The sequence below is a fragment of the Dyadobacter linearis genome, assembly GCF_907165045.1.
Taxonomy (GTDB): Bacteria; Bacteroidota; Bacteroidia; order Cytophagales; family Spirosomataceae; genus Dyadobacter; species Dyadobacter linearis.
Genome location: NZ_CAJRAU010000009.1, coordinates 1 through 57671, shown reverse-complemented (window position 1 = coordinate 57671; position 57671 = coordinate 1). Strand labels below are relative to the sequence as shown.

The window sequence follows — 57671 nt, the reverse complement described above, 5'->3', positions numbered from 1 at the left end:
GGTTACCGCGTCGGCTACGGTGGCGGTTATTATGATCGGTTTCTGGCTCAAACCCGCTCTGACTGTGTTAAAATCGGCCTTTCCATGTTCGACCCTATTGACCAGATCTCTGATATTGATGAATTCGACATTCAGCTGGACCTATGCATTACCCCTGATCAGATCTATGAATTTTAGCAGGAAAATTCTGTGTTCTCACTTATGAGCAGCGTCAACTATGTTCTTATTTATTGAATTTAAATAGTTTAATCAGGGATTCCGGGAGTTATAACTAAATTTTCGTCGTAAATTTGCGGCACTTTTTGCCTGTTGGCAAGAGCCAAAATTTTTATCCATTTAATCAAATGCAAGAATGAAAATCGCAGTAGTAGGCGCTACCGGTTTGGTAGGCGGCGAAATCCTCAAAGTGCTCGAAGAGCGTAATTTCCCAGTGACGGAATTGTTAGCTGTCGCATCAGAAAGATCTGTTGGTAAGGAAGTTACATTCAAGGGTAAACAGGTCAAGGTGATCGGTTTTGAGGAAGCGATTGCAGCTAAACCTGAAATAGCAATATTCTCAGCTGGCGGCAGTACTTCTCTTGAACTTGCACCACGATTTGCAGAAGCCGGAATTACAGTTGTTGATAACTCCTCAGCATGGAGAATGGATCCTACGAAAAAACTCGTAGTACCAGAGATAAATGCAACCGAGCTGACCAAAGAAGATAAGATTATAGCAAACCCAAACTGCTCAACCATTCAGATGGTGGTGGTTTTGAATCCTTTGCACAAAAAATATAAGATCAAACGGGTTGTTGTTTCTACCTACCAATCTGTAACCGGAACAGGTAAGGCAGCAGTTGACCAACTCTTCTCAGAACGCGCAGGCGACCACAGTAAAGGCAAAGTGTACCCGCATCAGATCGACCTGAATGTGCTTCCTCATATTGACGTATTCCTGGATAACGGGTATACAAAGGAGGAAATGAAAATGACGAACGAAACGAAGAAGATCATGAGCGATGACAGCATTGCTGTTACTGCTACAACGGTTCGCATTCCAACGATCGGAGGTCACTCCGAGGCGGTGAATATCGAGTTTGAAAATGAGTTTGACCTGGCCGAAGTTCGCCAGATACTTGCTGATACAGAAGGTGTTGTGGTTCAGGATGATCCGAAAAACGCTTTGTATCCAATGCCGTTAACTGCGCATGGAAAAGACGAAACTTTTGTAGGCCGCATCCGCCGCGACGAATCACAAGCTAAAACGCTGAATTTATGGATCGTAGCTGACAACCTACGCAAAGGAGCAGCAACAAATGCAGTTCAGATTGCGGAGTTTTTAGCAAAGAACGAATTAGTAGGTGTTCCTCAGGAAGCGTAAGAATTCAAAGTATTTTAATGAAGAAGAGCTGCTGAAAGGCGGCTCTTTTTTGTGCACCCCTAAATCCCCTGAAGGGGACTTTACGTTTTAATCTGGATGAATGTATAAGCCCCCTCCCAGGGGGTTGGGGGTTTGCCAGTCCCTGGTTCGGGCTACCTATCCACTTCACCCATTACAACATCAATCGACCCGATAACTGCTACTAAATCGGCCAGTAGGGCTCCTTTTGTAATTTCACCAATTACGGAAAGGTTATGGAATGAGCAGGAGCGCGCCCGGCATCTGACAGGAATATCAGATCTTCCGTCGGTCCGGAAATAGAATCCAAGCTCCCCTTTTGGGTTTTCGGCGCGGACGTAGAAATCCATTGCCTTTGGGCGGATTTTTTTTGGAACAATAGCCTGAGGATCGAAATCTCGGGTTCTTTTGTAATCGTTGGTTAGCTGGACCAAACTTTGCTCGATCAGCTTGACCGATTCCTGGCATTCCAGTACCCGCACCCACGTCCGGTCCCAGCAGTCGCCGACTGTACCCATTTTCCCCTCGCCGATCGGAATTTCGAAGTCGAGCTCCGGATAAACCGAGTAACCATCTACTTTCCGTAGATCGTATCGCAAGCCCGAGCCGCGCAGCATAGGGCCCGTGCAGCCGTAGTTGATCGCTACTGGTAGAGGCAGAACACCAACGTTGGCTGTACGCTGGATGAAGATCTTGTTATCCACAACCAGTTGCTGCAACTCTACCAACTTCGGTTTGAGATATTTGATAAATTCGAGGCAACGCTCTTCAAATCCTACCGGCAAATCATAGAATAGCCCGCCAATCCATATATAATTGTAAAGCATTCTCGACCCGCAGGTCCATTCCAACAAACGGAGTATCTGCTCGCGGTCGCGCATCATCCATAAAAATGGCGTATACGCGCCAATATCCATTGCGTAAGTGCCCAATGCAACAAAGTGAGACGCCAGCCTGTTTAATTCAGCCACCACGACCCGGATATATTCAATCCTTTTAGGAATATCATTTTCAATACCCAGCATGCGCTCCACACCCATAACATAGGAATGTTCCGAGTTCATCGACGCTACATAATCAAGACGGTCTACGTAGGGTATAATCTGATTAAATGGCAGAGATTCTGCATGCTTTTCAAAACACCTGTGCAGGTAACCTACGTGAGGGATCACATCTACCACCACTTCTCCATCAGTCACTACTTCCAATCGCAGAACTCCATGAGTAGAAGGATGTTGGGGCCCCATATTCAGCACCATTTCCTCAGTACGAAGATTTTCGGACTTGTATTTGGTGGGAACAGAAACAGTCAGGTATTCCTGCTTGTATTCGTATTGAATGGAGTTGCTCATACTTAAAATCTGACTAGTTTCTGATCATGTACCTCGACCTTTAACGGGCCGATCGGTCTGCCTTCATTATGAAGGCGGTCAACCGCTGTTACATAGTAAACATATCTCTGGCCGGATTCGGCACTGCTGTCAATAAATTTTTCTCCCTGGTAACACATTCCGATAATTTTCCGCGGATCGTGGCCCGAACCCTTTTCTTCGGGAAGAAAACGGTAGATTACATAATACCAAGCGCGGTCGCCGTCAGAAGCGGCATCGGGCTTTTCCCACGTCAGTTCCAGTCCTTTCGACAGCAATGTCGCCTTCAAACTTCTTGGTGAAAGTGGCGGAACCTGATCTTTCCAGGGCATAGTAGGTATTAATGCGGGATATCTGAAAAGATCGCGGCGCAGTGAATCAACAAAACCCAGACTATTTCCTTTTAAAGATCTTGAACTGAAAAATATCTCCCCATCGGTTTCGCTTTCTCTCGAATACCTGATCTGGCCGGGCATTTCCTTAGGATTGGACCAATGCGTATCCCTGTCTTTGTAGCCCACGCGATAGGCGCCCATTCCTATATATAAGTGCCTATCGAAACGATTTTCAGTCCACCAGTCTACCAGATTCCGGTAGGGTACCCTATTAAAACCCGATGAAAAGTAAACCTGGGGGGCAATGTAATCGATCCAACCTTCTTTGACCCACTTCCTGCTATCAGCAAAAAGATCATCGTAGGAAGCAAGCGCGCCGTAAGTTTTAGAGCCCTCGGCATCACGGTCTTTATTTCTCCATACACCAAAAGGACTAATGCCGAATTTCAGCTTCGGCTTCAATTCCTGCAATGCATCATGAATTTGTTTTACCAATAAATCCACATTGTGCCTCCGCCAGTCCGCTTTACTTGTAAATCCTGCTCCATATTTCCGGAAAGTACCTTCATCCTGGATCACCTGGCCGGGCGAAGCGTACGGATAAAAGTAATCGTCGAAGTGAATGCCGTCGACGTCGTAATTCCTGGCGACGTTTACTGTCATATCGGTAATGAACTGCCTCACTTCCGGGATCCCGAAGTCGAATAATTTGTACCCGTCATAAGTAAGGATCCATTCGGGGTGCAGGCGGCTCATATTCTCAGAGGAAACACTGGTGGAAGATTTGTGAACGAGCCGGTTCAGGTTAAGCCAGGCATGAAATTCAAGTCCGCGTTTGTGCGCCTCTTCAATCATAAAATCGAGCGGGTCCCACATCGGTTCCGGCCGCCTCCCCTGCCTCCCCGTGAGCCACTCAGACCACGGTTCGGGACTCTTCGCATAAAACGCATCTCCCGCCGCACGTACCTGCACGAAAACTGCATTCATTCCCACCTTTTTATGAAAATCAAGAAGATTTGAGAATTCTTCCTGCTGCTCGCCTGGTATAAGATTTTTACTGCTGGGCCAATCGATGTTATCAACGGTTGCAATCCAAACTGCCCTGAATTCTCGTTTTGGAGGCAATGGATTGTCAATTTCAGTAGTCTGCGCGATGCAACTTTCCAGCGAGAATAGGATCACAGAAAAGAAAAGCGCAACTATTTTAATTTTTTTCACTATCTGACCAATGCAAAATGTTAATCCAATCAAAGTAACGTAATTTGGAACAAAGTTAGCTGACAAGAGACTTAAATTCACGCGGAGAAGCTTGCCTATACCCTTCTGAACGCGATACAGAGAGATTTATGTATTCTTGTCTTTGTTATATTTCGCTCATTTTTAGCGCTGTTGCACAGGAAGAATCAATGCCGCGATTATTGTAATTGTGAATTATTTTTCTGCATATTTATTGTGTAATTACAAGGTTTTTTGTGATAAAAATAAAAGCCCTGGCCTTGTAATACTGGTAACGTTTAAACATACATCCCATATTGGAACCTTTTGTTAAAACCACTAAGAAAAACGTCCTGTTTGAAATTGCATGGGAGGTTTGTAATCAAGTTGGAGGAATATACACTGTTATAAGAACCAAGGTGCCCGCTATGGTCGAAAAGTGGGACGACAACTATTTTTTGCTGGGGCCCTATTTTGAGAAAAAGGCATCGTCTGAATTTGAGGCTATTACCGATCTTGACGATTCGCCCGCGGGCCGTATTGTTAAACGAATGCGTGAAATGGGCTACGCGGTGCACTATGGCTACTGGCTGGTAACCGGAAAACCCAGAGTAGTACTTTTCGACCTCGACAGCGTTGCGAAAGACCTGGACGCGATCAAATTCAACCTTTGGGAAAAAAGCCGCATTCCTACTATAAACGTCGAGCCGCTGGTTAACCAGACCTTGTGTTTTGGTGAAATGGTGCGCCTGTTCCTGAAAGAATATGCGGAGGATAATGCCAAGCGCGAAGAAATTTTTGCCCAGTTCCACGAATGGATGGCGAGCAGCGGGCTACCTGAACTGAAACGCGACAATGTAAAAGTGGCGATGACATTTACCACCCACGCTACCATGCTGGGCAGGTATCTGGCGCAGAATGTCTCCGGTTTCTATAATAAATTACCATTTTTCGATTGGGAACAGGAAGCCAAAAACTATGGTATCCTCGCTCAATGTTCGGTAGAAAGGCAAGCCGCACTTAATGCGCATGTACTGACTACGGTGAGCGACGTTACTGCCCGTGAATGTGAAGTATTCCTCGGCCGAATGCCCGATCTGGTGACGCCAAACGGTCTGAATGTAGTTCGTTTCCAGGCAGTTCACGAATTTCAAAACCTGCATTTAAAACACAAGGAAAGGATACACGAATTTGTCCTGGGGCACTTTTTCCCGAGCTATTCATTTGATCTTGACAAAACACTTTACTTTTTTACTTCGGGGCGTTATGAATATAGTAACAAAGGTTACGACCTTACTCTCGAAGCACTGGCGCGCCTGAACTGGAAAATGGTGCAGGCGAATATGGATATGACGGTCGTGATGTTCATCGTGACCAAGCAACCTTATTATTCCGTCAATCCTGACGTGCTGCAATCGCGGGCGGTTTTGAACGAATTACAGGAAACGTGTACTGCGATCGAAAAAGAGGTGGGAGAAAAGCTTTTCCTCGCGACAGCTGCGGGAGCCGATCACAAAATGCCCGATTTGAATCAGTTTGTAGATGAATACTGGCGCCTGAGATTGAGAAGGACGATCCAGAGTTGGAAAACTGAGAAACTTCCTGCATTCGTAACCCACGATCTGAAAGAGGAAGACGGCATTACCGATTTTTGCAAGAAAGCAAACCTGATCAATAATGAGCGGGACCGGGTAAAAATCGTTTATCACCCCGACTTTATTTCTTCTACTAATCCGCTATTTGGTCTGGATTACGGACAATTTGTTCGTGGCTGTCACCTGGGTGTATTTCCAAGTTACTACGAACCATGGGGTTATACGCCCCTTGAATGCGTCGTGCGCGGCGTTCCCACAGTGACGAGCGATTTGTCGGGTTTTGGAGATTACATTATGCAGATTATGCGGGATTACGAAAACCGCGGTATTTATGTGATCAACCGGAAATCACAAACTTTCTCGCAAGCCGCCGACCAGCTGGCGGATATTCTTTTCAAATTCGTAAGAATGCAGCGCCGCGACCGCATTATGCAGCGAAACCGCGTCGAAAATATCTCCGACGTTTTCGACTGGACCAACCTGCGATCCTACTACGATACGGCGCATGATCTGGCGGCGAAGAGGAGGAAGCCTTGATAATTATAGATTGGTTGAAAAAGCTCGCGAATGCGGGCTTTTTTGTTTAAAGGGCTTCTTTCAGGTAATTACTAAATGTGCTAATACTGCAAACCTGAATATTCTCTTTTAGTCTAAAATCCTCGGCAGAAGGTGTGACAATTAATAATAAAGGATTACCCAGATCTTGTTGTGCAACACTATTGCCGCGGCTCAAGGTGGGGCTATTGGTATATTTAATTTCAATCGCAAGCTTCACATTATTGCCTTTTACCAGCACAAGATCAAGCTCGGCACCGTCCTGAGTGCGGTAGAAGTAGGGTTTTACATTAAAAGGCAGCGCTGCTATAACTTGTTGGATAACATAACCTTCCCACGAACTGCCTACAATGATATTACCTGTCAAATCTTCCATACCTGTTATGCCTGCAAGGGAATGCAGCATACCAGAATCCCTGATGTAGATCTTGGGAGTTTTGACCAGCCGCTTGCTCACATTCACATGCCAGGGCAACAATCGTCGAATCAAAAAGGCATTTTCGAGATAGTCAAGGTATGTTTGAATGGTAGGAACCGACATCTTGAGCGAATTCGCCAATTGCGATACATTAAGCAATCCACCATGAACACTCACTAACATATTAACAAGCAACCTCACATTGACCGGATTTCCTGGAATACCCAGCAATGGCAAATCTCTCTCAATATAGCTGCTGATAAAATCAGCCATTTTCCTTGCCGAGGAGCGGTCTGTCGCAGCCTGTAACATAGCGGGATATCCTCCCCGCAGCCAGTGAACTGCATAAGAAATTTCATTTTTGACTTCTTCCAGCAGAAGTGGATGGAGTTCCAAAAAAGCGATCCGGCCGGCGAGCGTTTCAGAACTGTTCTTTAGCAAGTCCGGTGAGGCAGATCCTAATAATATAAATCTTCCCGGCACCCGATTTCTGTCTATCAAAGACCGCATTAAGGGAAAAAGGGACGGCATTCTTTGAATTTCATCAAGGATTATGATGCTCTCCCGCCTTTCGTCCAGATATAATTCCGCATCTTGCAATCGGATTAAATCCGCATTTGATTCCAGATCTAGATAAATGGAAGGTTTGCCAAATTGATCCAGAAAACTCTTTATCAAAGTTGTTTTCCCGACCTGACGGGGGCCTAGCAATGCGACTGCCGGATTATCGGATAATTGCTCTAAAAACTCCTCTTCGATGACGCGACTGAACATATTTCATTATTTTAATACCGTAAATTTAAAGTTTAATTTTAAAATACCGGTATTAATTTTCTGAATTAGCTCTAAATCAAATGTAAATTTCAATCAAAACGCAGATTCTTATTACCTTTTCCAGTATCAAAAACGATATTACAAACACATGAACTACATAGAAGTTGCTCTGAACGTTGAGCCGGATTATTCGGAGATATTAGTAGCGGAGCTGGGGGAGTTGGGTTTTGAATCTTTTGTGGAGACGGATGAAGGCTTGCTGGCTTACATTCAGGAAGGTGATTTTGATGAAACTGAACTACAAAATATCGTCGCCAAATACCTGGAATTGACTGCAATAGCGGCTACCTGGAAATCGTTAGAAAGAAAGAACTGGAATGAGGAGTGGGAGAAAAGCTACGAGCCGATTGAAGTCGGTAACCAGGTCCGGGTGAGGGCCGTATTTCATAAACCGGATCCTGCATTTACGTACGATCTGCTGATTCAACCCAAAATGTCTTTCGGTACCGGGCACCACGAAACTACCTGGCTGGTGATGAACGAGCAGCTGAGCCTGCCTCATCAGGGATTGGCAATTATGGATGTAGGCTGCGGAACGGGTATTCTGGCCATTTTAGGCGCGAAACTGGGCGCAGTAAGTTTGCTTGGATTCGATATCGATGAATGGGCGGTCGAGAATACGGTCGAGAATTTTGAAATGAATGAGCTCTCCGCGGAAACGGAAGTATTTCAGGGAACGATCAGTAAAGTGCCTGAGGGAAAGATGTTTGGGGGAATACTGGCGAACATTAACCGCAATATTCTCCTCTGCGAAATTCCAACTTATATACAACACCTGGAACCGGGAGGCTGGCTGGTAACAAGTGGATTTTACGAAGTAGACCAGCCCGATATTGAACAATGCGCCATTGAGAACGGCCTGAAAAAACTGAGATCAAATACACGTAACCAATGGGCGACCGTTGTATTTGAAAAAGCGAAAATCGAGTAGATTAATCGACAACCAGCGAAGAGCTAATCGCTTAAAGCCAATAGCTAAAAGCCAAGATAAATGAAAATAATCCGCTATACCTTTCTTCTGTACTGCATATTAATAATCGGACACACTGCCGCTGCTCAGAATATAAAGTTGCCGGACGAGGCGACGCAGTTTATGGTACAGTTCAAAAAGCTGATGGACGGAAGCCGCAATCCGCAATATATGCGCGCTGCCGCCCAGCTTGACAGTGCCTGGATGAGCGGCTTCAATACCGGCCAACAGATGAAATTTACCAGCATTATCAAAGCGCAGGTAGCGAAAGGGCAGAAAGCTGGTCCCGTTTTGTATATCCTGACCCGCAATGCAGTTTATTTCGCGAAACAGAAACCTGAAAGCTTCGATAGCTTCCTGAAGTTCGCGGAAAGTTCGGGAGAAAAATATGACGGAAAAACGTTGCAGAAAGTAATGGAAACCGTGCGGCTTTTGAATGAAAATAAAAAGCTATACGCCGCCAATTATAACTCACTTTACCTGGTTGAAGGCACGTATAGTTATCGTTTTGACACTACCAATGCAGAAAAGGCAAATGCGGAGGCCAATCTGGCGGCGGCAAACGATAGCTGGGACACGCCGGTTGATACCAATTTTGTAATTGCGCCCAAATCAAATCCATTGCCGGCTGTGACGGGCGCATTGATCGATCTTCAAAATGCGAAGTTTGCGATGGTTACCGCCAGCGATTCTGTCGTTTTCGGTCCTGCCAATGGTAGTGTTGCTTTGCAGAATGGAATTTTTGTGGGTAAAAATGGCAAGTTTGATTGGTTAGCGGCAGGTGATTCGTCTATTTACGCAGATCTCGACGCTTATTCTTTTAATATAAGTCAACCAAAGATTATTGCGGAAAATGTGACTTTACATCACGATCAGCAATTGGCAGCTCCCATTAAAGGCACGCTGGAATATCGCGGCGTCAAAAAAGTGAAAGGCCAGCCGGCTCCGTATCCACGCTTCGTTTCAAATGGTATTGACGCCAGATTGAAGGATACCAGAAAGAGTATTGACTACTTGGGCGGGTTTTCGCTGATCGGGACGGACATGTACAGTACCTCGCTCAGCGACAAGCTTTCGACTGTCAAAGTAAAATATAAGGACAAGCTTGCATTCACGGCGCGCAGTAAAAAGTTTGCATTGCGCGACTCTGTGATCTCATCCTCGTTTGCTATTTATTCCATGCCGCTGGGCAGCGATTCTATTTACCATCAGGGAGTTGTATTTAAATATAATGACGACGAAGGGTTGGTGAAAACCAGCCGGATGGAAAAAACCGACTACGCTCCCCTGCCCTATCAGGATAGTTACCACAAAATGAATATCTGGTCGCAGGCTATGCGGTGGCGGTTTACGAATGATAAGTTGGAGTTTCACCGCATTGACGGTAAGCAGGTTGTACCGGTAACATTAGAGTCTCAGGATTTTTTCAAAAAAGAGCGTTTCCGGGAGATAGCGAAAGAATTCGGCTCTCAGCCGCTGAATATGGCCGCGAGCTACGTTCAAACCACCAAAAAATCTTCATTCCTGGCAGAAGAACTGGCTGCCAAGTACAAGCAAAACCCGAAAATCCTGCGCAATGCCCTCGATAGGCTGACATTGGATGGTTACTTTATGTACAACAAGGAAACCGACGAATTTGCACTGAGCAAAAAGGGCGTTTTGTTCGTGCTCGCGAATATCGACAAAGCTGACTACGACAATTTCCAGGTTGCGTCACAATATACTTCCGATAATCAGACAGCCAATGCGACGATTTATATGCCCGACACGCTGCTGACCGTGCTCGGCGTTTCGAGGTTTGTAGTGAGCGATTCTTTAAAAATCTACGCGATACCTTCTGACAAAAAACTTATTATCGGCAAGAACCGGAGCTTTACATTGAATGGTCAGATGGTGGCTTCGAACTACCAGTTTCGTGGACAGAATATCAAATTTGACTATAATAAGTTCTTCGTAAATGTGGCTCCATCGGATTCGATCACATTTACACCAAGAGAAAAATTTGCAAAAGGACAGAAAGGAGAAGTCGGCGGGCACGTGAAATATGACAAAGGCGGTACCTTCTATCTGAGTGATCCCAAGAACAAATCCGGTCTTCAAAAGGGTATTAAAAAGTCGCCGCGACTCGTTGTGGAAGATGGTATGACCGTATTTTTCGACCAGCCGGAACGGGGAACTGTGCTCTATCCCAGGGAAGTTTTCTTTAAAATACCAAAAATCGATATGGACGGCTTGGACAACCGGGATGTGATTTTTGACGGTACATTCAATTCAAACGGCATTATTCCGCCTATCCAGACCATTCTGAAAAGTATGCCTGATAATTCGCTTGGTTTCGAATACAAGCCGCCGGTGACGGATATCAAGCTTTACGAGGGAAAGGCGCTTGCCAAATTTACGGATACACTTACGATGGATAACTCCGGCTTGCATTCCAAAGCGATCCTGAAATATCTCTCGGCTTCGATGACTGCCAAAAACGTGCTGCTCACTTCGGATTCTTTAATGGCGTCGGGCGAAGTGGCGAGCATTAAGGAAGCGACGATTGGCAAAGGCTATTTCCCGGCTGTGGCTTTGAAGGATTTTGCGTTGAAATGGTATCCGAATGCAGATAGTATGTTTATTAATACAACCGGAAAATCATTTACTTTTCACCAGGGTACTACTAATCTTGAAGGAAGTTTGCTGCTGAGATCGACCGGACTTTATGGAAATGGTAAGCTCAAAAGGGCCGATTCTGAGTTGACCTCGCCGGATATTAAATTCAATAAAGATGGTTTTCTCGCAAATCGCTCGGAGTTTGCAATCAATAGCGGAGAAGCGAAGTCTGCTAAAAAGCTATTGACCGGAAACAATGTCAATATCGATTTCAATTTCAAAACGGGCATTGCCAACTTCCTGACAGATGAATCGGGTTTTGGCAGCGATACTTCGGGCATGCAGATTCCGACGGCTTCTTACCAAACGCTGATCGGCAGTGCGAAGTGGGATATGAATAAAAAGACGATTCTGATGAAAGGAATCGGTGAAACTTCGACCTATACTTCCACGGATTCGACTCAGGAAGGTCTGACTTTCAGTGGTACCGAAGCGCTTTATGATATTGAAAAAGTGTCCCTGAATATCAAGGGAGTGCCTTTTATACAAACAGCCGATGTCAAAATTATCCCGGACAAAGGAATAGTGAGTGTAGATAGCAAAGGAAAAATTGCCCCACTCAAAAAGGCGCGCATTGAAATTGACACACTAAATGTAGCCCACCGTCTCCGCGACGCCGATATCCGCATTGATTCCCGCAACCATTTCGAAGGATCTGCTACCTATCAATACATTACGGCGCGAAAAGACACTTTTAATATCAAAATGCAGAATTTTGAATTGAGGGAAATCGGCGCGGTGGAAGAAGGAAAACGGTCGAGAAATAACAATCCGTCGGGCCCGATCAAATACTATACAACTGCGCGGGCAGATGTGAAAGAGGAGGAAAATCTCATACTATCTCCGCGCATTCAGTTCAAAGGCGGCATTAACCTGATCGCCTACGAGCCTTCGCTGCAACTCGACGGTTTTGTGAAACCGGTGATCAAATTCCGGAAGGATTTTCAGAGCTCGTGGATTGTATATAAAGAATCGCCTGGCGAAACGGTTGCAATTAACATTAACAAAGACCTAAAAAACGAGCACGAAATTCCGCTTTCGGTAGGCTTGCATTATAATGAAGCGCGCGGCATGTATATTAGCTTTTTGTCTCCCAAAGAGTCTGACGGTGACGAAGACATTTATCTCGCGCAGGGTGCATTGAATTATGACGAAGATAACAAAGCGTTCAAAGTAAGCCCGCCGCCGGGTGCCGACGGGCTGATCGACGAGGCGAATGCGCTACGATTTGATGACAAAACCGGCTTGGCGACATTCTCCGGCCCATTCAAATTCATCGGTGCGGACTGGCTTCAATCGGTCGGAAGTGCGGAAGTGCAGGTTGATAGCGCGAAGTATTCATTTAATAGTATGCTTTTGCTCAAACTTCCGGCACTGGATCCGATCTCCCAACCGATGGCTGCAAAAATTGTGGAGACTAATCTGGAAGAACAAAACAGTACTGCGGCAGACGATGATTTTGAACAACTTAATCAAAAACTGTCGGCTCTCATCGGCTCGAAAGCGACCGATGCTTACGCAAAACTGACTGCCGCTGGTTACAAACCGCTATTTGAAGCGTCGCCTGTTCTCGATGTTCCGATGCTTTTATCGAATGTAAATCTGCGCTGGTCGCCCACGCATCAGGCATATTATTCGCAGGGGCCGATTGGCGTGGCGCATTTTGGCCGGAACAATATTAATGCGCAGATGGAAGGTGTGCTTGAAATCCGCAGAGGTGTGGAAGGTGATGAATTCAGCTTGTATTTGCAGGCTTCACCGGATATCTGGTACTATATTGATTACAAGCTGGGCGAGCTTGGCGTGGTTTCATCGCAGCTCGATTTCAACGATCAGATCACGGCAAAGTCGAAAAATGTGAAGTCGAAGGATATGAGTCTGGTTTCGATCGGGTCGGAGGAGAAGGATATGTTTGTGAACCGGTTTGATGATTTTTACCAGCCTGCAATTAAAAAGGCGAAGCTTGTGAAGAGCACCGAAAAGAAGAAACCTGTAAGTGCGCCGGCCGCGCAAAAGAAGAAAAAGGAGGAACCAACAGAAGGTTTCTAAGCAAATTTTAATAATTGCAATAGTTTATGCTACACTTTGAAAATTTGCTTACAGAAATGCAGTTTTACCGACTTAATGCTTGGAAAATCGTCTGACTATCGTATTTTTGAAGAAAACTGATTGTAATTTAAATTAATCATTGAATAATACAAAATGAGTGTTGCCTTATTAATAGTATCGATTGTTGCCGCTTATTTGTTGGGATCTATACCAAGTTCGGTATGGTATGGAATAGGATACTTTGGAATTGACGTACGGAAGCAGGGAAGCGGGAATGCAGGTGCAACGAATACCTTTCGTGTGCTAGGTAAAAGAGCAGGAACTGTTGTAATGCTGATCGATGTATTGAAAGGCTGGACAGCTACCTGTCTTGCTTCAATGCTATTTTATATGAACGAAATCGGCGAAACCGAGCTGCTGGTTTACAAGATTCTTTTCGGAATTATCGCCATAGTAGGTCATATTTTTCCTGTTTTTGTAAATTTTAAAGGCGGAAAAGGAATTGCTACTTTGCTGGGTATGGTCCTGGCAATCCACCCGGAACTGGCCTCTGTTTGCATTACAATATTTATTCTGACACTACTGGCTTCTCAATACGTTTCACTCAGCTCTATTCTGGCGACCCTCGCTTTCCCGGTACTTTCCTGGGCAGGTATGTTTGGTCACCCCGAGCCGCTACTGATCGTATTTGGCTTTGTAATGTTCGTTCTGGTAGTATTTACACACCAGAAGAATATTGTCAGACTTTTAAATGGAAATGAAAACCGCGTTAATATTTTCGGGAAATCGAAAGGTGCCGCCCGCCAATAGTTTCTAAGAAACCAAGAAATACGAACCCCTGGGGAAACCTTAGGGGTTATTTTTTTATCTTGGCCCACCAATCTTAATCAACAACAATGCAGCAATACATAGAAAATAACCGCGATAGATTCTTAAACGAACTGCTCGATTTACTACGCATTCCTTCTGTGAGCGCAGATTCGAAATTTAAAAATGATATGCTGAAAGCGGCAGAATTTGTGCGAGACAGCATTCAGAAAGCGGGAGCAGACAAAGCGGAAATATATGAAACTGCCGGGCACCCGGTGGTTTACGGAGAAAAAATCATTGATCCAAAACTGCCTACCGTGCTCATTTACGGGCATTACGATGTGCAGCCGGCGGATCCGTACGAACTCTGGAACTCCCCTCCTTTTGAACCCGTAATCAAAAATGAGCGGATCTTTGCGCGTGGCGCTTGTGACGATAAAGGTCAGTTTTATATGCACATTAAAGCATTGGAAACGATGATCGCGACTGACACGCTGGCTTGTAATGTGAAAATTATGATCGAAGGCGAAGAAGAAATCGGCTCTTCCAATCTGGGGACATTTGTGAAAGAATACCGTGAAATGCTGAAATGCGATACCATATTGATATCTGATACCAGCATTATCGCGAATGATGTTCCTTCGATTGAAACCGGCTTGCGCGGACTGACTTATGTGGAAGTAGAGATTGTCGGCGCAAACCGCGACCTGCATTCAGGCGTGTATGGCGGCGGGGTCGCAAATCCTATTAATGTACTCTGCGAAATGATCGCGTCGCTGAAAGATGAAAACGGTCACATTACTATTCCGGGTTTTTACGAAAAAGTAGGAGAACTGACCACAGAACAACGCGACGCATTAAATGCTGCGCCATTTGATCTCGAAGAATATAAAAAAGATCTGCAAATCAATGATATTCAGGGTGAAGCGGGATATTCAACCATTGAAAGAACCTCCGTCCGGCCCACATTGGATGTGAATGGAATTTGGGGCGGCTATATTGGCGAAGGTGCAAAAACGGTATTGCCTTCTAAAGCGAATGCTAAGATCTCCATGCGCCTCGTCCCGCACCAGACAGACGATGAAATTCTCGAACTGTTCACAAAGCATTTCGAATCGATCGCCCCAGCATCGGTGAAGGTGAAAGTGATGCCGCATCACGGCGGGCTGCCTTACGTAACTCCAACTGATTCAGTAGAATACAAAGCTGCTGAACTGGCAATGGAAGAGTCTTTTGGCAAAAAACCGATTCCGACACGCGGAGGAGGAAGTATTCCTATTGTCGCACTTTTCGAGCAGGAACTCGGCTGCAAAAGTATTCTGATGGGTTTCGGACTGGATATCGACGCCCTGCATTCTCCAAATGAGAGCTACGGATTATTCAACTATTACAAGGGAATCGAAACTATTCCACTGTTTTTCAAGCATTACGCCGAGTTGAAACAATAATGTTTGCTCCCAAATAAACTATCGCTTTCTCCGCTGGTCGCGTTTCATCTTTTTCAGATTCGCGATCGCGGTTTTCGCTTCCTTGTGCTGACTTGATTTCTTGTCCGCGCGATCGTCGGCCAGTTTGTAGTATTTCAAAGCTTCGTCGTAATCCTTTTTATTTTCGGCAATCTTGCCCAAACCAATAAGTGACGAAACGTAGTAACCCGCATTCATGGAATTGGTTTGCGTCGAGTAATCAATCGCTTTCTTATAATATTGGCTAGCCAGATCGTAATTACGGTGGTAGTTCATATTATAATAAGCCAGCACGTAAGCTGCATTCCTGCCACTAACTCCCTCGTAACCAGGCATTCCCTTGCTAATCTTGTCAATAATATTCTGCGCAGCCCGCTCAGCCTCTCCCATTTTGCCCGTCACGAAAGCAGTCCGGCAAAAGTACCGCTCAAAATAAGGGTTATTTGGGTAAGTCTGCCACATGTACTTGGCCATTTCGTAGGCTTTATTGTACTCATTTTCAATACTATAAATCTGCAAAAGAAAATACCTGGCTTCTACCCGTGTGTAAAATGCGTTGTTACCCACTTTCTCCAACTGCTGCTCACCCAGTTTCTTGTTTCCTTTTGGAAAAAGCGCCAGGATTGGTTTCAGGATCGGATATTCTTTGGGCACCCACTCGGCGTAATAGTTATAAAGTCCGTCGCCGAAAAGCAGCTCCGGCGTGAGGTCACCGTTTCCTTTGCACTGCTCGAAATATTTCAGAGATTTTTTCCCCGCAAATGCTGCTTTTGTCCAGCTTTCCCGCTCCGCATATAACCTGCCTTTGAATGCATAAGCCGCAGCCAGAAAAAAGGCGGGCTCCACTTTGTTTTTTTCTTTATCATATAACTCCTCAGCCAGGTTGATGGTAGAATCCATTTGAGCCAGGAAAGTTTTGTCGTAAGCTTCGTTGTCCGTATTCGGCACAATTTTCCACCATTCCGCGAGCCCCATCAGAAAATGTGGCATAGGGTGTTTTGGATAGCGATATTTCAGCCACCGGAACTCTGCATCTGCCTCGTGAAACTGATAATTGTAAAGCATATTGATCGCTTCCGTCGATTCAATCTGCACACTCGGATTTTTCAGGATCATATCGTAATTCTTGTCCAGTTCGGCCGAAGAATACAATTGAGCGGAAGTGTTTTGTATTGAAATTACAGTTAAACAGCAGAAAATGATGGTGTTAATGATGATTTTCATAGCAGGGGTAAACTTGTCCTATTAACGCCGGATTTATATTTTACGTTTGTGACGAGCCCGGTTTTTGAAAAAAGAGTTAATATTGATCCTCAGAGCATTTGCCAAAATGACACCCCGAATATGATTAACATTCTTGATAAAACTTTTGTCCCTTTTATTCCCGCCGCTACCATCGAGCACCGCGTTTCGGAGCTTGCCGCATTGATCAGTAAGGATTATGAAAATCACTGTCCTGTGTTTCTGGTGGTGTTAAACGGCGCATTTCTTTTTGCGGGCGAGCTGGTCAAGAGGGTCAATTTATCATGCGAAATTAATTTTATCCGCTTCTCTTCCTACTCAAAAACTGAGTCTACGGGCGAGGTCAAGGAAATTATCGGGCTTGACAAAGATCTCAGAGACAGGGACGTAATTATCATTGAAGATATTGTAGATACAGGTTTGACAATGACGGAACTGGTGAAAAAGGTTCGGGAAATGTCGCCTAAATCCGTCGAAATCGCCACTTTGCTTCATAAACCTGCCGCACTGAAAACACCTGTTAGTATGCGTTACACGGGTTTTGAGATTGAAAATAAATTTGTAGTTGGCTACGGTCTTGACTACGACGGCATTGGCCGCAACCTGGATTCGATTTACGTACTTGCGTAATCGTTCGCATATCGCTCAACAACTAAACCTCTGACCATGCAGATTCAATTTTTCGGTGCTGCGCAAACCGTAACAGGAAGCAAGCATCTGATAACTACTGAAAAAGGCACAAAAATACTTCTTGACTGTGGTCTTTTTCAGGGAATACAAACAGACGAATTCAATCAGAATTTCGGTTTCAAACCCTCAGAAGTAGATTTTCTCATACTTTCCCACGCCCATATTGACCATTCCGGCCTTATTCCGCGACTGGTTAAAAAAGGATTCAAAGGTGAGATTTATACCACAGCTGCAACTGCTGACCTTTGCCGCGTCATGTTAATGGACAGTGCGCATATTCAGGAAAAGGATTTGGAGCGGATCAATCGCCGCAGGAAAAATCAGGGGCGCCCTTTGCTCGAAGAATTGTACGATTCGGAAGATGCGGCGCACGCATTGACTTTGTTCAAAACCGTTAAATACGGCCAGACTTTTCATTTGGGTGAAGACAAAGAAGTAGCCGTTTTGCTCACCGACGCTGCGCATTTGCTCGGAAGTGCGGCGGTGCATCTTACGATTCCTGAGAAAGGAACGTTTAAACAACTGACTTTCACGGGAGATATTGGTCGGCCGGAAGACCGCATTCTCAAAAAGCCCGATGTATTTCCGCAGGCGGATATTATTATTTGCGAATCCACCTACGGCGATCGGATCCATGAAAAAGAAGTGGACATGAAAGCGCATTTACTGCGGATTGTGAAGGATACTTGTGTAGATCGGCAGGGTAAACTGATCATTCCTGCCTTCGCGATCGACCGGACGCAGGAGTTGATTTACGCTTTGGACCAGCTTTACAGCTCTGGTAAGCTGCCGCATATTCCTGTTTATATTGACAGCCCGCTCGCAATCCGCGCCACTGCGATCATGAAGGAACATGAGGAATGTTTCAATCCTGAGATACTCGAATATATTGAAAAAGACGGCGACGCTTTTGCATTCCCTTACCTGCATTATGTGTCGGAAGTAACCGAATCCATTGCATTGAATGACAAAAAGGAACCTTGTATCATCATTTCTGCATCTGGAATGGCCGAAGCGGGACGGATCAAACATCATATTAAAAACAATATCGGCAATGAAAATTGCACGATCCTGCTCGTGGGTTATGCTTCCGCAAATACTTTGGCGGGTGCATTAAAGCGCGGGGATAAGGAGGTGAATATTTTTGGAGAAAAGTTTGAGGTGCATTGCCAGGTGGAAAGTATGGATTCGTTTTCCGGCCACGGTGATTATAACGAAATGCTCGACTTTCTTTCCTGCCAGAATCCTTCGCGGGTGGAGAAAGTATTTCTGGTTCACGGTGAATATGAAACACAGGTTTCCTTCAAAATAAAATTGGAAAAGGCTGGGTTTCAAAACGTTCAGATTCCTGCTTTGTACGAGGCTGTGAAAATCTGAATTTTTATGGGCATTCCGGGTTCTGTAAACTTGGAAAGTCCATAGTCTTGGTTATTTTTGCCAACCCAATTTCAATGCCGAAGTGGTGAAACTGGTAGACACGCACGTTTCAGAGGCGTGTGGGGGTTGCCCCATGCGGGTTCGAGTCCCGCCTTCGGCACAAAGCGCTGTTCCTACTATCAGGAATGGCGCTTTTGCTTTTTAGAGACAAATTCTCAGTGCAGTTAAATAGCTTCGCAACGCTTTACTTCCTAACACTCAGTCATAAACATTTCTTCGGTTCCCTACTTCGAATATCTCTACAATCAGTTTTTCCCCGTCCACTTGATATAGTATCCGGTAGTTACCAGCTCTGATCCGGAACATTTCCTTATAGCCTTTGAGCTTTCTGCATCCCGATTGATAAGGATTTGCGACAAGCGATGAGACTGCTGCTGACACCAGGTTATAATCCTTCCCGGAAAGTCCATTCAAAAATCTTTCCGCGCTGCGGCTCAATATGACACTGTACATCAGGTCAAATCATGCCTAGCGTCCAGCTTCGTTTTTACTTGCTCCCAAGGAACGAATTCTTCGCCCTGTATTTGTTTGATAAGAAGGCCATCATAATAATCTTCCAGCAGGTCGACCAATGTGTCCTCCGGCTCTAACTCTTGGTTGATAACCAAATTCATCAAAAAGGCATTTTCCCGAAGTTTTTTTATAACCTGGAGAATAGTCGAATGAAGGGCTTTCACTTTGGGTTGAACCGGCTTTCCTGCCGTCTCGATCGGCGCCAGCAATTTAAGTGCCTTTTCATACCGTTTCTTTTCGAGAAGTGCATCTTCATGTGTGAAATCATGAATCGCACGCTGTTCCTTGTCAAGATCATTCAGAAAACCCTGGTATACGGCATTCAATTTATTAATCGCAAGGGACGGTAAGGCGTTGCCGATGGCCGGAGCATGGCTGCACAGATGTAAAAATCTGTCAAAAATTGTAGTGTGTTTAAGACTTATCGAGTGCATATAGGGACTAAGCTAAGCTCTTGGAGAGCAGTTACATCACGTAATATTAAACAGTTAAAGAGAAATAAGTGTTGCCGACATCCGGGATTCTTTTTAGCGCTTAAAAAAAAGGCGTTTTGCGATCAATGAAAGAGAAAAATCGCAGAATAGTGTGCTACTTTTTCTCCCTGACCCTCTTTACAATCCTTACCGCGGTCATAATCACAACAGCAAAAGCAATCAATCCCAACACACCCCAGAGCCAGTCTACTGTATTTTTTAATACCACCAGAAAAACAATCGAGAATAAAAATACCGTCGCGACTTCATTGAAAAGCCTCAGCTGAAAGGATGTGAAACGGAATTTTCCTTCGCGCAATTCGAGGAGGATCTTGCCTGTAAATGAGTGGTATGCGTATAAACCGAAGACAAACACGAGTTTCAACCGCATCCAGTCCTGGTCGAGCCAGGCGGGTGTAATGTAAAGCATTGCTCCTCCACATATTAAAGTCAGCCAGCTGGCGGGCGTCATAATCGCAGTCCAGAGCAGCTTCTCCATTTTTGTAAACTGTGCAAGCAGGATCTCCCGCTCGGGGCTCGGCTTGCTGTTCGCTTCGGTATGATAGACGAAAAGTCGGGGCATATAAAACAGTCCCGCGAACCAGCTTACAACGAAAATAATATGCAGCGCTTTAAAGTGAAGGTATGTCATAGGACGAATCGTTTCGGGGATAAATTTCGTAAATAATACAGCAATACCAGACACAAACTTTCTTCGTACGGTATTCGTTAATCATTTTGACAATAACCCATGATAATAAAGATGAGAACGACCATCCCAATTTTGACCTTTCTCTTGATGTGCTGCATGGTAGTGATATCGTGTGCACAGTCGGATAAAAAACAGAAAAGAAAAATGGATAAGGAAGCTGCTTTTACCTCGCTTGATGAGACAAATGTAAATACTGCCGGCATGGAAACGGCGACATTCGGAACCGGGTGTTTCTGGTGTACCGAAGCTGTTTTAGAGTCTTTGGAAGGAGTTAAAAAAGTAGTTTCAGGCTATTCCGGCGGCCATGATCCGAAGCCGAATTACGAGGCAGTTTGCACCGGCAATACCGGTCATGCTGAGTGTGTGGAGGTGGTTTATGACCCAAAAGTGATCAGCTATGCAGATCTGCTCGAAGCATTTTTCCGCAGCCATGATCCTACTTCCCTGAACCGCCAGGGAAATGATGTTGGAACGCAATATCGCTCGGTGATTTTTTATCATAATGAGGAACAAAAGTCCCTGGCCGAGAAAGCGAAGGCAGAATTGGACAAATCCGGCGCGTATAACAAGCCAATTGTCACCGAAATTACGCCAGCGGTTAAATTCTTTGTGGCCGAAGACTATCATCAGAATTATTTCGCAAACAACCCCGATCAGGGCTATTGTGCGTTCGTAATTGCCCCAAAACTCGACAAATTCAAGAAGGTTTTTAAAGAGAAACTGCGGAAAGAAATATAGGCTTTTAGCGAAAATAAAGGCATCTGCCCACTTATACGGCTAGACACCCCGGATAATAAGTATAAATGGCACAAGTTTTGAAGCGTTCGGATAAAGGCTTTAATTTGTGCCATTATTAACAATAACTAATCTATTACGATGAAAAAGATTCTATTCATGTTTTTCTTTTGCGCCGTTCTGAGCGCAACTTCGGAAAAGGCGTTCGCGCAGTTTGAGAAGGGAGATAAATTACTGAATGCGGGTATTAACCTTGGAGGCACATACGGCGGCGGCGGAATAGGCGTTGGTGCATCTTTCGAGGGTGGTGTCCATGATTTTATCAGTGTTGGTGGTCAGCTTGACTTCGTAACCTGGAACTACGGCGGAGGCCTTTATGGAAATGGATGGAGATATAACTTCATCAATATTGCTGCCAGAGGATCTTATCACTACGGAAAGCATTTTCTTACTGTTGACAACCTGGATCTATACGCCGGGCCTTCACTAGGTTATAGAATTGCAAATTCATCTTACGATGGCATCGGCTACGATTCTTATGGTAGCGGCGTATTTTTCGGCGCATTTGCGGGAGCAAGATATTACTTTAAACCAACTATGGGCGTTTTCGCGGAAGTTGGTTATAATGCCTCACCGCTGAAAGTTGGTATCACTTTCAAGTTTTAATAGAACTATATATTCTAAATATGCCTGGGAATCGCTTCTCAGGCATTTTTTTATGTCTTGCTGATATTAGAATCTGATATTTAATGTAAGATAACCCGCTTGTGTTGCCGGGTTGAAGCCGGGGCTAATCCTGAATGCGATCGGCTCGCCTCTGTGAATTAGTTCCCTTCTGATCTTACCCGCTTTCGAGCCATTTTTCCCTGCTTTTATAAACCCGACAGTACCAAATGTCGCTGCACCTGCGAAGCCGCCGAGCATCAACCACGCCCCACGAATTGCGCGCTGCTCGTCTGCATAAGAGGCGAAATTGCCATTTGCATCCATTGAGCCGGCAATAATGCCTGCGCCCACTCCGGACAAGATCATACCGACGGAAGTCCCGGCGATCCCCATCACGAGGCCGGTTTTAGATTTACCCTTATAATATTTATAAGTCGCCCGAAGGTTGTCCGCAGAAGATGCGCGTATTTCTTCCAAAAACTGATTGCGCGACCCGGACGCCTGCAAGGGTGCAGCTGGCCTGGCCTGTGGAGCTGATTGGCCAGGCGCATAGTAACTGGGCACTTCCAGCACTGCCTCGAAAGTCTCCACCTCGCCGTTTCCGTAGTGTATAGAAGCGATTTCAGACTTTTTTACAGTAAATAACGGGCCTTCGTCGTCACTTAGCTTTTTGTATTTCACGACTGTATCATCTACCTCCTGGATGCGGACTTCAAGCTTCGTTTCATTGCGCAAAAAAAGAATATCCGGTTTCCGCACATTTTGAGCGAAAACCGGATTCAATAATAAAAGGCATAAAATGGCTAACAGCTGGATTTTCAGCAGTGATAAAATTACTTTCATTGTAGAAGGATAATATGAATATACCCTTCAATGAAGCAATAAATTCGCCTTTATCAAAATGTCATCCGCAGGGTGAGCTGGCCTGATTTATTAAGCGGGTCGAATTTTGGGCTGAGCTTAAATGTAGTAAGTGATTGGCCTCGTCTTTCGAGTTCATTTTTAACCTTATCAGCCTTTTTCTTATGCACACGGTACTTGTTAAAAGACAGGGAACCGAACACGATTCCGAAAGCCGGCCCGGCGATCGCTAATGCACCGCCGAACTTTTTATCATCCGAATCTTCACCAACAGCAGTCACGATTACGCCGGAAACCAGGGTTGCCACGGCAATAGAGGTAAATACGATCGCGCCGGTTTTCCCATCTACCGATTTGTTGTGGTGATATTCGTATTTGTCCCGCAGTTGATCCGAATTGGCCATTACAATGCTTTTCTCAAAAGGGTCGGTCGGCAAATTGTTCAAATCTGCATATTGCCCTACCGAGTCAGTAGGCACTTTGCCGGGTTGGATAGAGTCTCTTACATTGATTGTTTTCCCATTTTTCAGCAAAACCCGCGCTACTTTATCCAGATAAATGTAGGTAGCGGCGCTGTCGGCAGTTCCAAGATCGCGGTAGTTGATTTTTTCATAGCTCATCTGCGTGATCAGCGCTTGAATCTGTGTACTGTCCCGCTTAACAATGATATCATTTTTGCGCGGGCTCTGAGCATAAGATAATTGCGCAACGCCGATTGACAACAATGTGATCAGCAGAACTGGCAGGTTTTTAAATGTGTGTATCCGCATTTGTAGTATGGTTAAGATGGAAAAAATGAAAGCTAAACGTACACAAACTTTTTCCAATCTTGTAAAAAATTGTGCTACTACATCCCGAATTTGTTCAATTGCTTTACAAGTACCTCAAAATCCTTCGGATAAGGCGCTTCGATCCGAACTCGCTCTCCGTCCATCACTGCAAAAGAAAGTGAATGCGCATGCAATGCAACGCGCTGAATGAGAGGCTGTTCCTCAGTCTCCTTTTTAAGATTGAATTTCCGCTTTAAACTGGATAGATAAATTACTTCCCCCCCGTATTGCGGGTCGCAGACGATCGGCGCTTTCAGGCACGAAAGGTGAATGCGGATCTGGTGCATGCGGCCGGTTATGGGAATACACTCCACTAATGTGTAACCTCTGTAAACCTGCAACGTGTTGAAAATAGTCTCTGCGACTTTGCCTTCTGACCGGTCTATTTTCACTGCTGTGCCGTTTTTTAGAGGTAAAATCGGCAAAAACACAGAAATGCTGTCGAGTTTGTGAATGCCGTTTGTCACGGCGTGGTACCGTTTAGTAACTTCCCTGTGCTCAAATTGCATGGCCAAATGCCGGTAAGCAGCTGGATTTTTGGCAAAAGCCAATGCGCCGGAAGTTTCCTTGTCGAGCCGGTGTGCCGCCTGCAGTTCAGAATTATATTCCTTTGCCAACCTTAATACACTACCGCCTCTATCGGCAGTTCTTTCATCCAGGGTAGCCAGGTGCGGCGGCTTATTTACGACTAAAAAATCCTCGTTTTCAAATAAAATGAGGTCTTTAAAATTGATTTTCATAGTTATTGCGATAAAAATAAATCCGAATGAACTACCGGAAAAGTAATTCATTCGGATTCACGGAGCTTCGAAATGAATTGTTCCGTTATAACACAAAACTAATCAATCTCGATCTTATATGACAATGGTTTTAATAGCTTTAAACCATTGCAGAAACTTTTGTCGGGTTTGGATTGATCGTATCAGACTCGACTAAACCATCTCGCAAACGCACAATCCGGTGCGCGTAATGCGCAATATCCTCTTCGTGGGTCACCATTACGATCGTATTTCCCTTGCTATATAATTGGTCGAACAGATCCATGATCTCGTAGGAAGTTTTGGAATCCAGGTTACCTGTGGGCTCATCGGCGAGCAAAATGCTGGGATCATTGACAAGCGCCCGGGCAATAGCAACCCGCTGCCGCTGACCACCCGAAAGTTCGTTCGGCTTGTGTCCGGCGCGGTTCTCCAGACCTACATTTTTCAAGGAAAGCATTGCTTTTTCAGTCCGGTCTGACTTTCCCAAACCTGCATAAATCAATGGAAGCGCCACATTATCAAGTGAAGACATTCTTGGCAGCAAGTTGAAAGTCTGAAATACAAAGCCGATTTCCTTGTTTCTGATTTCAGCCAATTCGCTTTCAGTCATATCACTTACGTCCTTGTTATTAAGGACATATCTGCCGGTTGTAGGTGTATCCAGGCAGCCGATGATATTCATCAATGTAGATTTCCCCGAGCCGGAAGGGCCCATAAAAGCGACATATTCGCCTTTATTTACCGAAATCGTCACCGATTTGAGCGCCTGGATTACTTCGCTGCCCATTACGTAACGTTTTGCAATCTCGCTGGTCTCTATAATTCTCATATATGAATTTCCTGTTAGGATGCTGCCGCAATTTTTCGGAAATGATTTGCAACGTATAATGACGCCAGAAGAACAGCAGCTGGAACGCCTTCGTTGGCTAGTTTCCCATCAGGTTTCCACCAGCTTGTCGATTTAAATCCGGCACTATCTTCTTCGTTTTTGACGGTCCAATTCCGCATGGTCCAAGAATCGAACTGCCACTTAAAGTTTTGCCCGCTATAAGTGATGGTAGCAGTGCCTTTGAGGTAACGAAATTGCATTTGACCTAGAACCTTCTGCCCCTCGATATCAGTGATATCGATTGTTTTTTTCCAAAATCCCTGGGATCTGAATCTGAGCATATTACCGTCCAATTCTCCGTATCCTTCTTCTTTCCAAGAGCTTGTTTTCAATATCCCGGCTATTAGTTTTCCTCTGAAAATCCTGCATTCGGTGCCGGTAAAATTGGATTTGCAGATTAATGACATTGTTGATGAAGTGTAATTACAGATAACTAAAATATCAAATCACTGAAATTCTGCCCGCCGTTTTTCGATAAGTGCCTGCATAGGCTGATAGCGGCTCACAAATTGCTGATAGTCGGCAGGCGTCGCGTATTGTTTTACCTTCTCTTCGCCCTCTTTGGCCTGCCCGGTCAAACCCTGTTCCAGACTGAGATATGCATATTGCTCCCATAATCGAAAATCGTATTCGTTATATGCGAGCGCATTCAGAACCAGATTATAAGCTTTATCCGTTTGCTTTTTCCCTCTGAAATAGGTCGATGCAGCTGATATCGTCTGCGCATTGAAAGGGTTGATATTGATTGCTTTTCGAAAATTAGCCTCAGTTGGTGACTGTAACGCCACTTTCAGTAAAGAATCGCCCGGCACTTTTGGTTTTACTCCGGAAAAAAGACTTTGTTTAAGATTTTCAATCGCCGGGTTATTCTCTTTCTCCTGTATTTTATCAAGCAAAATCACAGCCACTTCTTTCTTATCGTAAAGCGCATTCGCCACCGCCATTCCAATAGTCCCTTCCAAACCCTCTACAACTGATAAATTCTCAATTGCTTTTTCGTATAAACCTAACTGCAAAAACCAGTGGCCCAATACCTTATGATATTGATCACTCTTCTCTTCCTCGTCCGATGCCAGGGCTGTAAGTGATTGCAATGCCCTGAGCTTGTCGCCGCTGTAAAATTCAGGATATAATGCAGCCCATGTCAAATCCTTTGCAAGTACCGGGTTCGAAGTGGCTAGCTTGCTCAGCAACTTCACAGAAGCGGTATCTGATCTAGCCTGATTAACAGCATAGTTCAATAAATAAGCCGAAGCTGACACGCTCAGAAGTGAATCAGCCGGCACTGCACTGGTATTGAAATCCTGCTTGACGAACTGCTGCCTCAAATTCTGAACTGCAAGCCAGTTAGCCTGCCACGACAGGTAATTATATTTTTCGGTATTAGAAGCCAGCGAATCAAGCAGGCCGGCGTCTGTGTTTTTTGCTAAAATAGCCAGCAGGTTCGTCGCCGGTATTTCAGGGCGTTTTGCATTCGCCTGTGCTCTTTCAATATAGTAGTACGCAGAATCCGCGACATTTGTTTTGGAATAAAGCATTCCGAGATTATTGAGCAATTCCCCGCTTTTCGGAAACCGGCCAATACCTTCCTGTAAACTGTAAACAGCGTCGAAAAACAGATTTTCCTGGATCAATATTCCGCTCAAACCTGCGTAAGCCTGTGCGGAGGGATTCTTAAATAATGCCTGCCGGAAGTAAAATGCAGCCGCAGTGCGGTCACCCTGACGAATTGCAAGAGAAGCGAGTGAATAATTGGATTTATGGTTTTGAAATTCCCGCTGTAATGCCAGCTTATAGTATTGCTCAGAAAGGGTAAATTCTTCGGTAGCTGCGTGCAGATCCCCCACTCCATTAAAATATCCTGCAATAGCCTGATTTACTGGTAAAAGCTTTTGAATAAAAATTAAAATTACAAAGCCTGCAAAACCAAATAGCCGGGTTTGAGTTAATCCAAACCGGAGAGGCTTGTAGAGTACCTTGTGAACTGCGAGTTTTTGTTTAAAAAGAGGATAAAAATTGACCAGAATATAAAACAGGAATAAAACACCCATTGCGAGCTGTCCCTGTACTACCACATCTTCCAATGCTTCCAGCACGGGATCATTGGCGGTACCCGCCATAAGTCCGGTGAATGCGGCCGCTATAATGAACATTCCCATATAGATCCAAAAACCGGCGCTTCTGAACGGAAGCAGGCTACCCATCGAATCCGCCCTGCGGCGAAATCCCCAGATACCTAAAATACCCGCCGCCAATGCAAGGAAAACGGGACTTACCAACGTCATATCCCAATCGATCTGTCGGGTGTTTCGGAGATAGATCAGCAATAGTAAGAGCAGGTATAGTATTGAAATGACGACAAAGTTGATCAGTCCCGTACTTCCTTTTCGCATAGAACCGCTGGTGCTCAGCCATACGAAACCAGCCATGATTTCGGTGGAAGAAATGAGGAGAAAAAGGACTGTCACGATCAGCCAGAACGGAAACGAATAACTCGCTGCTGTCAACGCGGGAAACGGTACCCCGGACATTGTCCAGATTAGGAAAACCATCATACCAGATGCAACCAGCAAGCCTGCAATCCGCAACCCAATACCTGCATCCGGCCTGAATGCGTGGAAATAATAGGTAGTGACGCTATAAACGAGTACAGTAATAATGAACAAGAACTTGCTATCGGTTTCGGCAACGTCCAGCAGCTCCAATCGGGAGAAAGCAAGGAATAATATAAAAATGACCATTCCGGCCAGATACCAAAATCTTGTTAAGGTGGTTAAACCAGCTAAAACGAAGGAAAGTCCAAGTGTAGCGAATATCCAGAATATACGTACCGTAAGATAATCCACTTCCATGACCGACGCCATAAAGCTTTCATTCACCAGGTGTGTCGGCGTCGAAACACCATATTGCCAGCTTCCGAGTTGCAGAATGTCCACGACCGAACTCACTTCGGAGAGTTCGCTGATTACATTCCAGCGAACTACATTATCAAGTGGATTTATGCATTTGAATACAAAAGATACAATCGCCAAAAACAAAATGGTCATCGCCCCAAGCGCCATTCTGCGCTCCGACACTGACCATACCTTCCAGAAAAAAAACTCCTTCATATTATAGATTAACCTGCTCTGAGAATGCAGAATTGTAAAGATCCGTTTAAATCAAACGAAAAACTCAGTGACCTGTTATCTCCACCAGATCGGCCGCCGCAAGTAATGCAAGTGCATTGCCAAGATTAGCTGTGAAAATTTCTTGTAGCCGCGCTTTCGATGTATTCCCGCAAGTTAACCAGATCACTTTTGGGGGAATTCCGTTCCGATCAAGAAGTGTCACAAAATCATCGTCTTTCGTGATCACGATCGCATTCAGCTCTCTTGCTTTGAAAAATATCTCGAAGTCTGAGGAGTGCCGCAGGCTTAAAAATTGGGCAGAGCAACATTCGAGCTTGAAGAATGATGTAATCCAGAGTGCGAGAGAAGGTGGGATATGCGCGTCCAGAATGATCATCAGGCTGCCCGTAATACCGGGTGATTCAGCTTTGCCGCGGCGTAAAGTAAACAGGCAGTGATATCTTCCGGTTGAAGGTCTGGCAGCTCTTCTGTAACAATTTGCTCTGGCGTCAGGCCGGCTGCTAAAAGTTCTATTACGTCCGTCACCCTGATACGCATATTCCGAATACAAGGCTTCCCTCCGCACTGATCGGGATTAAAAGTGATACGTTCCAGGAGTTGCGTATTCATAGTTTTACTGAATAGATGATTAATTCAAATTTACCATATTATCGTATTTCTTCGAATTCTCTGGTGAAGATGACTTTACTAATTAAAGAACCCTTATCAGATTTATCGCCATAGTTACTTACTGCTAAATGCAAATAACAGTAACATTGTCCCTCCCTTTTCTAAAAAATATCCAATAAATCACTTTATGTCTTCTTGGTACTGACCAAATTATCCTATACTTTTGCGGTCTGAAAAAAACCTCATTAGAGATAATCAAAATCATATAATGGCAAACGAGACAAACATAGGAAAAATTACGCAGGTAATTGGTCCCGTTGTAGACGTATCATTTGAAGATAGCGGAAGCATTCCATCTATCCTCGATGCGTTAGAAGTCATCAAACCAAACGGTTCGAAAGTAGTTCTTGAGTGCCAGCAGCACTTGGGCGAAGACCGTATCCGTACCATCGCGATGGACAGTACCGAAGGTATGCAGCGCGGAATGGCAGTAAGGCCGCTTGGTGCGCCTATTAAAATGCCAATCGGTGAAGGAATTAAAGGTCGCCTTTTCAATGTAATCGGTGAAGCGATCGATGGACTTACGCCTTTGGATACTACAAACGGTATCTCAATTCACCGCTCAGCTCCGAAATTTGAAGAGCTGGCGACTTCAACTGAAATCCTGTTTACAGGTATCAAAGTAATCGATTTGCTTGCTCCTTATGTAAAAGGTGGTAAAATCGGTTTGTTCGGTGGTGCCGGTGTTGGTAAAACCGTTTTGATCCAGGAGTTGATCAACAATATTGCGAAAGCTTACGCTGGTCTTTCAGTGTTTGCGGGAGTTGGAGAACGTACCCGTGAAGGAAATGACCTTATGCGTGAAATGATTGAAGCCGGTATCATCAAATACGGCGACGAGTTCAAGCACAGCATGGAAAAAGGCGGCTGGGATATTTCAAAAGTGGATTATAATACTTTGAAAGACTCACAGGCAACTTTCGTTTTCGGACAAATGAACGAGCCTCCTGGCGCACGTGCACGTGTTGCATTGTCAGGTTTGACTATGGCGGAATACTTCCGTGATGGTGACGGCGAAGGTCAGGGTCGTGATATTCTTTTCTTTATCGACAATATCTTCCGTTTTACACAAGCTGGTTCAGAGGTATCCGCTCTTTTAGGACGTATGCCATCAGCGGTAGGTTACCAGCCTACGCTTGCTACTGAAATGGGACAGATGCAGGAACGTATTACCTCCACAAAACGTGGTTCTATCACATCTGTACAAGCGGTTTACGTACCTGCGGATGACTTGACTGACCCTGCTCCTGCGACAACATTTGCCCACTTGGACGCAACTACGGTACTAAGCCGTAAAGTTTCTGAAAAAGGAATTTACCCTGCGGTAGATCCATTGGATTCAGCTTCACGGATTCTGAATGCTGAAACTTTGGGTGCTGAGCATTACGATTGCGCACAGCGCGTAAAAAATATTTTGCAACGCTACAAAGAATTGCAGGATATCATCGCGATCCTTGGTATGGAAGAACTTTCAGACGAAGACAAGCTGGTTGTATCCCGCGCTCGTCGTGTAGAGCGTTTCTTGTCGCAACCATTCTTCGTAGCTGAGCAGTTCACAGGTTTGAAAGGAACGTTGGTAGATATCAACGATACCATCAAAGGATTTAACCTGATCATGGACGGAGCTTATGACCACCTTCCTGAAATGGCATTCAACCTGGTTGGAACCATCGAAGATGCGCAGGCAAAAGGAGAAAAAATGCTTGCAGAAGCAACCCGATAAGTTAAGAGTTTGAAGTCTACTCATAAACTAAAAACTTTCAACTCATGCATTTAGAAATAATTACCCCAGATAAGAAGGTTTTTGCCGGAGAGGCGAATTCCGTGACGTTACCGGGTTCAGAAGGTCAATTTCAGGTTCTAAACCGTCACGCGCCGCTTGTAAGTACATTAGGAAAAGGCGACGTGGTGATCGATACCGGTGCTGCAAGGCAAACCTACGTGATCGATGGCGGTGTAGTAGAAGTGCTTAATAACAAAGTACTGGTACTGGCGGAGGCGATTCTATAATATAGATTTAAGAGTTTGTAAAAAGCAGAAACTGGAAACGGTTTCTGCTTTTTTTGTGATCAGGCACATACAAAGTCATTGGATTCAATAAGGATTTAAGTCCATACCAGTCGATCCGCGACATTGCATTGTATTTCAGTAAGAATATAGAAGTTACAAAAAGGAAAAGTTTTCATATTTTCGAAAAGTACAATCCTTCACTTCCAAAAATGACACAACCGGCTGCCAAAAACGGACTATTGAAAATTCTGGGAGTTGGTTTTGGCATCGCGGTAACCGTGGGCGGCACAATCGGGACCGGCATTCTCCGGAAACCCGGCCCGATCGCGGAGCAACTTGGCGAACCGTGGCTGATCATGGCCCTTTGGGCAGCTGTAAGTTTGTACGCGTTTTTGGGAACGCTTTGCACGATCGAACTCGGCACTTCTGTCCCGAAAGCGGGCGCCTGGTACGTGTATGCACAACGTGCATTTGGCAACTATGCTGGCTTTGTGGTCGGGATCAATAGCTGGCTCGGAACCTGCTCTGCGCTTGGTTTTGGTGTGTATACCATGAGCGAATACCTGGCGCTCCTCATCCCGGAGTTAGGTGGTTCAGAACCTTATGTCGCTGCTGTTATTTTATTGGTACTCAGCGGCATTCACTGGATCGGACTGGCACTTGCGAGTAGTTTTCAGAACATTATGAGTGTTTTGAAGGGAATCGGACTTTTCGTTTTTGTGGCGGTTTGCTATATCTATGGGGATGAAGTTTCGGCTGAACAAATGCAGAGTACCACCAGTCAGATTCTGGCGACAGGCAGCTGGATCGCGCCGGTTATCTTCTCGCTTCAAGCGATTTTTTACACTTATGACGGCTGGTATACAGCAGCATATTTCTCGGAAGAAGATAAAGATCCTTCCAAAAATCTACCCAAATCCATGATTGGCGGCATTCTACTGATCATCGCCATCTACCTGCTGTGCAATATGGCGATCCTGCACATTTTGCCAATGGACGAACTGGCGCAGTCGAAGCTGGCGGCGGCAGATGCGATCCGACTGATATTCGGGGAAGGTTCAGGTAAAATCGTCACGTTGTTTTTAATGATATCCATATTGGGGATTGTCAATGCGCAACTCCTATTCAACCCCCGTGTACTCTATTCCATGAGCCGCGACGGGCTGTTCCTTCCCGCCGGGACAAATGTAAACCGCGGAGGCACGCCGGCAGTTGCAATGCTGATCACCTCTGGAGTCGCTATCTTATTGATATTAATAGGAAAAGAAGCCACCGAAAAGTTGTCCGATATTGCCACTTTCTTTTTCGTACTCGGCTATACTTCGGGTTTTGCCTCCCTGCTCGCACTTCGCCGTAAAGAACCTTCGCTGCCCCGCCCATGGAAAGTGCCGCTTTACCCCGTATTACCAATCATTATGCTAATCTGCTCACTCGCATTTTTAGTGGGCGCAGTCATACAGGATTTAGGAAGTAGTCAATATGCTTTGCTTTTTTTAGTGATCAGTTATCCTGCCTATCTTTTGGTTAGGAGAGCAAACCGTTAATTGTCAGCGATATAAATAATATTCAATGCGTAAATCCATCGTCAAAATTTCCGGCATTATCCTGCTTTGTACCCTTCTTGCTGCTTTTCAGTGGGAGGAAGATTTTACAAAAATGATCTCAGGAAAACTTGAGAGATACAGGCAAACGTATCCCGTCGAGAAAGCATATCTGCATCTGGATAAACCTTATTATATGTCGGGAGACACATTATGGTATCAGGCTTACCTGGTTGAAGGCTCGCTGCACTTTGCAGATAGCGCGAGTAATTTATTATATGTTGATCTGATAGAGCAACGTACCGGTAAAAACCTGGCAGTCAAGCGAACCAGTTTGGAAGCAGGTGTCGGGAACGGGGAGATTGTGCTCGCAGACTCTATTCCTCCCGGCGCGTACACGATCCGCGCTTACACCAACTGGATGCGCAATGCAGCTGAGGATTTCTTCTTTCAAAAAAATATCTTCATTTACGATCCGGCGGGAGGTACACCCGCTCCGCTTACTGGCAAGGTGGACCTGCAATTCTTTCCTGAAGGCGGCGACCTGGTGGCGGAATCTTCTACGCGGATTGCTTTCAAGGCATTGAATACTAGTGGATTAGGTCATGATGTGAAAGGTTTTATTTTAGACCAGAATAAGGATACTATTGCTTCCTTCAAAAGCGACCATCTGGGAATGGGCAGGATACAGTTTTCGCCTAAATCCGGCGCCATCTATTCGGCATTTCTATGGGCAGAAAACGGAAATGCGAGTGAGTATCCGTTTCCGAAAGTGAAGGAGACAGGCTATACTTTAATTGCAGATAATGTTTCCAGTCCATTGAAAACCAGGATTATGGTTTACGCAAAAGTGCCTGGCAAAAGTGAGATTCCCGTGCACGTAGTCGGTCATTCCCGCGGAATAGTCGCATTTGTTGCCAAAGGTAAAATTGGTAGCAGAGGCTTGATGATCCAGGTTCCAAATGCCGACCTGCCCGACGGGATTACGCATCTGACGCTATTTGATGATGAAAACAAACCAGTTTCGGAGCGGCTTATCTTTATCGACCACGGGCACAAGCTCCGGGTAGGAATAGCGCCTTCGAAGAATGCATTCAAGCCGCGTGAAAAATCGGAAATTGAGATTACGGTGAGCGATTCTTCGGGCAGACCCATGGAAACAAATCTATCCGTCGCAATTACGGACGCGGGACAGATCCAGCAACAGCTTTACGACCAGCATATTCGTTCCTATCTGCTGCTATCTTCTGATATTAAGGGTTTTATTGAACAGCCCGGCTATTATTTTGATGAAACTAAAACAGAAAGAAAAATCCACCGGGATATCCTGATGATGACGCAGGGCTGGACGCGGTTCGGTTGGGACGACATTTTGCAAGATTCTTTACAACCTCCAAAACGGTTTCTCGAACAGGGAATTACGTTTTCCGGGGAGGTAAAAAGAAATAAAAAGCCAGTCGCTAAAACGCCCGTCTCGGTTTACCTCAGCAATGATAGCCTCAGTACATTTTTGACTGCCGACACTGACGAGCGTGGCCAGTTTTCACTCTATAACCTGATTTTTGAAGATTCGCTGAAAGTAAGAGTCCAGGGAATGAACAAAAAGAACAGCCAGAGCTTTACATTCAGGATATTTCCATTTGATCCACCAAAATTATCTGCGTCGAAAGGACCTTATTTCCCACTTACCGTCGACGGTCGCCTGCTGAATGATTTTTTGAAAAGAAATGCACAGGATCAGGAGATTGCGCGGAAAATACGGGAGAGCCGGGAGCGATTATTGCAGGAGGTGACGATCAAAGCGAAGAAGCAGGTGCCGCGCGATTCCAGGAAAATTTACGGAACAGCAGATGCATCTATCAAGGTAACTCCTGAACTGGTCGGCGGACGAACGAGTATCCTGGATATACTGGCTGGCAGAGTGGCGGGAGTTCAGGTAGTTGGATCAGGCATAAATGCTTCGGTCTACATTCGGGGTAACCGCGGGGAGCCGCAATTTGTATTGGATGGAATGCCGGTGGACAAAGATTTTGTTAGTGCGCTCAATGTGCATGATGTAGAATCTATCGACGTTTTGAAAGGCGCGTCGGCTTCGATTTTTGGAATGAGTGGTGGAAACGGCGTGATCTCGATTTTGACTAAAAGAGGAAATAGCAATTATGACTATTCGCAGGATGTGGTTCCGGGGGTATTGGTTTCTAAAATCGCAGGTTTTCATGTACCAAAAACTTTTTATTCGCCTGCCTACTCTACCGGCATTCCGCAGAATTCTAATCCTGACTATCGGTCGACGATTTTTTGGGCGCCGATGTTGAAGACCGATAAAAATGGAAAAATCAGGTTACAATACTATAATTCCGACGCTGCAACTACGGTGGACATCCGCGTTGAGGCACTGAGTGCGAATGGTATTCCGGGATTCGGGAAATCCACATATTCAGTGAATTAACAAACAAGAATACTTGAATTCCGACGTTAGTATTCTTATTTGAATAGCGTTTAAAACCAGTTCTGGTGACAAAATTGGTAACTTTGTTGTTTACACTGAAATAGCCGGTCACGTCTAGGAAACTGATGGCATCTGATTGAAATATGAAGACCGTATATTTAAAGTTAACCCTTCTGATCCTGGTGCTGGCGAATCTCTTCGTTACGCACGATTCCCTTGCCCAGCGGCGCAGTAAAGACCGGGACAAGGAGTCGGTCATCGATACCGTCGCTCTTCGAATAGAAAAGGAGTCGCTGGCGACTGAGGGCATGAAGTTCATGATGAAAGACGAGCCTGAACGCGCATTGCCACTTTTTGAAAAGCTGGTTCAGGAAAGTGCGCAGGATCCGGCCAGTCACTATCTGGTTGCAACTGCGCTGATCAAGCTTGAAAAATTCGACGAAGCGATCGCACCGGCCAAGAAAGCTTTTGACCTCAAAAAAGATAATATTTTCTACGCCCAGCAGCTGGCTGAACTCTATGCAAAACGCAGGAAATATGCGGAGGCTGCGGAAATATATGAAACGCTCGTTGCCAAAAATCCCGAAAATATCCAGTATGGTATTGAATTGGCTGCGATATATGTTTTTAACGATCAGCCCGATAAGGCAATTGAAACCTATAATGTCCTGGAAAAATCAATGGGCATTACCGAAGAAATCACGCATCAGAAACAACAACTCTATTTACGCCAGAACAACCTCGACAAAGCGCTCGCAGAAGCAAAAAAACTCATTGAAGCAGAACCTACCGAGGTAAGCTATCGTGTAGAGCTGGCCGAATTGCTGATCGCGAATGACCGGATCGTTGAGGCTGTAAAACCACTGGAAGAAGCATTGAAAATCAACCCCGACGAGGCGCAGGCGCACGTTTTGCTGGCGGATATCTATCGTCGTAACGGGGATGTTCAGAAATGTAACGAAGAATTGAAACTGGTTTTTGCCAATCCTAATCTGGATGCAGATCCTAAGATCAGGGTTTTGACGGGCTATTTGACCATGCTCAAATCGGAAGGAGAAATCAAAGACGCAGTTGCCCTCGCCAAACAGCTTTATGACACGCATCCTAATGAATCGCGCGCAAATGTGATTTATGCCGATTTGCTGGTTCGCCAGGATAAAAAGGCCGAGGCGCGGGATATGTATACCAAAGCGAGCCGCATTGATGGTTCCGTATTTCAAGTCTGGGCGGCAATTTTACAGCTCGACGGTGATCTGAATCAGGTAGATAGCATGCTCGTGCATTCGGAAAAAGCATTGGAATTGTTCCCAAACCAAGGAATGTTCTGGTATTCAAATGGTACTGCGCATTTGATGAAGAAAAATTTCAAAGAAGCGATTTCCTCTCTTGAAGAAAGCCTGAAACTGATTTCCAACAATCCTGAACTAGTACCTTATATCCACGCGCAGCTGGGCGACGCCTATAATGGACTTGGCGATCATGTGAAATCAGACGCGGCTTACGATCAGGCATTGAAAGCTAATCCCGACAATGATCACGTCCTGAACAATTACAGCTATTTCCTTTCTTTACGCAAAGAAAAACTGGACTTGGCGCTCAAAATGTCAGAAAAGCTCGTTCAGCAGCATCAAAACAATCCTACTTACCTGGATACGCACGCCTGGGTGCTATACATTCGCAAAGACTATAAAAAAGCAAAGGAGTTTCTTGAAAAAGCTATGACCGACAGTAGTACCGTAAGTGGCACGATTGTTGAGCATTATGGAGATGTTCTTTTCAAATTAGGTGAAAGGGACAATGCAGTGGCGCAGTGGAAAAGAGCGAAGAGAATGGGCGAAACCACTGAACTTCTTGACAAAAAAATAGCAACAGGTGCATTACATGAGCAATAAATTTTCTGTCGGGCTGCTGGCCATTTGTTTGATCTGGTTTTCAGCTTGTCACAAACAGCGTACTTCAAAACGTAATAAAAATAACCCCGTCGCCGATTCTACATTGACCCAGGCCACGCAACCGGTAATCGATTCTGCAACAGCAGGCACTCCGGCAAATGCTGCACCGGTAAAGATCAACGAGATCGAATTCAATTACCTTACTGCCAAATCCAAAGTTTCATTAGTCAGCAAGTCCCAGAACTTCGATAATACCAATGTCAATATCCGGATGAAAAAGGATAGTGTGATCTGGCTATCTGTAACGGGAGTTGGTTTGGAAGTCGCCAGGGGACTTATTACACGGGATTCTATTGTTTTTATGGATAAAATCCACCGGGACTATTTTGTGTTTAGTTATGAGCAATTAAGCAAACAATACAATTTCGATCTCAACTTTGATTTGCTGCAATCGATGATCATCGGAAATCTTCCGTTTGAACCTCAATCGGAGGCAAGATTTGTCAAAATGAACGAGTTTTATGTTTTAAAACAGATTGTCGACCGACTTGAAGTCGACAATTTTATCAGTGAAAGCAACCTTAAATTGTCGAGGTTAAAAGCAATCGAAGTACCTACCCAAAATGCGTTTACACTTGACTATGAAGATTTTAAAGATGTAAACAACTTTCTATTTCCCTTCACAAGCATTATCAACCTGAATGTCAAATCCTTGAAAGATCAGCAAGTGAGAGAGACGAATATGCGCATCAGGCATACCAAGGTTGAAATGCTGAATGACAGCCCCGGATTTCCATTCAGCGTGCCTTCCAGCTATAAACGCAAAAAATAAAGTCAGAAAGTCTGCTTAAATTTGCCGGCCACGAATTGTATTTTGCCTGCAAGAATCAATAAATATGCTCATTAGTTCCCCCGGTCGCCGTCGTTTACTTTTAATGTTAACGTTCATTCTCTGTTCGTTAGCCGGTGCGTACGCCCAAAAATCCAGGGAACAGCTGGAAAAGGAGAAAAGTGAGAACCAGAGCAAGATCCGCGAGATCCAGAGCATTTTAAAGCAAACTTCCTCTCAGAAAAACGTCAATCTTGGTCAATTAAAGGCGCTTAACCAGCAAATCAATACTTATAAAAAACAAATTGACCTTCTTTCCGACGATCTTGATTTGCTTAATGGTGAATTGAAAGTGCTGGAAAAAAAGCGTCAATCCCTTGATAGCAGCCTGAATGTCCTGAAAGAGGAATACGGGCACATGATCTACGAAGCTTCCAAGCGAAATGCCTATTTCAACCAGCTGGTGTTCCTGTTCTCGGCGGGTACTTTCAATCAGTTGGTTTTGCGGTATAAGTATCTCAAACAATATACAGAAGCGCGGCAGGGACAGGCCAAGGAAATTGGCGCTCTTCAGGAAAAGGTCATGAACGAGCGCAGGCGGATCACTGCGAAACAGAATCAGCAAAAAACGGTTCTGAATACGCGCGTGACCGAAAATACGAAGCTCGAAGGACTGAAAGTAAAGCAGAATGAAGTGATCCAGGAGCTTTCGCAAAAGGAAGTAGAACTGAGAAAGCAGATAGCTGAAAACAAGCGCGCTACCGATTTACTGGAAGCCAATATCCGCAGGATCGCTGAGAGGGAAAGAAGAGAACGGCTTGAACGCGAACGCCGCGAACGCGAAGAGCGGGAGGCACGCAGGAAAGCGGAACGTGAACGCCTTGCTCGGGAAAATGCGGAACGAGAGAAAAAAGGTGAAGCCGCTATTGTAGAGGCGCCGAAAGAGGAAGAGCCTGTTATTTCCAGTGGTATGAGTGAAGAAGAAACAACACTGGCTTCCTCGTTCACAGCATCCCAAGCCCGACTACCCTGGCCGGTAAAAGGCTTTGTATCAGGTCACTTCGGCCAGCGGCCACATGCAGTTTTGAAGGGTGTTATGGTTGATAATTTGGGTGTAGATATCCAGACTACCGCCGGCGAACCTGTTCGTTCCGTTTATGATGGGGTTGTATTGGATGTTACTGAAATGCCGGGAATGGGAAATGTAGTCGCTATTCAGCACGGAAATTATATGACGATTTATGCCAAAATGAATGGAGTTACCGTTCGTGCCGGGCAAAAAGTGAAAGCAAGAGAAAATATCGGCCGCGTAGCGACCGACAGCGACGGTACCTCCGAACTCCAGTTCCAGATCTGGAAAAACACCTCCCGCCTGAATCCGGAAAGCTGGCTGATAAGGAGGTAGGTCGGAATGGTGAAGAGTATCGTTAATGGTCATTTATAGTCATTGGTGGTCATTTTTATAGTCATTGGTGGTCATTTAATTGTCATTAATGGTCATTGGTAGTTAAATCAAAGAAAAATCCAGATAACACGAAACCTCCCAATCAACGCCGATCAGCTCCGAACAACACGTGACAATTAATGACAACCAATGACCACAAATGACACCCCTTGACCACCAATGCTCCAAAGCCACACTGCCCACTAAATGATTTTCCCAAAGTACCTAACCGCATAAAGCATGTCTGTTCATACACCTGATATTAAACGCGTTACCACACATACTATCCAGGAAATGAAGAACCGGGGCGAGAAGATTTCTTGTCTTACTGCTTATGATTATTCAATGGCCGGGATCGTGGATGCTGCGGGTGTAGAGCTGATTCTTGTCGGCGATTCGGCTTCTAATGTAATGGCCGGCCACGAGACTACCTTGCCAATTACCATTGACCAGATGATCTACCACGCTACTTCTGTTGTACGCGCGGTTAAAAGAGCACTGGTTGTTGTAGACCTGCCTTTTGGGTCTTATCAGGGAAATTCCAGGGAGGCATTGAATTCGGCAATACGGATCATGAAAGAATCCGGCGCCCACGCGGTGAAGCTGGAAGGCGGACTGGAAATTAAGGACTCTATCATCAGGATATTAAGCGCCGGGGTTCCGGTTATGGGGCATTTGGGATTAACACCTCAGTCGATCTATAAATTCGGTACCTACACAGTGCGTGCCAAGCAGGAAACGGAAGCAGATAAGCTGATAGAGGATGCAAAAATGCTGGAAGATGTGGGCTGTTTCTCAGTGGTTCTGGAAAAAATCCCTGCTAAACTGACCAAGAAGGTCTCCGAAAGTATATCGATCCCGACCGTGGGAATCGGTGCAGGGCCGCATGCAGATGGACAGATATTAGTGCTGCACGATCTGCTGGGAATCAATAAAGAGTTCAAACCCAGGTTCCTGCGCCGCTATGCGGATTTGAACGGCGTTATGACTGACGCAATTTCTAATTATATTAAAGACGTAAAAGGAAAATCGTTTCCAAACGAACAGGAATCATATTAACCTTTTTAAAAGTAAAGAACTATTCAAATGGCTAAAAAATCTCTTCATGTGATATATGAGGATAATCACCTCCTCATCATCAACAAAGAACCCGGTATCCTGGTCCAAGGTGACGCTACCGGCGATAAATGCCTTTTGGACATGGGAAAGGAATATATCAAGGATACATATCAAAAACCGGGAGCAGTATTTCTCGGTACTGTCCACCGCCTCGACAGGCCGGTGAGCGGGCTCGTTGTATTTGCACGCACCTCGAAAGCGCTTGAACGGATGAATGAAATTTTCCGGAAGCGTGATGTGCAAAAAACCTATTGGGCGATCGTAAAAAACAGGCCGGCCGAGAAAAAAGGTAAGCTGATACACTGGCTATCGAAAGACGAATCGCGCAATGTGACTACGGCGTACGACTACGAAGCGCCGAATACGCAACGTGCAGAACTAAGCTATCGCTGGCTGGGAGAAGTCAATAAATTTCATTTGCTGGAAGTAATGCCGATTACCGGCCGGCCGCATCAGATCCGTGTTCAGTTGGCTTCTATGAACTGCCCGATCCGTGGCGATTTGAAATATGGTTATCCAAAAGCAAACCCTGACGGAAATATCAATCTGCACGCGCGACGTCTGTATTTTGAGCATCCTGTAAAAAAAGAGCCGGTAATATGCCGCGCCGGCGTTCCTAATGACCCTTTTTGGGAGGAGTTTTTAACATTGGACAAGGAAGAAATCAAGCCGGAACATCTCGGTTTCTTACACGAATAAGTACATGATCGAAAAACTGAAACAACGCTGGAATGTCAAAAACGGCTGGGATGTACTGATCATCCTGCTCGTTTTTGCCTGCACCGGTTTTTCAGTTTTGTACGTAAAAAAGGGATTGTTCGCATTAATAGGACTCACCGAAGCTTCTCCGGCCTGGCTTCGGTGGGGTGTTAATATCCTCATTATCCTACCACTATATCAGGTTATATTGTTGATCTGGGGTTGGATCTGGGGGAAATTTTCGTTTTTCTGGGAGTTTGAAAAACGTATGTTCAGCAGGATCGGGAGTTTGTTTAAAAAGAAGCGGGCCGAGGTGTAGGCTGTATTCCTATTTGTTTCCCGTTTCTATTAATTTCCTGTAAATTCCTCTCGCATTGTCATAAGCCGCATTCGCCGCCTGTTTCTCTTCTTTGCGGATACTTGGTTCCTTCATTTTCCAGCATTGTTCCAAAGCCGCTAGGCACCACTCTGCGCTTTTGCTTTCCGCAATTGGGTTATTACCAATTTTTATAAAAACAGGATTTGAATGCGAACTTGGAAAAATGCGCAGTGCTACCCAGGATGATTTTTCAAGCTTATAATCAAATTTTACATCCCTGATTTCCCCGTCGGCCGCTACCTCGGTATTATCCGCCACCTCTCCATTTACAATCAGCTCCACCCGCACATTGCGTGATTTCTGAATGCGGGCCCTTTCAATATCCCAAAATGGTCTTACTTCCAGTGGCGTTTTGGCGATCACCTCACCTACACTATCCTGGCTTACAGGCAAATAGGCCGCAACTTCCGCAGTAACAGCGATACCAGCGCCGTTTTTAAGCTGCAATTCACTGTTTCCAGTTCCGGCCAGTTTTCCATTTACTGCAAAATCCAGGATGTGCGATTTTCCATCGGAAACATAACTTCTCCCCTTTTTGAGCGCGTCGACGTAACCGTCGTAAGTCATCGGCCCGTCGGTTTTAAAATAGCTTCTGGCCTGCCCTACCCGCGCGTCGGTAATGCAGGGAAAGTCCGTTTCACCGCTGAGCCTGGGTGTAAAGCCGCAATTGAGTGTGTGGTAGTACATATTCAGCTCCCACGGAGCAGGCGTATCGCCCGCACTGAAAAAGTCGACAAGATTTTGAGTGATGGTAACAATGTATTCATTGGCGCCAATACCATCCATTTTTGGTAAAATATAGTTTGGTATCTTATTAACCGGCTGCACAGGTTCGAGTCCCCAGCCGGAATGCGCGTAACCAGTAACACCGCCCTGTTCTTTGGCCCAGGATAAAACCGGCGCAGTCCAGCTCGGCCAGTCTTCAATCACTTTGGTATTAGGGTAATCATCTTCTTTTATCCTCAGCAAAACAATATGCCCCGCGTGCGACGAAGGAAATCCGGAAACTTCCACATCATTCCGCATGGTATTGGTTTTGCCGGAAAGCGGGTGGTCTTGGCCGGTAAAGAACGTTTTCTGTCGGTACCAGCTCGGCGCCCAAGCCAGATTCGCAGCCATATTGAGGTCTTCTCCCAAAACCTGCCGGAACATATCTTTGGGATCTACACCCTCCTCGGGACTGTCGTAGTGACTGCATCCTGCGGCGTGAATATGGTGATCGGCGCTGTACCAGCCCAGTTTTGAGAGCTGTATCCAGCGTTTCAAATCGAAACTAATATCAAATGTCGTTTTGTCTTCTGGGACGGTAACTTCCTTAATCTGAGGAATATACTCCGGTCCGCGGGTGTATGTGATACGGTACGTACCAGCAGGAAGTTGCACGTGCTCACCGTCTTTCCGGTAGATCTGGGGTTGGAAAAAGAAGTCGGGATATTCGTCAAATGCGGCTACTCGGCGAGATTGCAGCGGGTAATATCTTTTGAATTTACCCGTTGAAAGCACTTTTGAATCGGCAATAATAAAAGAAGCCATCGCCGGACTTCCGTCTGAATCGCGAATACGGAAATTGACAGTAACTGCCGGTTTTGCATTAAATAATATATGTGTAGAATTTCGGAAACCAAGATCCTGGCTCCCCTGCCCAACATGAAAAGCAATTTCCGCCTCCCGCTTTCCGGCATCTTTACAATAGATCTGAACAACCGCATATTCAAGTTTAAGACCAGAAAGATTAGCTTGTAGCGGCCGGTTGGTGTACATCTGGACTTCCAGAAAACGGTTTGCAACCTGCCCGGGTGTGAGTTTATGTTCTTCCTTTACCCGATGTTCAAAGGACGGAGAATGAAATGGTTTGGCTGCATTCGGACTTTCTACTTCGAGCTTTGCGGTAATGCCGGCGTCATTATTGATCCGTACCAGAAAACTTGTCCACCCGTTCTGGATCAGCTCTGCCTTTGCCGCACCGCGTTCCACTTTTACCCGGCCTTCGGGATTGATATCGATGATATTCAGGCAATAGGGATCGAATATTTCCTGAATACCTTTTACGGTTTCCGCTGATAATGGCTTGTTTTCCAGCACCTTTAACTTTTGCAGATCACCATCTGCCAGTGGATTTCCGGAAAATGTCAGTGCATCCCGGAGTCGCATTGCCTGCGATAAAAGCGGCTGAGGCTCTACCGCACTTTGCTTGTGATCAGCTGCATGATGGTGTTCGTGCTGCGCAAAAAGCACGACAGAAAATAGCAGTTGAAAAACGAGTGCGATAAAAGTCTTCTGCATATCAATCTTTATCCTTTTTTCTGTTCAATTTCCAGGCGCTGAACCCTAAGTAGACCATACTCCCTCTCGCTCCTCCCCTTTTCCAAAGTCCGTTTACACTACTCAGCCCCAGAAAGATCGGTCCAAAATGCCCCACAGCTCCGATCGAAGGCCGATTATTTCCTTCAATGAATGAGATAGGGAATGCGAAATCGGAATCCTCATCTTCAAAACGCGGCGTGATCGTGAAAGCATTTGGCTGATAAATATCCAAAAGCTCGCCTGACCGTTCTTGAAATCGTTTTGTTTGAGAAAGGTTAAGAAAGAAACCTTTTACTAATTGAAGATCCACTTCCAAATGCAAAGCCTGCGGCAATCTCACGCTTTTATTAAAAGTTGTGTCAGAAGTTGAGGGATAAAGGCTCATAAAACCTTCGGTACCTCTGTCACTGATCGTTTCCAGCTCGGTTTGGCCAATTACTGCCTGCGCCTGCTGACCTCTCGAAACTTTTGAATCATTGGTATTGTAGCGGATTGAGCCAATATCTGTCAGCGAAGCGCCGAGCCGAATAAGGTATTCCGGGCTTTCGTCATACACTTCTTTTGATTTCCCCCAATAAGAACCCAGTTCATAGCTGAAACCAAGATCGTAACCCCAGCCTGATCCATATTTGTCTGAATTAAATAAGCTGCCCAGCGAAACGCCGCGGTTTGGTGTGCTGTAACCGGTTTCATAGCCGAAGTTATTGACAGTTAGCTCACTTATATCAAGATTAGTTGCGAGTTGCTGAATGGAAAAGTTTTCGACATTGGCAGACAAATACCCTACTCTCGCACCAAAAACCCGCTTAACCGTACCGCCGATCCGCACCTTATGTGACTCTAAATCAAGCAGCTGCACGCCATAAGAAACACTTACATCCGAAAAACTTTGCTGAATAAGGCTAAAATCTCCCCAGGCTTCATTATTGACTGCCGGCGTACTTCCAGTATCCAATCTATGGAAATACAAATTGCGCACAGCATCGGGAAAATGGTTCGCCATCGCGTAACCTCTCGTGCGAAATGACAATGCGAGTCCCTGGTATTTACCCAGAGAAATCATAGCCGAGGGCCAGCGGATTTCACTTGCCAGGTGAATCGGATCTTCGTAAGAAAGTGAGCCCATTGTCCTCGACCGACCATATAATTCTTTGGTTGAATGCGGCGCAAGAAGCGGGTATAACAGTGAATTTTCACCCAAAAACCTGAAATACCTGTAATTAATGCTCCCGCCGATGGTCCCGATGTTGATCTGCCACTTATGTTTCGGCCCGCCCAGTACCGACGGGTTGTAGGTGGCGCGGTACAATCCGCCGTAATTACTTTTGTCGAGACCTGGAATTTGTTGGGCAAAGCTGCCTGTTGCGAAGAATGCGGAGAATAGTGCTGAGTAAAGTGCTGATTTTTTCAATGTTGAGATTTGTTTGTAATGTTCAGTTTTCCGGAAGAATCGTAAAGTAATAGCTCTTGTCCGATCAACTCCCGTAGTGTTTGTATTAGTAAATTTTCATCTGTATGCTCAAAAGCCTGACCCAATGCGACAGGGGCCAATGCGCCTTCCTTTTTGATATATTCTATAATTTGCCCGGCCAGATTCGCTTCGGTCGTTTCGTTTTTTTTCTTTTTTAAACAAATATCACAGATCCCGCACTCTTCCGCGTCGAACTCGTTGAAATATTCCAGCAATAATAACGTCCGGCAAATGCGGGTGTGCGACGCATATCTGGCAACTGCCTGGGCCTTCGTTAAATCCCGCTCCTTTTTTCGCTGTATTTCAAAGACATTGAGCGGCAGAACCGACGCTTCATATCTGGGTGTCAGGAATATAAGTTGAGGTTTGTCTTTTTTAGGCTGATAATCCACTATTTCGCGCTCGGCCAGGAATTTCAGTTTTTTGATAACTTCCGCTTCCGGGGCAAAATAGATCTGCGCCAGTTCCGTCTCCGAGATCCGCACATATTCTGTAAAAACCTCGCCGCCGTAGAGTCGCAAAATCAATTTGATAAACGAATCCATTTCCTGGTAACGTATCTGGAAGTCGTACAATTGGCGGTTATCTACCAGGAAATGTATCTTGGAAGGATCGTTAAAATTTTCGCTTAATTGAATAAAACCCTCTTCTTCAAGGAGTTTCAATGCGTAATGCGTTTCACTTGACGGTAGTCCGAATACGCCGGTAAAATCTTGAATATCAAAGCTATACCCCGCCATTTCACCCCCATTGACAGGTACCTGGTAATAATTCGCGAGCGACTGGTACACCTTCCGCAGTACTTCCATGCCCGGGTACCGCCTTTCGATATTCTTTGAAAGTTCTTCCAGCTCGATCGGACTGAAAAGTGCTACTGCGTATGCTTTTTTCTCATCGCGCCCTGCCCTGCCAGCCTCCTGGTAATAGGCTTCCAGGTTATCAGGTAAGTCGAAATGGATCACAGTACGCACATCGGGCTTGTCGATTCCCATTCCGAATGCATTGGTAGCCACCACGGCCCTGATCTGATTTCGTATCCAGGCAGTTTGCCGCTCCGACCTGTCTTTAAGCGGCAGGCCCGCGTGGTATGCTTGTGCAGAAATGCCCTTTCGGTTGAGCCAGTCGGCTATTTCCTTGGTTTTCTTCCTCGTCCGCACATAAATGATCGCCGATCCTTCTACATTTTTTAATACCTGCAATATCTTGGCTTCCTTGTTTTCTTCACCAAAAGCGGAATAGGAAAGATTAGCGCGCGCGAATGATTGTTTGAAAACGCGGGAGTTCCTCATTTCCAGCTTATCCAGAATATCAGCCCGCACTTCTTCGGTGGCCGTCGCGGTTAATGCGATCAGCGGCACGCGCGGGATCAGCTTGCGAAATTCTGAAATGAGGAGATAGGAAGGCCGGAAATCGTAACCCCAGGCAGAAATGCAATGCGCCTCGTCGATTGCGAGCAAACATACGTTCATTTGCGCCACGCGCACCTTCATAATATCTGTGCGCAATCTTTCCGGCGACACGTAAAGGAACTTGGTATTGCCGTGAATGCAGTTATCGAGGGTAATATCGATCTCATTTTTGCCCATTCCGGTGTGAATGGCGGCAGCAGAAATGTCCCGTTTTTTGAGTTGTTCTACCTGATCTTTCATCAATGCGATCAGCGGCGTTACCACAATGCAGACCCCCTCCATTGCCATTACCGGCACCTGGAAACAAACGGATTTTCCGCCTCCCGTGGGTAGCAAAACGAGGGTGTCGATGCCATTCAGGACAGTTTTAATCGCATCTTCCTGGAAGGGACGAAACGTATCATAGCCCCAAAAACGCTTTAAAATGGCATGAAGATCAATCATTCCGCAAGTTACAGTGTGTTATTCGCAAACTCAAAATTACGGTACCGGCAGCTAACCGGGCCGGTTTTAAATGCTTGAAAATATTAACTTTGTTTTCATTCATTTAAAACGGTTTCATGCGCACGCTGCTTTTCCTTATCAGTATTGTTAGCCTCTCCGGCTGTTCCGTATCGCGGTATATTAATAAGGAAATAAAAAATTCGCCGGTTCTGGGCCAGCAGCATACGGGAGTTTCTATCTCCAATCTGAGTGAGGGGAAAGAGCTGGCTTCTTACCAGAGCAACAAATATTTTACGCCTGCATCCAATACAAAGCTATTCAGTTTTTACGCAGGTTTATGTGCCCTGGGCGATTCTATTCCGGGTTTGGAATACCTTGAATGGGGAGAATTGCTGATCATTCGCGGAACAGGCGACCCTTCATTATTGCACCCTGACCTGCCTCACAGTAAGGTAATCGACTTCCTGAAAAGCCGTAAAGAACCTATTTTTTTTACCCCCTATAATTTTGAAAACAAGCGATTTGGCTCCGGCTGGGCGTGGAGCGACTATAATGATTACTACCAGGCGGAAATTACGCCAATGCCTGTTTACGGAAATATCGCCCGTTTTAAAGGAAGTGACTCGCAGCAGTTTACAGTGAGTCCCGGCAGGTGGAAATCGGCTATGGTTTTTGACAGTTTGGCTTCGGGTATCGAGCGGGAAGAATTTTATAATGTATTTCACCACTCAAAACTTGTTGTTCCTCAGGGACTTGAACAGGACGTGCCCATTCGCATGACGGATCAGCTCACTGTGCAGCTTTTGAGTGACACCTTGAAAAAAGAGATCAAGCTGATCAACATTCCGCTTGATATTGAGTTGCAAAAAATCAATAGTATCCCCTCCGATTCACTGTATGCGCGGATGATGCAGGTGAGCGACAATATGATGGCCGAGCAATTAATGCTGCTATATGCCTCAGCGAGCGGGCTCCCGCTGAATACTGAGAAAGCGATCGCACATGCAATTGAGCACCATTTGAAAGACTTACCCGATAGGCCGGTCTGGAAAGACGGGTCGGGATTGAGCAGATATAATCTCTTCACGCCCAGAAGTATCGTGGCCCTTTTGCAAAAGATTTATGTGAAAATGCCACAGGAAAAGCTCTTTAAAATCTTGCCTTCGGGCGGGCAAAGCGGGACTTTGAAGAATTTATTTAAAGACAGTACACCCTTTATTTATGCTAAAACAGGTAGCCTCAGCAACGTGTACAACCTGAGCGGATACTTAGTCACAAAAAAAGGTAAAGTACTCGTATTCAGCTTTATGAACAATGGATTTACACGACCTGGCAGCGAAGTGAGGAAAGAAGTGGAGCGGATATTGACCGGCGTACGCGATAAATTTTAAGCTATTCTTTTTCTTCCCAGGTTTTGCCGGTACAGTAAATGCGGTTCATTCCATTTGTCCGCACTAAAAGATAGATCTGATAATTTCCCGGTTCCACAGTCGCCTCGTGAAAGCTTCCATAAGCGCCTTTTGAAAAGTACATCAACCTCCGGGCTGTCGTTTTTAGGGGTACCGCAGATTGATAAGGCGGCGAAACATACGCATGTTCCTGCGATTTCAGCAAAATATAAGGACCGTCAGAATAGTCTTTTTCTGCTTTGAAAAAATGCTGAGGGAATCTGATAACGATATGATTTCCAACCTTCTCTACGATTTCTGGTGTTAGCAGGCTGTCGCACTGGATATCCAGGTTTTTCTTGTCGGGATTCCAGCCTTCCGCCAGCGGGTCACGCGATTTGTAATAGGAACGTATCTTCTCATAATGCTGCTGGTCCATTGAAAACATACTCAGACCGAGCCAATCGGCATTGTAGCGTGCATTGAATTCCTGCGCAATGGCGGCCCGGCGGTTATTCACTGCGTCGGCAAAATTGCTGTGGAGGACCACGAGGTTTAAGATGATTGTCAGCACTAAAATTCCCGGAGCAAATTTTCTAACGGTAGCTTTTGGGGTAAGTGCGAGAAATGCAAAGTACAATGCAATGCACCAGAGCGCCGAATACATGCGATACCGACCTTTGAACATTCCTTCAAAAGTGTCCGTCGGAATGCGTTTGTAGGTTAATGCAAGTGCAGTTATCCCTACTAATATTGCTATCCCAGCGGCAAATAGGGCTGTTTGATTTGCATAAGGAGCTTTCAAGAAAGTCGAATCCCAGAGTTTGCTGAATTCTTTTCGATAAAGGAAAATGAGCAGACCAATGAACAGCATTCCAAATCCCGACGCCAGATATAATATAGAATAAGGCGTATTATAGGCATTGAGAGTGGCTATTGAACCGATAAATCCAAAAAAACCAAAGAAGCCTTCGTGAAGCTGCTTTGGGTTAGAAATGTCGAGATTTTGAGTAATTGGCGTGAAATCGATAAAATAAACGACCGCGACGACCAGAGTAGTAATCAATGTGATTAAAAACTGCTTTCTGTATCCCGTTAGCAGGTAAATCAAACCTATCACCGGAAAAACCATTAACCCATTTCCATAAGTGAATGTGGCAGCGAGCGCGAAAAGTAAGGCGGCTACTATCTTTTTTGGATGAAATGCGGCAAAATAAAGGGCTGAGAGAAAGAAAAGGATTACGCCGAAATTGCATAGCGAACTAACGCCCCAGAATATATTTTCAAAAGATTGGATATTGAACCATAGCCACAAAACCGGAACGAAGTACCATATTGAAATACGGAGCTTGCTAAATGCGCGATAAAAGACAAATGCGCAAAGCGCCCAGCAGATATTGGCGATGATCATCGGCCAAACGAGGTTGACTTCACCAAATATCCCGTAAAGCAGGAGAATTACAGAGCGGGAGAAAACAAGGCGGTGTTCGGGAAATAAGTCTGTGAGTAGCTTCCAGCGTTCCAGCAGATTAGCATCGCCGAATGGGGGAATGACGCCTAGAATAGTAATGTCGTCGAAAGCTACATAATTGACATTCAGCGCAATTGCCTTAAATACCCAAACATAAATGACGACAGGAGCAATGCAAAACAATAATAAAAGCCAGGTTTTTTCCCTGGCCAAACGTAGGAGAGATTCGAGCATAAATTTAATTTTCGGTTTCCTCTTCGGCCGAAGCGCGGGGATCCTTTGTGTAATCGTAAAGCAGCTTGCCCTTATCGTCCCACTCCCTCAAAACAAAAGGCTCAAAATCTTCTTCCCAACTTGTTTTGGGATATTGTATCTCTTTTTTCCGCTGTCTGCGAAACTGGTAATATTCAATCCAGCGGCCTACTTTTTTGCCGTCGTCGTATTTACCATTGGCCATTAACTGGCCTTCTTTATAAAATTGCAAAAACTCTCCTTCCACTTCGCCGAATGCAACCGGCACTACTTCTTTAATCTGCGTATGTGCTGAATCATAGTAAGTTATGCGGGATTCGGCGGGGAAACCTTTATCCCAGACTGACTTATCTATTAAATTATATTTCGCATCATATTTCACCCAGCGACCATCCTTCACGCCCATGAAATAATATCCTTCTTCAATCAAATTTTCACCATTATACTTTTTATATGAACCGTGAAGCGGCAGCGCCTGGTCTTTTTTCTGGATTACGGCCGAGCTCAGCTTCTTGCCTTTTTTATCGTACCAGCGGGTTTCGGTAGCGCGGGCATAGGGGCTGATCGGCTGATATTCCTTCAATACATGAAACGATTCGACTGTCGCACGGTCGCCGCTACCGTATTTCACCGACATACTTTGCATTGGAACACCTTTATATTGCACTTTTGCAAGCTTGGACCTCTCCTTTTTCGCCTTGCGGTCGGACTTCTGGCTCTTGTATTCCTTTACCCGTAAGCCTAGGTCAGGAATAGTTTCTCCAAAAAGTGTCGAGAGGCTTGTTGTTTTCCCTTTATCACCTGGTAATGAGGCTCCTACTACCGGATCAAGGCCCGAAATAAATGAACTAAGTCCGGTTGGCCGGCTCGCTGTGTCCTTTTTTACTGTCTCTTTTGGAAGCCAGGCAGGCGGCGTAGCATCCTTTTGAACGGACTGAGCATATCCCCCCTCTATCAGACAACACGAAATTAGGCTACAAATCAGAACGATTCTTTGCATGAGAATTGGATTTTTCTTACGAGCAAGATTGTTACTTTTGTAACGAATTGATTTTTTCTATATTGATATTCAACGTACAAATTTAAAAAAAACACCGTGGAAAAAAGCGCAAAAATTTATATCGCCGGGCACAGAGGAATGGTAGGTTCTGCCATACATAGAAAATTGGTTAGCGAAGGCTTCACTAATCTGGTGCTAAAAACCTCTTCCGAGCTTGATCTGCGCGATCAGAGTGCAGTTAGGTCTTTCTTCGAAACGGAGCGTCCGGAATATATTTTTCTTGCTGCCGCAAAAGTAGGTGGTATCCTGGCCAATAACATTTATCGCGCCGAGTTTTTACATGATAACCTGTTGATCCAGAATAATGTAATCGATAGTGCGTACCGTTCCGGCGCGACAAAGCTGATGTTCCTGGGTTCCAGCTGTATTTATCCAAAACTGGCCCCACAGCCGCTACGCGAAGATTCTCTGCTGACAGGATTGCTGGAACCAACCAATGAACCTTATGCGATTGCGAAGATCGCGGGTATTAAAATGTGTGAAGCTTACCGCGCTCAGTACGGTTGCAATTTTATCTCGGTAATGCCCACAAACCTGTATGGTCCGAACGACAATTACGACCTGAACAACTCACACGTATTGCCGGCGATGATCCGGAAATTCCACGAAGCGAAGGAAGAAAACAGGCCTGCTGTTGAGCTTTGGGGCACAGGATCGCCTTTGAGAGAATTTCTGCACGCCGATGATCTCGCGGATGCCTGCTACTTTTTAATGCAGAATTACAATGAGCCGGGCTTTGTAAATGTAGGTGTAGGTGCGGACGTGACGATCAAATCTCTGGCTGAAATGATCAGGGATATTGTTGGTTATGATGGTGGTATTAACTGGAATACCGACAAACCTGATGGCACGCCGAGAAAGCTGATGGACGTGGGCAAATTGCATGGTTTGGGATGGAAACATCGGATAGAACTGGAAGACGGGATCCGTGTAACTTACCAGGATTTCCTGCAAAAAAGAGAAACGTATGCAGTCTAAATCGATAGCCGGCAATGCGTTTAAAACATTGGGAGCCTAATATTTAAGTACTAAAATCTATTTTGACCTACGATAATTCTTTTTTTTGACAAATTTCCAATATAAAATTATAAGAATCTTCGGGAATCTAATTAGTTTTGCATCGTCCCAAAAAGGGGCCTTTTTAAAACCTTAGTCAGAGAGAAATGTCGGCCATTATTAAGTTAGACCAGATAGACCGTAAAGTACTGGAGATCCTTCAAACGAACGCAAAAATAACCAACGCACAACTATCGAAAGAAATAGGGCTGTCCCCTGCTCCGACTTTGGAGCGCGTGAAAAAGCTGGAACAGTCGGGCATTATAAAGAGCTACCACGCTCAGCTTGAACCTGAGAAAGTGGGCTTGGGTGTAAGTACCTTTGTTCAGATTTCATTGGTAGGGCACCGTAAGGCTGTGACGGAATCGTTTGTTGAAAAGATCCACGCAATCCCAGAAGTAATTGAATGCCACCATATTACAGGTACAGGTGACTTTTTATTGAGAGTTATCTCGAAAGATATCAGTACTTATCAAAAACTGATGCTTGAAAAGATCAATGAAATTGAAGAGGTAGCAAGTACTCAGACGATGGTAATCCTGTCTACTTTTAAAGAAAGCAAAGTATTACCTATACCTTAATCATATTTCGTCAGGACATTAAAAACCGCAGAATATCCTTCTGCGGTTTTTTTGTTTTTTAAATGTTCGCCACTATTGATGTTGCTCTCTCAGCAAATCATTCACCGTTTTTACGGGATTGAAAGTGATCAGGGGAACTTCTACAAACAGGGTATTCCAATCTGCCATGGATCCATTCCACAAACCTGGTAACTCCTGGGCTTTCAGGTCTTTACCATCTTTTGATTTGGCAGTAATGAAACCTGTAAGCGGGTCACGGAATTTTTTCAAATCAAATAATTCTCCTTTATAATTCTTCACGCCACACACCAGATCGACCGGATTAAAGTGTGTCGAGTTTTTAAAAATATCGTTTTGAGACGAATCATCTAAGTCTACCTGCGCAGATTCTACGATTTGCAAAGACGAAGAACCGTCTGCATTCTCGGCCCAGAAAGGTCCGCCGCCGGGCTCACCCTGGTTCTTCACCATTCCGCAAGCTCTCAAAGGACGATCCAGTTTTTGAACAAAATATTCTTTTCTCTTTTTATCGTCCCACAAATCGAAACCAGCAGGCGGAATCACACAAAGCTCCTTTTTGAAAAAAGTATCGACTTCTGATAAAATGCTAAAATCAGTGTCTACTTGAAGTTTTTCAAGATAGGTGAATATCTTTTTCTGGTATTTGAGAACTATTCCCGCCAGCGCCTTTTTGTATTGAATTGTATCTGCCTTTATTCTGTCAGGCACTACATTATCTATATTTTTAATAAAAATAATATCTGCATCCAGTTGGGCTAAATTCTCAAGCAACGCGCCGTGACCTGCGGGGCGGAACAAAAGCGAACCATCTTTTTCGCGGAAAGGCGAATTATCCAGGTTAACCGCAATAGTATCCGTTGCACTTTTTTGCTCTGAAAATGAAACAATATACCTCACGCCAAATTCGCTCTGGTAACTTGGCAGCACTTCTACGACCAGTTTTTCAAATTTGTCGCGATGTTCGGGTGAAACTGTGAAGTGGATCTGGACATTGCTGCCCGCATTCGCATATTTCGCACCTTCCACCAAATGTTCTTCCAGAGGCGTTCTTGACCGATCGGGATAATTATGGAATTTCAATAAACCTTTGGGTAACTCCCCGTAACCCAGCCCTTTAGTAGTCAGGAAATAAGATGCGATCGTAGTTTCGTCCGCAGAAGTAATATCATAACCATCTGATAATAGTGACGCTTTTAAATCTTCGTAAAAAGCAAAGTCGGGGAGCTTTACAAAGAATTCATCCACTGATTTATCTCTTTTCCCTTCTTGCAGAAAGCTGAAAAGTGATTTGAACATTCGGGTGGCCGCGCCGGATGCGGGTACAAATTTCAACAAAGCCACTTCGCCGTCAGCTGCTTTTTTGTCAAAATCACTGATCACTTCTGAAATTTCTGTGTCTGTAAGTCTTATAATTCCGTCACCAACTGTCGCCGCTTTTGACAGCTGGAGAAATGGAAAACCATTAACAAAATATCCAACCTGCTCTTCCACAGTGCCGATATCACTTCCTCGCTCCTTTATTTGCGTTATATCTTTTTCAATGAACATACTTTAGTTGTTTAATCAGTGAAGTTTTAGGGTAAGACTAGTTATATAAAAGCGAGCCGGGAACACGCTATAACTATGGATACCGATTTATTTAAGTATCCTCAATTTGGCAAAACTAAGCAGCAAGGTTTTCTCACCTACGAGATCAAATTTGACCGTCGCTTTCCTGTCGGTTCCATTCACATCCATTTTAGTCACAGTCCCGAATCCAAACTTCAAATGTTCCACCTTATCTCCTTCTGTAAGGTCAAAAGTATCGCTGGGCACAAAATCCGGAGAAGGGGAATGCGCGGGGCCCGGCGATGTTGCTACCGGAGCAGCGGGCTTGCGAAGATTTCTTGCAAAATTGGTGATCGGCGGCGGCCCGGAATCACGCGCTGTGGCAGTTTGGACCATTTTTGAAACATTCAGAAAACGCTGGTCGACTTCCAGTAAGAACCGGCTTGGCTCACAAAGCTTAATGCGTCCCCATTGATAGCGGCTCTCCGCATAAGAAAAAGTCAGTTTCTTCTCAGCGCGCGTAATCGCAACATAAAATAGGCGCCTTTCTTCTTCCAAATCCTGCCGGCTTTCCAGCATCATCTGACTCGGGAAAAGATCTTCCTCCAAACCAACTATGAATACATTCCTGAATTCCAGACCCTTAGCGGAGTGAATAGTCATCATAGTAACCCGATCGTGATCCTCATTTTCATCCGGCTCGTCTGCATTAGTCAGCAGCGAAACGGATTGCAAGAATGCACTAAGCGATTTGTCTTCGGTTTCTTCGCTATCGACAAATTCTTTGATCCCGTTCAATAATTCCTGAACGTTTTCATACCTGGAAAGCCCTTCAACGGTCTTATCCTCGTACAGTTCTCTTAAAATTCCCGATGCTTTGGCAATATGCGCAGCAATTTCATACGCATCTTTTCCTTCTTCGACCTGGATTTTGAAGCTCTTGATCAGCGTAGCAAATTGCTCGATCGGTGATATTGTACGGCCCGAAGCGTATTTACCAATATTAGCTACTACATCCCAGATCGGCATATTGTTTTCAGAAGCCGTAACTGAAATTTTTGCAACGGTAGTGTCACCAATGCCGCGTTTGGGAAGGTTAATAATTCTTTTGAATGCTTCTTCATCGCGCTGATTGACGGTATATCGCAGGTAAGCAAGCAGGTCCTTGATTTCTTTTCTTTGGTAAAAAGACTGCCCGCCAACTATCCTGTACTTAATACCAAGCTTTCTGAGTGCTTCTTCAAAGGACCGGGACTGCGCGTTGGTACGGTACAAAATGGCGAAATTCTCATTTCGCAGCGCTTTTTGCATTTTCTCTTCAAAAATAGCTGTCGCCACAAGCCGGCCTTCCTCATTATCAGAATTGGCCTTGATCACATCTATTAATGAACCTTCTTCATTTTGGGTAAATGTCTTTTTCTCCAGCTGCGCCTTATTTCTCGCAATAACCGAGTTAGCCGCTTCAACGATAGTGCTGGTAGAACGATAGTTTTGCTCTAACTTAATCGTCTGGACATCAGGGAAATCCTTCTCAAAATTCAGGATATTCTCAATATTGGCGCCACGAAATGCATAAATACTCTGCGCATCGTCTCCTACCACGACAATATTCCTGTGAACCGCTGAAAGCTTCCTCGTGATCAGGTATTGGGAAACGTTGGTATCCTGAAACTCATCCACCATCACGTGCTCGAATTTGTGCTGGTACTTATATAGTACATCCGGAAAATCCCTGAAAAGCACATTAGTATTGAAAAGCAGATCATCGAAATCCATTGCATTCGCCTGAAAGCAGCGGGTTGCGTACGTTTTGTACAGCTTCCCGATCTCTTTCATTTTGGCAGCGTCGTCGTCTGCCTGGATCACCGCATTGTTAATGTAATCATCCGCAGAGATCAGGCGGTTTTTAGCTCCTGAGATCCTATTGAAAACCACATTTGCTTTGTAAACCTTGTCATCCAGGTTATATTCTTTGATGATACTTCTTAATAAGGACTTGGAATCGTCGGTATCATATATAGAGAAGTCACTGGTATACCCCAGGTATCTTGCCTCAATCCGTAAAATCTTTGCAAAAACCGAGTGAAAAGTACCCATCCATATATTACGGGCCTCTGTCCCAACTGCACCTTCGATCCGTTGGCGCATTTCGCCGGAAGCTTTGTTGGTAAAAGTGAGGGATAATATGCGAAATGGATCCACTCCGTTGCCGATCAGGTGCGCAATGCGATAAGTAAGCACCCTTGTTTTTCCCGACCCGGCACCCGCTATGATCATTAAAGGCCCGTTTCCATGCAGCACGGCCTCCCGTTGAGGTGGATTGAGGGTGGATAAATATTCGTTCTGATTTAAAATCGTATGTTTTTCTGATTTGCTCATTGCCCTTTGCTAAAATTCAAAGTTAGGAAAAACCCTTTAATGCCTTCTTTCACTTCAACTGTAAAACCTGTAAGTTTCGAAGGTGGAAAATTTGTTCCTCGATTTAGAACGCTAATAACAGCTTATCGGTTGTCTGCAATGGTGTTGTTACACAGCATTAATATGAAAACATTATAATGGATATAGAAGATCAGCCACTGGAAGTACAGTGGGAGTTCCTGCTGGATAAGCTTGAAAGATTAGTAGGTAAAAAACCGGCCGACCTGAATGGTGTCCTTTTCCTTATAGGTGTACAGGAGCTGGGCCAGGGAGCCAAACGCTTTACCAAGGAACAGAAACAGGATCTGATGCATATTGGTATCTGTGAAGTACTGCGCCTTTCCTCCTATTATGAATTTGAATATGCCGATAAAGAAGGCTGGCCTCATTATAAACTGATACGCGCTCTTCCACCTGGTGATGTTCTAAAACAGGAAACGTTACTAAAAATGCATGTTATAGAATATTTCAAAGAACTTTAAAATAGGCTGAAATTCTTTTATTTTCATTTTCAGGGAGTTGCGTGCTTGGGTTAGAATTTTGGTAAAAATATTTTGCTTTGGGATTTGGAAGTTAAAAATAAAGCCTGCACTTTTGCACTCCCAATCGGGAACAACGGTA

Annotated in this window: 47 protein-coding genes and 1 tRNA gene (1 of these 48 running past the window's edge); 26 read left to right on the top strand and 22 right to left on the bottom strand. The window is 45.0% G+C overall.

Translation table 11 applies throughout. From position 1 onward, the window contains the following. Positions 1–177, top strand: partial view of a 5-formyltetrahydrofolate cyclo-ligase gene (locus tag KOD92_RS23715; protein ID WP_215236104.1) — the final stretch only. 402 nt of this gene lie to the left of the window's left edge; only the last 177 of its 579 coding nucleotides appear in the window; the start codon falls outside the window, past its left edge; it ends in the stop codon at positions 175–177. Positions 178–352: 175 nt separating this feature from the next. Next, positions 353–1363, top strand: coding sequence for an aspartate-semialdehyde dehydrogenase (locus KOD92_RS23710; RefSeq protein ID WP_215236103.1), 1011 nt, complete (start codon positions 353–355; stop codon positions 1361–1363). Positions 1364–1515: 152 nt separating this feature from the next. Here the strand turns inward: KOD92_RS23710 and KOD92_RS23705 are convergent, their stop codons facing one another. Then, positions 1516–2733: an NADH-quinone oxidoreductase subunit D gene (locus KOD92_RS23705; RefSeq protein WP_215236102.1), complete on the bottom strand. Its 1218-nt coding sequence runs from the start codon at positions 2731–2733 to the stop codon at positions 1516–1518. A 2-nt stretch (positions 2734–2735) separates the two neighbouring features. Next, positions 2736–4304 (bottom strand): glycoside hydrolase family 10 protein, encoded by a 1569-nt coding sequence (locus KOD92_RS23700; RefSeq protein ID WP_215236101.1) that lies wholly within the window; start codon positions 4302–4304, stop codon positions 2736–2738. Positions 4305–4618: 314 nt separating this feature from the next. Between KOD92_RS23700 and KOD92_RS23695 the strand changes: the two genes are divergently transcribed. Next, positions 4619–6433: a glycosyltransferase gene (locus tag KOD92_RS23695; RefSeq protein ID WP_215236100.1), complete on the top strand. Its 1815-nt coding sequence runs from the start codon at positions 4619–4621 to the stop codon at positions 6431–6433. 46 nt (positions 6434–6479) lie between these two features. Here the strand turns inward: KOD92_RS23695 and KOD92_RS23690 are convergent, their stop codons facing one another. Further along, positions 6480–7643 (bottom strand): ATP-binding protein, encoded by a 1164-nt coding sequence (locus KOD92_RS23690; protein WP_215236099.1) that lies wholly within the window; start codon positions 7641–7643, stop codon positions 6480–6482. 148 nt (positions 7644–7791) lie between these two features. Here KOD92_RS23690 and prmA point away from each other — a divergent pair, with 148 nt between their 5' ends. The 4 genes from prmA to KOD92_RS23670 all read left to right on the top strand — a co-directional run bounded on the left by prmA (position 7792) and on the right by KOD92_RS23670 (position 15638). Next, a complete protein-coding gene (gene prmA / locus KOD92_RS23685) occupies positions 7792–8634 on the top strand; it encodes a 50S ribosomal protein L11 methyltransferase (protein ID WP_215236098.1) in 843 nt (280 codons plus the stop codon). A 60-nt stretch (positions 8635–8694) separates the two neighbouring features. Then, positions 8695–13380: a hypothetical protein gene (locus KOD92_RS23680; RefSeq protein ID WP_215236097.1), complete on the top strand. Its 4686-nt coding sequence runs from the start codon at positions 8695–8697 to the stop codon at positions 13378–13380. A gap of 153 nt (positions 13381–13533) precedes the next feature. Then, on the top strand, positions 13534–14190 hold the full coding sequence (gene plsY / locus KOD92_RS23675) for a glycerol-3-phosphate 1-O-acyltransferase PlsY (protein ID WP_215236096.1): 657 nt from the start codon (positions 13534–13536) through the stop codon (positions 14188–14190). An 86-nt stretch (positions 14191–14276) separates the two neighbouring features. Beyond that, complete coding sequence (locus tag KOD92_RS23670; RefSeq protein WP_215236095.1) at positions 14277–15638, top strand: dipeptidase; 1362 nt, start codon at positions 14277–14279, stop codon at positions 15636–15638. An 18-nt stretch (positions 15639–15656) separates the two neighbouring features. Here KOD92_RS23670 and KOD92_RS23665 read toward each other — a convergent pair whose 3' ends face one another. Beyond that, complete coding sequence (locus tag KOD92_RS23665) at positions 15657–16880, bottom strand: tetratricopeptide repeat protein (protein WP_215236094.1); 1224 nt, start codon at positions 16878–16880, stop codon at positions 15657–15659. 120 nt (positions 16881–17000) lie between these two features. Here KOD92_RS23665 and hpt point away from each other — a divergent pair, with 120 nt between their 5' ends. From hpt to KOD92_RS23650, 3 genes are all read left to right on the top strand, one after another. After that, on the top strand, positions 17001–17528 hold the full coding sequence (gene hpt / locus KOD92_RS23660; protein WP_215236093.1) for a hypoxanthine phosphoribosyltransferase: 528 nt from the start codon (positions 17001–17003) through the stop codon (positions 17526–17528). Positions 17529–17564: 36 nt separating this feature from the next. Further along, the gene (locus KOD92_RS23655) at positions 17565–18965 is read left to right on the top strand and encodes an MBL fold metallo-hydrolase RNA specificity domain-containing protein (protein ID WP_215236092.1); all 1401 of its coding nucleotides are present in this window, start codon (positions 17565–17567) and stop codon (positions 18963–18965) included. 76 nt (positions 18966–19041) lie between these two features. Continuing rightward, positions 19042–19125: transfer RNA gene (locus tag KOD92_RS23650), tRNA-Leu, on the top strand. 98 nt (positions 19126–19223) lie between these two features. Here the strand turns inward: KOD92_RS23650 and KOD92_RS23645 are convergent. From KOD92_RS23645 to KOD92_RS23635, 3 genes are all read right to left on the bottom strand, one after another. Then, positions 19224–19478, bottom strand: coding sequence for a type II toxin-antitoxin system RelE family toxin (locus KOD92_RS23645; protein ID WP_215236091.1), 255 nt, complete (start codon positions 19476–19478; stop codon positions 19224–19226). Next, the gene (locus tag KOD92_RS23640; protein ID WP_215236090.1) at positions 19478–19972 is read right to left on the bottom strand and encodes a hypothetical protein; all 495 of its coding nucleotides are present in this window, start codon (positions 19970–19972) and stop codon (positions 19478–19480) included. Before KOD92_RS23640 ends, KOD92_RS23645 begins: the two co-directional genes overlap by 1 nt. Positions 19973–20126: 154 nt before the next feature. Continuing rightward, a complete protein-coding gene (locus KOD92_RS23635) occupies positions 20127–20663 on the bottom strand; it encodes a CopD family protein (RefSeq protein ID WP_215236089.1) in 537 nt (178 codons plus the stop codon). 204 nt (positions 20664–20867) lie between these two features. Between KOD92_RS23635 and msrA the strand changes: the two genes are divergently transcribed. Both msrA and KOD92_RS23625 read left to right on the top strand, forming a co-directional pair. Next, positions 20868–21461, top strand: a complete 594-nt coding sequence (gene msrA, locus KOD92_RS23630) for a peptide-methionine (S)-S-oxide reductase MsrA (protein WP_229254815.1) — start codon at positions 20868–20870, stop codon at positions 21459–21461. A gap of 138 nt (positions 21462–21599) precedes the next feature. Further along, positions 21600–22124, top strand: coding sequence for a porin family protein (locus KOD92_RS23625; RefSeq protein ID WP_215236087.1), 525 nt, complete (start codon positions 21600–21602; stop codon positions 22122–22124). Between the two features lie 66 nt (positions 22125–22190). Here KOD92_RS23625 and KOD92_RS23620 read toward each other — a convergent pair whose 3' ends face one another. From KOD92_RS23620 to KOD92_RS23585, 8 genes are all read right to left on the bottom strand, one after another. Beyond that, positions 22191–22967, bottom strand: coding sequence for a hypothetical protein (locus KOD92_RS23620; RefSeq protein WP_215236086.1), 777 nt, complete (start codon positions 22965–22967; stop codon positions 22191–22193). 53 nt (positions 22968–23020) lie between these two features. Next, positions 23021–23755, bottom strand: coding sequence for a hypothetical protein (locus tag KOD92_RS23615; RefSeq protein ID WP_229254814.1), 735 nt, complete (start codon positions 23753–23755; stop codon positions 23021–23023). Between the two features lie 77 nt (positions 23756–23832). Continuing rightward, entirely contained in the window at positions 23833–24555 is a 723-nt protein-coding gene (locus KOD92_RS23610; RefSeq protein WP_215236085.1) for an RluA family pseudouridine synthase, read from the bottom strand. 139 nt (positions 24556–24694) lie between these two features. Next, positions 24695–25405 (bottom strand): ABC transporter ATP-binding protein, encoded by a 711-nt coding sequence (locus KOD92_RS23605; protein WP_215236084.1) that lies wholly within the window; start codon positions 25403–25405, stop codon positions 24695–24697. 14 nt (positions 25406–25419) lie between these two features. Next, positions 25420–25872, bottom strand: coding sequence for a hypothetical protein (locus KOD92_RS23600; protein ID WP_215236083.1), 453 nt, complete (start codon positions 25870–25872; stop codon positions 25420–25422). 39 nt (positions 25873–25911) lie between these two features. Continuing rightward, on the bottom strand, positions 25912–28575 hold the full coding sequence (locus KOD92_RS23595; protein WP_229254813.1) for a tetratricopeptide repeat protein: 2664 nt from the start codon (positions 28573–28575) through the stop codon (positions 25912–25914). A 64-nt stretch (positions 28576–28639) separates the two neighbouring features. After that, positions 28640–28972, bottom strand: a complete 333-nt coding sequence (locus KOD92_RS23590; protein WP_215236082.1) for a DUF5615 family PIN-like protein — start codon at positions 28970–28972, stop codon at positions 28640–28642. Further along, the gene (locus KOD92_RS23585; RefSeq protein WP_215236081.1) at positions 28972–29205 is read right to left on the bottom strand and encodes a DUF433 domain-containing protein; all 234 of its coding nucleotides are present in this window, start codon (positions 29203–29205) and stop codon (positions 28972–28974) included. The genes KOD92_RS23590 and KOD92_RS23585 overlap by 1 nt, the downstream gene beginning before the upstream one ends. Positions 29206–29473: 268 nt before the next feature. On the opposite strand from KOD92_RS23585, the gene atpD reads away from it, so the two are divergent. The 10 genes from atpD to KOD92_RS23535 all read left to right on the top strand — a co-directional run bounded on the left by atpD (position 29474) and on the right by KOD92_RS23535 (position 41567). Next, the gene (gene atpD / locus KOD92_RS23580; protein ID WP_215236080.1) at positions 29474–30988 is read left to right on the top strand and encodes a F0F1 ATP synthase subunit beta; all 1515 of its coding nucleotides are present in this window, start codon (positions 29474–29476) and stop codon (positions 30986–30988) included. Between the two features lie 44 nt (positions 30989–31032). Then, positions 31033–31275: an ATP synthase F1 subunit epsilon gene (gene atpC, locus KOD92_RS23575; protein WP_215236079.1), complete on the top strand. Its 243-nt coding sequence runs from the start codon at positions 31033–31035 to the stop codon at positions 31273–31275. 209 nt (positions 31276–31484) lie between these two features. Beyond that, a complete protein-coding gene (locus tag KOD92_RS23570; RefSeq protein WP_215236078.1) occupies positions 31485–32819 on the top strand; it encodes an APC family permease in 1335 nt (444 codons plus the stop codon). Between the two features lie 25 nt (positions 32820–32844). Then, positions 32845–35265 (top strand): TonB-dependent receptor plug domain-containing protein, encoded by a 2421-nt coding sequence (locus tag KOD92_RS23565; protein WP_215236077.1) that lies wholly within the window; start codon positions 32845–32847, stop codon positions 35263–35265. A gap of 143 nt (positions 35266–35408) precedes the next feature. Then, a complete protein-coding gene (locus KOD92_RS23560) occupies positions 35409–37157 on the top strand; it encodes a tetratricopeptide repeat protein (RefSeq protein WP_215236076.1) in 1749 nt (582 codons plus the stop codon). Further along, positions 37147–37989, top strand: a complete 843-nt coding sequence (locus KOD92_RS23555) for a DUF4292 domain-containing protein (RefSeq protein WP_215236075.1) — start codon at positions 37147–37149, stop codon at positions 37987–37989. Before KOD92_RS23560 ends, KOD92_RS23555 begins: the two co-directional genes overlap by 11 nt. A 103-nt stretch (positions 37990–38092) precedes the next feature. Further along, on the top strand, positions 38093–39391 hold the full coding sequence (locus KOD92_RS23550; RefSeq protein ID WP_229254812.1) for a murein hydrolase activator EnvC family protein: 1299 nt from the start codon (positions 38093–38095) through the stop codon (positions 39389–39391). A 279-nt stretch (positions 39392–39670) separates the two neighbouring features. Beyond that, a complete protein-coding gene (gene panB / locus KOD92_RS23545) occupies positions 39671–40489 on the top strand; it encodes a 3-methyl-2-oxobutanoate hydroxymethyltransferase (RefSeq protein WP_215236073.1) in 819 nt (272 codons plus the stop codon). A 27-nt stretch (positions 40490–40516) separates the two neighbouring features. Continuing rightward, positions 40517–41248 (top strand): RluA family pseudouridine synthase, encoded by a 732-nt coding sequence (locus KOD92_RS23540; protein ID WP_215236072.1) that lies wholly within the window; start codon positions 40517–40519, stop codon positions 41246–41248. A 4-nt stretch (positions 41249–41252) separates the two neighbouring features. Then, entirely contained in the window at positions 41253–41567 is a 315-nt protein-coding gene (locus tag KOD92_RS23535) for a DUF6787 family protein (protein WP_215236071.1), read from the top strand. 9 nt (positions 41568–41576) lie between these two features. On the opposite strand, the gene KOD92_RS23530 is transcribed toward KOD92_RS23535, so the two are convergent. Genes KOD92_RS23530 through KOD92_RS23520 form a run of 3 tightly spaced genes read right to left on the bottom strand, consistent with a single transcriptional unit; the run spans position 41577 to position 47255 of the window. After that, positions 41577–43910 (bottom strand): CehA/McbA family metallohydrolase, encoded by a 2334-nt coding sequence (locus KOD92_RS23530; protein WP_215236070.1) that lies wholly within the window; start codon positions 43908–43910, stop codon positions 41577–41579. A 1-nt stretch (position 43911) separates the two neighbouring features. Then, positions 43912–45342, bottom strand: coding sequence for a DUF5723 family protein (locus tag KOD92_RS23525; RefSeq protein ID WP_229254811.1), 1431 nt, complete (start codon positions 45340–45342; stop codon positions 43912–43914). Continuing rightward, positions 45339–47255, bottom strand: a complete 1917-nt coding sequence (locus KOD92_RS23520) for a RecQ family ATP-dependent DNA helicase (RefSeq protein ID WP_215236069.1) — start codon at positions 47253–47255, stop codon at positions 45339–45341. Before KOD92_RS23520 ends, KOD92_RS23525 begins: the two co-directional genes overlap by 4 nt. 116 nt (positions 47256–47371) lie before the next feature. Between KOD92_RS23520 and KOD92_RS23515 the strand changes: the two genes are divergently transcribed. Then, complete coding sequence (locus KOD92_RS23515) at positions 47372–48646, top strand: D-alanyl-D-alanine carboxypeptidase/D-alanyl-D-alanine-endopeptidase (RefSeq protein ID WP_215236068.1); 1275 nt, start codon at positions 47372–47374, stop codon at positions 48644–48646. Position 48647: 1 nt separating this feature from the next. Here the strand turns inward: KOD92_RS23515 and KOD92_RS23510 are convergent, their stop codons facing one another. Both KOD92_RS23510 and KOD92_RS23505 read right to left on the bottom strand, forming a co-directional pair. Then, on the bottom strand, positions 48648–50348 hold the full coding sequence (locus tag KOD92_RS23510; RefSeq protein ID WP_215236067.1) for a hypothetical protein: 1701 nt from the start codon (positions 50346–50348) through the stop codon (positions 48648–48650). 4 nt (positions 50349–50352) lie between these two features. After that, positions 50353–51366: a toxin-antitoxin system YwqK family antitoxin gene (locus tag KOD92_RS23505; RefSeq protein ID WP_215236066.1), complete on the bottom strand. Its 1014-nt coding sequence runs from the start codon at positions 51364–51366 to the stop codon at positions 50353–50355. A 96-nt stretch (positions 51367–51462) separates the two neighbouring features. On the opposite strand from KOD92_RS23505, the gene KOD92_RS23500 reads away from it, so the two are divergent. Beyond that, a complete protein-coding gene (locus KOD92_RS23500; protein ID WP_215236065.1) occupies positions 51463–52404 on the top strand; it encodes a GDP-L-fucose synthase family protein in 942 nt (313 codons plus the stop codon). 185 nt (positions 52405–52589) lie between these two features. After that, positions 52590–53063: an Lrp/AsnC family transcriptional regulator gene (locus KOD92_RS23495; protein WP_015813234.1), complete on the top strand. Its 474-nt coding sequence runs from the start codon at positions 52590–52592 to the stop codon at positions 53061–53063. Positions 53064–53135: 72 nt separating this feature from the next. Here the strand turns inward: KOD92_RS23495 and KOD92_RS23490 are convergent, their stop codons facing one another. After that, positions 53136–54632 (bottom strand): DUF4301 family protein, encoded by a 1497-nt coding sequence (locus KOD92_RS23490; RefSeq protein WP_215236064.1) that lies wholly within the window; start codon positions 54630–54632, stop codon positions 53136–53138. Positions 54633–54719: 87 nt separating this feature from the next. Next, the gene (locus KOD92_RS23485; protein ID WP_215236063.1) at positions 54720–57011 is read right to left on the bottom strand and encodes an ATP-dependent helicase; all 2292 of its coding nucleotides are present in this window, start codon (positions 57009–57011) and stop codon (positions 54720–54722) included. A gap of 176 nt (positions 57012–57187) precedes the next feature. Between KOD92_RS23485 and KOD92_RS23480 the strand changes: the two genes are divergently transcribed. Next, positions 57188–57532 (top strand): hypothetical protein, encoded by a 345-nt coding sequence (locus tag KOD92_RS23480; protein ID WP_215236062.1) that lies wholly within the window; start codon positions 57188–57190, stop codon positions 57530–57532. The last annotated feature ends 139 nt before the right edge of the window (positions 57533–57671 follow it).

Bases quoted from the DNA above. Each gene is read 5' to 3' on its own strand.
- KOD92_RS23680 (WP_215236097.1), top strand. From the start codon at position 8,695: ATGAAAATAATCCGCTATACCTTTCTTCTGTACTGCATATTAATAATC.
- KOD92_RS23605 (WP_215236084.1), bottom strand. From the start codon at position 25,405: ATGAGAATTATAGAGACCAGCGAGATTGCAAAACGTTACGTAATGGGC.
- KOD92_RS23495 (WP_015813234.1), top strand. From the start codon at position 52,590: ATGTCGGCCATTATTAAGTTAGACCAGATAGACCGTAAAGTACTGGAG.
- atpD (WP_215236080.1), top strand. From the start codon at position 29,474: ATGGCAAACGAGACAAACATAGGAAAAATTACGCAGGTAATTGGTCCC.
- KOD92_RS23530 (WP_215236070.1), bottom strand. From the start codon at position 43,910: ATGCAGAAGACTTTTATCGCACTCGTTTTTCAACTGCTATTTTCTGTC.
- KOD92_RS23490 (WP_215236064.1), bottom strand. From the start codon at position 54,632: ATGTTCATTGAAAAAGATATAACGCAAATAAAGGAGCGAGGAAGTGAT.
- KOD92_RS23555 (WP_215236075.1), top strand. From the start codon at position 37,147: ATGAGCAATAAATTTTCTGTCGGGCTGCTGGCCATTTGTTTGATCTGG.
- KOD92_RS23705 (WP_215236102.1), bottom strand. From the start codon at position 2,733: ATGAGCAACTCCATTCAATACGAATACAAGCAGGAATACCTGACTGTT.
- KOD92_RS23480 (WP_215236062.1), top strand. From the start codon at position 57,188: ATGGATATAGAAGATCAGCCACTGGAAGTACAGTGGGAGTTCCTGCTG.
- KOD92_RS23640 (WP_215236090.1), bottom strand. From the start codon at position 19,972: ATGCACTCGATAAGTCTTAAACACACTACAATTTTTGACAGATTTTTA.
- plsY (WP_215236096.1), top strand. From the start codon at position 13,534: ATGAGTGTTGCCTTATTAATAGTATCGATTGTTGCCGCTTATTTGTTG.
- KOD92_RS23590 (WP_215236082.1), bottom strand. From the start codon at position 28,972: ATGATCATTCTGGACGCGCATATCCCACCTTCTCTCGCACTCTGGATT.
- KOD92_RS23655 (WP_215236092.1), top strand. From the start codon at position 17,565: ATGCAGATTCAATTTTTCGGTGCTGCGCAAACCGTAACAGGAAGCAAG.
- KOD92_RS23510 (WP_215236067.1), bottom strand. From the start codon at position 50,348: ATGCTCGAATCTCTCCTACGTTTGGCCAGGGAAAAAACCTGGCTTTTA.
- KOD92_RS23540 (WP_215236072.1), top strand. From the start codon at position 40,517: ATGGCTAAAAAATCTCTTCATGTGATATATGAGGATAATCACCTCCTC.
- KOD92_RS23615 (WP_229254814.1), bottom strand. From the start codon at position 23,755: ATGCGGATACACACATTTAAAAACCTGCCAGTTCTGCTGATCACATTG.
- KOD92_RS23595 (WP_229254813.1), bottom strand. From the start codon at position 28,575: ATGAAGGAGTTTTTTTTCTGGAAGGTATGGTCAGTGTCGGAGCGCAGA.
- KOD92_RS23625 (WP_215236087.1), top strand. From the start codon at position 21,600: ATGAAAAAGATTCTATTCATGTTTTTCTTTTGCGCCGTTCTGAGCGCA.
- KOD92_RS23515 (WP_215236068.1), top strand. From the start codon at position 47,372: ATGCGCACGCTGCTTTTCCTTATCAGTATTGTTAGCCTCTCCGGCTGT.
- KOD92_RS23620 (WP_215236086.1), bottom strand. From the start codon at position 22,967: ATGAAAGTAATTTTATCACTGCTGAAAATCCAGCTGTTAGCCATTTTA.
- KOD92_RS23600 (WP_215236083.1), bottom strand. From the start codon at position 25,872: ATGTCATTAATCTGCAAATCCAATTTTACCGGCACCGAATGCAGGATT.
- KOD92_RS23485 (WP_215236063.1), bottom strand. From the start codon at position 57,011: ATGAGCAAATCAGAAAAACATACGATTTTAAATCAGAACGAATATTTA.
- atpC (WP_215236079.1), top strand. From the start codon at position 31,033: ATGCATTTAGAAATAATTACCCCAGATAAGAAGGTTTTTGCCGGAGAG.
- KOD92_RS23665 (WP_215236094.1), bottom strand. From the start codon at position 16,880: ATGAAAATCATCATTAACACCATCATTTTCTGCTGTTTAACTGTAATT.
- KOD92_RS23645 (WP_215236091.1), bottom strand. From the start codon at position 19,478: ATGTACAGTGTCATATTGAGCCGCAGCGCGGAAAGATTTTTGAATGGA.
- KOD92_RS23710 (WP_215236103.1), top strand. From the start codon at position 353: ATGAAAATCGCAGTAGTAGGCGCTACCGGTTTGGTAGGCGGCGAAATC.
- KOD92_RS23635 (WP_215236089.1), bottom strand. From the start codon at position 20,663: ATGACATACCTTCACTTTAAAGCGCTGCATATTATTTTCGTTGTAAGC.
- KOD92_RS23560 (WP_215236076.1), top strand. From the start codon at position 35,409: ATGAAGACCGTATATTTAAAGTTAACCCTTCTGATCCTGGTGCTGGCG.
- msrA (WP_229254815.1), top strand. From the start codon at position 20,868: ATGGATAAGGAAGCTGCTTTTACCTCGCTTGATGAGACAAATGTAAAT.
- panB (WP_215236073.1), top strand. From the start codon at position 39,671: ATGTCTGTTCATACACCTGATATTAAACGCGTTACCACACATACTATC.
- KOD92_RS23585 (WP_215236081.1), bottom strand. From the start codon at position 29,205: ATGAATACGCAACTCCTGGAACGTATCACTTTTAATCCCGATCAGTGC.
- KOD92_RS23570 (WP_215236078.1), top strand. From the start codon at position 31,485: ATGACACAACCGGCTGCCAAAAACGGACTATTGAAAATTCTGGGAGTT.
- hpt (WP_215236093.1), top strand. From the start codon at position 17,001: ATGATTAACATTCTTGATAAAACTTTTGTCCCTTTTATTCCCGCCGCT.
- KOD92_RS23535 (WP_215236071.1), top strand. From the start codon at position 41,253: ATGATCGAAAAACTGAAACAACGCTGGAATGTCAAAAACGGCTGGGAT.
- KOD92_RS23670 (WP_215236095.1), top strand. From the start codon at position 14,277: ATGCAGCAATACATAGAAAATAACCGCGATAGATTCTTAAACGAACTG.
- KOD92_RS23610 (WP_215236085.1), bottom strand. From the start codon at position 24,555: ATGAAAATCAATTTTAAAGACCTCATTTTATTTGAAAACGAGGATTTT.
- KOD92_RS23520 (WP_215236069.1), bottom strand. From the start codon at position 47,255: ATGATTGATCTTCATGCCATTTTAAAGCGTTTTTGGGGCTATGATACG.
- prmA (WP_215236098.1), top strand. From the start codon at position 7,792: ATGAACTACATAGAAGTTGCTCTGAACGTTGAGCCGGATTATTCGGAG.
- KOD92_RS23565 (WP_215236077.1), top strand. From the start codon at position 32,845: ATGCGTAAATCCATCGTCAAAATTTCCGGCATTATCCTGCTTTGTACC.
- KOD92_RS23505 (WP_215236066.1), bottom strand. From the start codon at position 51,366: ATGCAAAGAATCGTTCTGATTTGTAGCCTAATTTCGTGTTGTCTGATA.
- KOD92_RS23550 (WP_229254812.1), top strand. From the start codon at position 38,093: ATGTTAACGTTCATTCTCTGTTCGTTAGCCGGTGCGTACGCCCAAAAA.
- KOD92_RS23690 (WP_215236099.1), bottom strand. From the start codon at position 7,643: ATGTTCAGTCGCGTCATCGAAGAGGAGTTTTTAGAGCAATTATCCGAT.